We start from the raw sequence: 57,671 nt of genomic DNA on the forward strand, positions 1-57,671 counted from the left end.
ATAGAGAATAGAGAATAGAGAATAGAGAATAGAGAATAGAGAATAGAGAATAGAGAATAGAGAATAGAGAATAGAGAGCTAACCTATTATGCAATTCACCAAATTGATTCTCATCTTAATAAACCACTTTCAATTCAAAAGAACACTTCTCATTCCTACAAAGCAACTGTCATTTCAATAAGCTTTTATCAACAAATAGGCATTCAGCCGCAGAGTTTGGGTAAAAAAAGTTTCATCATACTTGGGATAAATATCACGTTATTAAACTGAGTTAATAATGGTATTTCAGAAAGTAGTTTTAATATAATTGCAAGGGAAAAAGAGGATAAAAAAGAAGAAATATTGAGATAATCTTAAAAACTTACACAAGTAAACTGAAGGGTGTTATTTTTTAACCACCCCTTAAACTTGTTAAATATTATAACCTTACAAACACGGCCAATAGTATTCAACAAAGTTGTCCACAGATTTTGTGGATAACCCAAAGTTATCCACCAAACTTTATCAGCAAGTCAGGAATGGATAATAATACTTATTTTATAACTACTCTTAAGGTATGACATATCTGCTTTTATCAGTCAAGATATTTATACAAAATTTGCAAAATCTAGTTTGAAACTTGTTTCTAGCTTCTGAAATAGCGATACTGACTTATCACGTAGAAACAGCAATAAAATCATGCATAAATATTTTGTCATCTTCAGCTTATTACTCATAACGGCTTGCTCTCCAGCAGAAGACAGTCAACAAGGCAGATTAGAAAAAGCCTTAAGTCCTGAACAGGTCTCCATTGGTTTTTTTACTGCAATCTATGTTGAGCGTGATATAGAGAAAGCCAAAGTCTATGTAAGCCAAGAACTCAAAGATATCATGTCTCATTACCATATCGCTTCTGCGGTACAGCGGCATGTACTCGGTTTGTCTATGACTGACGTCAATATGAGTATTGATGATATCGACATCGACTTCTTTCGAAAATTCACCGACGAGGTTGATGTAAAGGTAAAGATGGAGGGTTTACGTGGTGGTAGCCCTTGGGTAGATGACCGCACCATTAAGCTGGTAAAAAATGGCAAACGTTGGACGATAGTTGAAGTATTAACTGAGAAAGGTCGTATAGACCTATAACATGCACTAGCTTTCATATCGCGTTACTGTGACAACAAGAAGCATTAATAAATGTCATTATTTAGAAATCGTCACAGATAGAACACCGAAGGTTTTAACTGTAAACAATCAAATTTTAAGCATAAAAAAAGCAGCTAGGCTGCTTTTTTTATGCTTGAGAAAGAGCTAATAGTATTAGTTCAATCTACTTATTCTTCATCAGTAGGTAGTGACTCTAGAACGTCATCTTTTACTTGATAATAAGCATTTTCGTATTCATGAACTTCCATAGTAACTCCTATCAACCTAAGGTCGTTTTGTAGGGGGTAAGGAATGTCTATTATTTAGGGGGTGACATTTTCCTTTACAGAGAAGCAGTAGCCATCATTACTTCTTGGTTCTGATTATACCAAGCATATAGTTCCAATCCCACCAATAATTACAAAAAACTTTCAGAAATGTATGTTCAATTTGTAAATAACTCGTTTTATAGTGCTTTTTAGTAGGGTAAAACTGTAAGTCTTACAAAAAGGATCACGAAAGCAGCATACTTATGTCACATTCAATCATCTCACCACACAATCTACTAACAACAGGTCTTTTTGTTTAAGATAATAAAAAGCGAATAATAGCGTACAGACTATTACTCGCTTAATTATCATTTAGGTGATAAATCTCTGAGTCGTTAAACTTGATTTATGTGCATCACAATCCGTTTTTCTGAAATAGGATAAGCTGTGCCAAGGACTTGGGCGAAACAAGATACGCGGTACTCTTCTATCATCCAACGAGCTTCTAATAAAGACTCAGGAATTGGCTGCATTTTAGGTACTTTAGCCAGCTGCGCTTTAAGCAAGTCGTCCACTTTAGCAATGCTTTGCATGTGCAATCTATCACGAGTAGGATCAACGGGTAACTTATCTAAGCGGTTTTCAATCGCCTTTAAGTAACGAGCGACATCGGCTAATCGACTCCAGCCACAGTGCTCAACAAAGCCTTTAAATACCAATTTATCCAGCTGGTTATTAATATCACTCATTGCAAAAGCAATATCTAAACTGATCTTGCCTTTTAAACGCTTTTTAATCCGCTGATAAATCGTCAATACTTGCTCAACTTGCAGTGAAATTTGCTCTGCATAGCCGTTTAGCTCTTGTCTAACCCAATCTTTAGCTTGTTCAAATTGCGCTTCATTTCGAACATCTAATTTTTTCTCATCAAGTAGCTGCTGCACCGATGCAGAAATAATGTCGTCAATCAGCAATTGCACTTGCCCGAATGGATTGAAATACATCGCAAGTTTAGCTTTATTTGGCAGCGCCTTTTGTAAATGCTTAACAGGAGACGGTATATTGATCAGTAATAAGCGGCGTAAACCAATACGATGTTGACGCTCAGCTTCAAATTCATCATCAAACAACTTAATTGATACTTGGCTTTTCTCGTCAATTAAAGCCGGATAAGCTTTAACTTCATAATTACCTTTACGTTTTTGATATTGCTTAGGTAAATCACCAAATGACCAAGTGGTTATCTCTTTCTTTTCAATACCATCTTCAGCCACGTTACGAATCGCTTTTGCCACAACGCCTTGTAATTTATCTTTAAGGCTGTCTAAATCGCGCCCTTGATCCACAAGGCGATGCTTATCATCCTCAACTTTGAAGTTAACGGCTAAATGAGCGTTTAACTGAGTTAAATCGAAATCATCACCGCTGATACGAGTACCTGTCATACGAAGTAACTGCTTACACATCGCATCAAGCAAAGGCATCGAAAACGGCTCCATTGCTTGTACACATGCGCGGGCATAATCTGGTGCGGGTACGAAATTACGGCGTAGATTTTTCGGTAGTGACTTAATCAATGCGACAACTTTTTCTTCTCTAAGCCCTGGTACTAACCAATCAAAATCATCAGTGTCGATTTGGTTGATTAACGCCACCGGAATATGCACTGACACACCGTCATCAACAGCTGCTGGCTCAAAGTGATAACTCACTTGTAGCCCTAAATTGGCTTTGTGCCACACTTCAGGGAAATCCAATGCTGAAATATGATCTGCACTGCGCTGCATTAATAAATCTTGATTGAAATCTAATAACTCAGGGTTTTGCTTACGGGCTTCTTTCCACCACTTAAAGAATAATGGCGCGTTATAAATACCCTGCGGGACTAATGGATCATAAAAGTCCACCAACACTTGCTCATCAACCAAGATATCGCGGCGACGAGACTTATGCTCTAGAGACTCGATATCATTCAGCAGTTGCTGATTCTTGATAAAGAAAGGTTCTTTAGTCTGTAATTGCCCTTCAGCTAATGCACTGCGAATAAATATTTCACGTGATTCCACAGGATCGATTGGGCCATATTGCACTCTGCGGCGATTCACCACTGTCAGCCCATAAAGCACTTGATTTTCAAAGGCGATAACACTGGCTGGTTTGGCCTCAAAATGAGGTTCTAAATGGTTTTTCTTAATGAGATGCGCCGCTAATGGTTCTAACCATTCTGGCTGAATTTTGGCGCAGCAACGAGCGAAAAGGCGAGACGTTTCGGTCATTTCAGCCGCCATAATCCACTTTGGCCCTTTTTTCGCCAAAGGAGAACCAGGGAATACAAAGAACTTACGATTACGCGCGCCTAAATATTCGTTATTCGCATCTTTAAAACCAATGTGGCTTAACAAACCTGATAATAAGGCTTTGTGCAGGTCGTCATAGCTAGCAGGAGTATCATTTAAACGCCACTTTAAATCATGAACCGCTTGTTTTATTTGAGTGTATAAATCCTGCCATTCACGTACACGCAAATAGGCTAGGTACTCTTCACGACATTGTTTTCTAAACTGGCTTGCTGATAGCTCGTGTTTTTGATCTTTAATATGATCCCAAAGGTTCACCCAACTGACAAAATCTGAGTCCTTGTCGGCATAACGGCGATGACACTCATCGGCGGCTTGCTTCTTTTCAATCGGTCTTTCGCGCGGATCTTGAATCGATAAACCTGAAGCAATCACCATTACCTCATGTAAACAATTCATATCTTTAGCTTCAAGCACCATACGTGCTAAGCGAGGATCTAACGGTATTTTCGCTAAATTACGCCCCAGATTAGTCAATACTAAATCTTTGCGCTTTTGCTTAACGGCTTGCAACTCTTCTAGAAGTAAAAAACCATCACGAATATGTTTTTGTTCTGGCGGCTGAATAAATGGGAAACCAGCAATATCTCCTAAGCCAATCGCGAGCATTTGCAAAATAACTGAAGCAAGATTGGTTCGCAAAATTTCAGGATCGGTAAATTCAGGACGTTGAATAAAGTCAGTTTCATCGTACAGACGAATACAAATACCTGGACCAACACGACCACAACGCCCCTGTCGCTGATTAGCACTGGCTTGTGAAATCGGCTCAATTGGTAAACGTTGTACCTTGGTACGATAGCTATAACGGCTAATTCGGGCGGTACCTGGGTCAATCACATAGCGAATACCCGGCACGGTTAATGACGTTTCGGCGACGTTAGTTGCTAATACAATACGACGGCCTATGTGACTCTTAAAGACTTTTGATTGCTCGCCATAAGACAGACGCGCATAGAGCGGTAAAATTTCAGTATCGCGATATTTCTGCTTACGCAGCATTTCAGTGGTGTCACGAATTTCTCGCTCACCATTCATGAAAATCAAAATATCGCCAGGGCCTTCAGCAATCAACTCGTCAACCGCTGAGAAAATGCCATCACTGACATCTAAGTCAGCATCGGTATCGCGCACCAATGGACGATATCGGGTTTCTACAGGGAATGTACGGCCCGAGACTTCAATGACGGGCGCATTATTGAAGTGTTTTGAAAAACGTTCGACATCAATAGTTGCCGAAGTAATAATCACTTTTAAGTCGGGACGTTTTTTAAGAACTTGTTTTAGATACCCTAAAATAAAATCAATGTTTAAGCTACGCTCATGGGCTTCATCGATAATAATCGCATCGTACTGATTTAAGAATTTATCTGAGGTCAATTCTGCAAGCAAAATACCGTCAGTCATCAGTTTAACGTAGCTATCTTGACTAATAGAATCAGCAAAACGCACCTTAAAGCCAACAACCTCACCTAGCGGACTATTAATTTCTTCAGCAACGCGATTAGCGACGCTGCGGGCAGCAAGACGCCTAGGTTGGGTATGACCAATTAATCCACGGGTACCTAAGCCCAGCTCTAAACATATTTTTGGTAACTGGGTTGTTTTACCTGAGCCTGTTTCACCCGCAACAATCACCACTTGGTTATTGGCTATCGCATCGGCAATATCGCCGCGTTTTTGTGAAACAGGTAACGCATCTGGATAGGTCACTGCAGGGCTATTTTTAAGCCTTAACTGCGCCTTTTCATAAGCTTGAGTCGCTTGCTCGGTTAACTTTGCTAAGACTTGATCTTTCTTTTCAGACTGAGGCTCTTTATTTAATTGATACAAACGACGACGAATTCTTGCTGCATCGGTTTGATAACAAGAGTTTAGGTATGCTTTAGAGAGCGGGTGTTGGTCCGAATTCAAATCTAATTCCTAGCAAGTATTTCAAAAACTGCGATCCTAGCAAGGAACTAGACTGAATGGTATTAGTTTAAAAAAAACAGCGGCGTAAATACTTAGATTATGCAGGCGTTAAGTAACATTGCTGCATATAGATATTCATTGCTTTGAGTACATCGGTACGATTAATGGTACCGATAACTTTCGAGCCTTGTACTACAGGATAAATTTTCGGTTTAGCACCAAGCATTTGTTCTGCTAACTGTAAAATACTGCCATCAGGTGATGCGGTTAATACATCTGTCTTCATACAATCTTTCACTGTTTCTGTCATATCGCAGTGATAGCTACTTTTAAGCATCACAGATAAACAATCTTGCTGTGATAAAAAGCCCACCAAGGCGCCGTCATTATCAACCACTGCAGCACCTGCTTTATTCTTGCCTAATAAATGTTCCACCGCCGTAGCCAGTGACATATTGGCTTTTAATAAAACTGGCTGACGATCCATATATTCTGAGATTTTGATTGAATCCATAGTGATACCCCTTAAACCTTTACTTGCGCAAGCTACATGAGTTAACAACAAAAGCTAACAACACGCTCTAGTATTATTTTTAGTCTTCATATTGATTGTAGTCAAAATCCTAATAAAGCGATGATTGAATTAATAGATTGTGATATTCGATTAAACCTTTCTTTAACTAAAGCATCTTTGAATGGACAATAAAAAAGCACCAGATAATCTGATGCTTTTTCATTTAGCTAAGCCCAATCCATTCTAACCATTAACGACAGTATGGGCTCATTACTGGTCACGCCAAATCATAATGTTAGCTTGTTCGCCACTTTTTCGAGTCGCGCGGTACATGCCTTCGGTATTGAATGGCGTGGCAATATTACCGCGATGGTCAATAGCAATAACCCCGCCTGTTCCACCAGCAGTGATTAAGCGTTGGTTTATCACTTCATCAGCGGCTTGAATAATCGATTTTTGTTGGTATTTCACTTTAGCGCAAATATCACCTGCCACTTGGTAACGGATGAAATATTCACCATGTCCTGTGGCTGATACTGCACAAACACCATTTTCAGCATAGGTGCCAGCACCAATAACAGGGGCATCACCAATTCGGCCATAGCGTTTGTTTGTCATTCCCCCTGTTGAGGTACCTGCGCTAATGTTGCCTTGTTTATCTAATGCCACAGCGCCCACGGTGCCCACTTTGTATTCTGTGTCTAATTGTTGGTGCGCCGCTTGGTAATCAGCACTACTCTTGGCTTCGGCCATTTTAGCTTTAGCTCGCTGTAATCCTTCATAGCGTTTTTGAGTATTAAAGGTTTCATTAGCAACTAATGGCACTCCTTGGGTTAAAGCAAACTCTTCAGCACCTTGGCCGTACAACATAACGTGCACAGATTCATCCATAACTAATCTTGCCAAATCAATAGGATTTTTTATGTGCTTAACGCCCGCAACTGCGCCTGCATTCATGGTATTACCGTCCATGATAGACGCATCCATTTCATGCTCTTCATTATGGGTATAAACCGCACCTTTACCTGCATTGAAATACGGTGAATCTTCAAGCACATTAATGGCTGTTGTGACTGCTGTAAGGCTTGAACCACCCTTTTCTAGTACCGTGTAGCCAGCATCTACTGCCTCTTTTAATTTGGCACGATAGGCTTGTTCTTGTTCTGGCGTAAAACTGGATTTTTTGATCGTACCAGCCCCACCATGAATGGCTAATGCAAATGGCTTGTCATTATTAGCAAAAGATATACTGGAAAAAAGTGTCATTGAAATAGCGAAAGCGAGCGTTATTGTTTTCATTTTAAGCAAGTCCTTGATCGGTTTGTATCTTTGTAACCATTTCAGGCGGTAATTTCAATCATAACCTTGCCTGTTAGCAGTATTCTGGCGACAATAGGTTATAAGTAATTGGCCGTTGATAAGCATTCATTCATTGTTATCCAAATCGTTTAAGTATTGCCTAGTCATTTGCGTTGCTCTCGTTTCGATAGCATCGAATTTCGCTTGGGCAAAAGATGATTGGCTAAATATCAAATTAACAGGTGCCTCTGACAAGCTTAACAAGAATATTCGAGCTCATCTGGGTGAAAGCCCCAACTCTGCAGTACAACGCCGTGCCTTCTTATTTACCGTCGAAGACAATGTTAATGCCGCTTTAGAATCGATGGGGCATTATCACGCAAAAGTCGATATTGAAGTAACCGAAGCAGAAAAAGGCCCGTGGACATTAAATGTGTCGATTGATGAGGGCAAACCTACCATCATTGAATGGATAGACATAAAGTTCAGTGATGAGATGCTCGATGACAGCAGTTTTAATCGATGGATGAACCAGCTGACAATCAAACCTGGCGATGTATTAAATCATGGTGTTTACTCTGAGCTTAAATCTCAACTGGTTACCTTAGCGCTAGCTCGCGGCTATTTTGATGGTTCATTCACACGCTCAGACATTGAAGTCAATCGAGATTTGAATACCGCACGGATCCACCTCTATTTTGAATCAGGTAAACGCTATTCAATTGGTAATGTCGAATTTTCAGGTCAAACCGTTAACGACGATATTTTAGAAAATCTTATCCCGTTTGCTCCCCATGCCAAATATTCAACTCAGCGGCTAAATCGTTTAAATCGAAACCTGATTGATACAGGGTATTTCGCTGGCATTAAAGTCTTACCGCAACTTGATGGAATGTCGAATACTGAAATACCTATTAAAGTAGAATTAAGCCCGCGCCCGACACATTCATTTGAAGTGGGTTTAGGTGCTGACATTGGTAATAACGCCGAGAAATCTTCGATTGATCCAAGAGTACGACTCACTTGGCGTATGCCGCAGATTAACAGCTATGGACATACTCAAGAAACCACCATGGAGTGGTCACCGGATAAACCTAAATTCTTAACCACCTACACTATTCCATTGACTCATCCTTTAGATGACCAACTGAAATTTCGAGTGGGTTTATTACGAGATAAATACGGGGTAACACAGGACTATAATCCTGATGACCGTAGTTACGATTACACGGGCCAGCTTGAGTCAGAAAAACGTTTAATAGGGGTGATCAGACAACAGAGGTTAGATAATGATTGGTTGTTTGGCTACTCGGTAGAATTTAACCAAGAGTTTTATAACCAGTCCGACACCGATTATGATCCAAAGTTTTTATTATTTGGCATCGGGATTGGTAAAACCACTCGAGGCGATAATACACTCGACCCTAAATCTGGTTTCAGGCAGGTCTACAGTATTGAATACGGTAACTCAAGTTTAGGCTCAGAAATTAATTTGACTAAAATTGAAGCTAAATTTAAGTGGATTGACACTTTTTTTGACCGTCACCGCATTGTCACTCGACTCGATATGGGTGCAAATATCGCTGATTCTGATGAGATTGCTCAAATTTCACCTTCTTTGCGATATTTTGCAGGTGGCGACCAAACCATTCGTGGTTATGGTTACCAAGAACTTGGTCCTTACATCGAATATATCAACTCTGAAGGCGGTGTATCACGTCAGGTTGTAGGTGGACGTTATCTCGTGGTGGGTAGTTTAGAATACCAGTACTATTTAACAGATACATGGCGAGTCGGCACTTTTGTTGATGCGGGTAATGCATTTGATACAGAGCAGTTTGAACCTGTTGTGTCAGTCGGCGGCGGGATCCATTGGATTTCACCTATTGGTCCGATCAAATTGGACGTCGGTGTCGGCCTAAAAGAAACCACCACGATTGATCGTTCTTGGCGAATTCACTTAACAATGGGGACAGATCTATAATGACTGAAAAATCTTCCCCAACGGCAGACAATACACGTTCAACGAATGGGACAATTCCTGCGGCGACACCGCCAAAGTCAGCTTTAAAAAGATGCTGGAGTGCTTTTAAACTGTCCACGCGTCTTTTTATCTACATTCCTTTACTGATACTTATCATTGTAGCCGTCTTACTTGGCACCTCTATCGGCGCTCGGATTAGTGTTTTGCTTGCCAATCAATTTGTTCCTAATCTTGAATTGGATATTCGTTCGGGCACCATTAACAAACACCTCGAGTTTGATTATGCCAGTTGGTCAATGAATGGGGTATCCGTTGAAGTTGAAGATTTATCTTTATCCTGGGTACCTACTTGTTTGTTCAATAAACAAATTTGTGTCGACAGCTTAACAGCGAGCAAGGTCAATGTACGTGTTGCAACCGATGAATTTGATGAAACACCTGAAGCTCCTGAAGCACCTGAAGCACAATCAATTGATGCTGAACGTCTTAATGCTGTCAACATTACACAAGACGATAATCAGCAAAGCGTAAATGTACAAAACTTAGATGCAAGTGTAATTGATGCAGCACTTAATACTGATGAAACTGATGAGCCCTCACCTCTTATTTTGCCAGTGATCATCGGACTTAACCAATTGGACTTGAATAACGTCAAAGTCAGTGTCAATGATATGCGTTACAACGCTGGACGTCTGCAGGGCAAAGCACTGTGGAATAAAAGCGGCCTTCGTGTCAGTTACCTTCACAGCCAAGATTTATTGGTAGATATTCCACTTGGCTCTGATGAGACTGATATTGATGCCAAATCTGAGCAAAATAATGCGACAGACAAGCAGGATATAGAAGAATGGGCAATGGCAAATTTGCCGGCTGTTTACATGACCTTCCCTATCTATGTTGATGAATTAACGACCACAGATAGTGTGATGCTTTTAGGCGAACGTGAAGATACTTTTGCTCATATTGCCTTAAAAGGTAGCTACGTAGAATACTTAATCGATATTCAACAGTTAGCAGTTACTCACCAATATGGCGATGCAAAACTGATTGGCGATATCAGTTTAAATGATGATTACCCGATGACAATTGATGCTCAGTTCTCACTCAACAATGTCACAGAGCTTCCTGAGTTATCCAATCAAACCTTAAGCATTCAAGCTGAAAATGGCTTCGATGATTTAGCCGTAAAAGCCTCAGCATCTGGTGATATCAATATCGACTTTGAGGGTACTATTGCCTTAAGTCGTCCTGAAATGAATTATCAATTAGAAATAGCAAAGGCAGATCTGCAGTGGCCATTGGATAAGCCTGACTATTTTGCCAAGATTGATAAGTTAACCAGTAAAGGCGATATCAACAGTCAATCAGCCATATTTGACGCCGAATTATTAAGCCCTTTTCATCCACTACTGGATGTGAACGCCAACATTAGTTTTGAAAGTGAACAACTCTTTATTTCAAGCATTAATATCCTATCTGATGCAGGTAACATCAAAGGTAATGGTTTACTTAACTTCAAAGATGAATTTAGCTGGCAAGCAGAACTTGAAACTGAAACCTTACAATTAGAGAAAATCAGTTATCTATACGAACTCACCGAGTTGACCAGTAACATCAATGGTCAATTATCATCTGCGGGCACCATTGCTGATGAAACATGGCACATTGAAATCGCTGATGCCGCGCTCGATGGCTCGTTAAATGCGTTTCCATTAACTGTCAGTGGCAATATTGAGTTAAATGAGCAACTGGCGGTCAATGCCGATAACTTACATGCAACCGCACTAGGTGCTGAGCTTATTATTAATGGTCAAGCCAATAAAATTTGGGATGTCGACGCAGAGCTTACTGTGCCCGACCTTAGCCAGTGGTTGCCCCAATCTACTGGCGGCATTTACGCAAAAATTGATGTGACTGGTGATGATCAACAACCGATTGTCGATATCACAGGTAAGGTGTTTGATTTTGAATACCTAGATATGGAAGTTGAACTGTTAAATCTTAATGCTCACTACTTACCGTTAAGCCAGCATCAATTTAAACTTAATATCACTAATGACCAGTTTACTTGGCAAGAAATCGATTTATCACAGCTGCTAATCAACGCATCAGGAAACCTAAATCAACAACACCTTGAGTTTTCTACCGCTGGTGAATTCGCTATCAATACCATTATCGATAATAAATTCGATGAGAATAGCCAAGTATTTGATGCACAGATAAAGTCTTTATCAGTCACTCACTTTTTAGGTACATGGGCCACTGATAGAATTGTGGAGGTTATGTGGGATCAAAAAAATGGCCAAGGTAGCGTCAATCCTTTTTGTATTAACCACCCCAACAATCACTTATGCATAGAAACTCCTGCGACGTTTGGCAAAATGGGGGATATTCAATTAACTGCTCAAGGTACGCCAGGGTTACTATTAAAGCCTATATTGCCCACTAAATTCTCTTGGACTGGGGATTCAGATATTTCAGTCTCAGCAACTTGGTCTGAGACAGAAAAGCTTCAAGCAAATGCTGATATCAATTTTTCAGAAGGTCAACTTGAGCTTAGGCGCACCAGCAAAGATTTTATCAATTTACACTACGATATTATACAACTCACCGCATCGCTAAACGAACAAGTACTGCAAGCAAAACTTATTGTAGAGGCTGAAGAAATTGCCACTATCAACAGCCAAGTTACCGTCAACACAGATCCAAGTCGGGCATTAAAAGGCAATATTAATGTTGATGCATTAAACCTATCTCACTTACAAGGTTTTTTCCCAAAACTTGAAACACTCGAAGGGATATTTGCCGCTGACTTATCACTTGAAGGCAACCTTGAAAAGCCAATGGCTAAAGGCAGTATTTCATTATCTAAAGGTGCTATTGCAACCACCAGTAATCCAACGCTTATTAATGATATAAATCTCGCCATGGCGTTAAAAGGGCAAAAAGGCTTGCTTGATGGCAGTGTAGCGATGGGAGACGGCCAAGCACAAATCAATGGCACTTTATCTTGGCCTCAAGGCAGTTTCAGCGGTGACATTGATATTAACGGCGACAAACTGGCTGTTATCGAGCCGCCTATTGCTATTTTACAAGTATCCCCAGATATCAATCTCAAATTCAATAAAGAACAACTTGCTGTAACCGGTAAAGTTGACATTCCAACGGGTGAAATCGCCGTTGTGCAGCTTGCTGAAGGTGGTGTGGCGGTGTCATCTGACGTCGTATTTAAAGACTCTATCTCTGAACAAGAGCAAAGGGTTAGCCCTTATGCCATCGTCTCAGATTTAAACATTAACCTTGGCCCAGAAGTATCCATTGACGGTATGGGGCTTAGCGGAAAACTAAACGGAACCATATTGTTGCAACAACAAGCTTTTAAACCACCTTTACTGTTTGGGGACATTAGAGTTAGCCGAGGTACTTATAAGTTTATGGGGCAAACCTTAACCATAAGCACAGGTGATGTGCAGTTCTCAGGCCCTACTGAAGTGCCTAACTTAAATATTGAAGCGGTTCGTGAAATAAAAGAGGAAGATCTCACTGCAGGTGTCAGAGTCACAGGTACTGCAATGCGCCCTATCGTGACGTTATTTTCGAGCCCAGCTAAAGAACAAGCGGAAATTTTATCTTACATCGTGACTGGCGCTGGGTTTGGCAGTTCTACTAATGAACAAAACAGTGCTTTGATGATGGGAGCTGCACTGACATTAGGTTCGCAGTTTGGTGGTGGAGCAATCAATAACATTGGCTCTACTGCGACAGGCTTAATTGAAAAGTTTGGTTTTTCTAATGTTCAGCTCGATGCAAACGATGAGGGCCGCGTTGCAATTAGTGGTTATATTGGCGAAGACTTAATGGTGAAGTATGGTATCGGGGTATTTAACCCAGGTTACGAAATGACCGTACGATATTACATATTGTCGCAATTGTACTTAGAAACGGTATCGGGCACATTGAACCAATCACTCGATATTTATTATAGCTTCAACGTCGATTAGCGTCAGTTTGCTATTCTCTATTCTCTATTCTCTATTCTCTATTCTCTATTCTCTATTCTCTATTCTCATAATTAGAACTTTAATATTTAATCCCTTTACCATTAATTTTCTCAGTAAAATTCAGACATAAAAAAAGCGCCGTTAGGCGCTTTTTTCATTCAAATTAACGATTAAGCAAATTTGAAGTCAATATGTTCAACTAAAGTTTTGAACGCGTGGCGTTGCATAGCTTGAACACGTACTTTAACTTCTTTACCATCGATAACTAGAGTTAAATCTGTGTTGTAGAAATCGTCATTCAATTGAATGTTTACGATATCTTTTTGAGCCATTTTGATTGAGATAGGCTCTTTACCTGGACCGTAGATTACAGCAGGAACTAAATTCGCATGACGTAGGCGGCGGCTCGAACCTTTCCCGATTTCAGTACGGATTTCAGCTTGAATAGTGTAAGACATGTGTTTCTCACTTAATAAAAAAAATAAATTGATGTTGTTATTTTCGACCAATAACAACTCGTGCTTGTTTAATACATATGCTGGTTACACAAAAGTTGGTATTTGAACCAAATCGATTGATTAAACTAAAGCTAATTAAACCAAAGCGCGCGGATTCTAACACAGCTCATTAAGCTCAACAAGTTATTAGCATTGATTTCATACCATTCGCTCTGTTCATTAAGCGTAAAAAACGCATAGTTGCATGACTAAAAGCTACTTTACTTAACACTTGAACCAATACTTTGATTATTAATGACAGAAATGAAATTTTACCAACTTCTGACCGGGCCACAATCCACATGGATAAAACCAGAACGAGGATAATAACCTACACCGCCGAGTTCTAAAGAACGTGCAGCATCACGTAATGTTTTAAGCTCTACTCCAGGGATGGCAAGATCCATCGCCATGCCTTTCATATGATAGCTTTTTTTAGCCACTCCGTTACTTTTCGAAGCTAACATATTGTTAGTCACCGGAGAACGATAGCCTGAGATAACATGCACTTCATCAGTGTTGCCAATGGTTTGTTGTAAATTATAAACAAACTCATAAAGACGTTTATCCATAGGAGCTGATTGGTTTTGACGATGATCACGAAGTACTTTACTAAATAAAGATAAAGTCTCCTGGTTGTATTCGCCTTCAGCCCAGAACTGTCCTTGTTCGCGCTCGCCAGTGTGACGATTATAAAAACTCAACTCCCTAAAACCTTGGGTTGAACGACTTGCTTGAGCTGGGGTTGAAAACATTGATGCAACTGCAACACCACTTAAACCTAACAATACTTGCCGACGGGCAGGACAAACTAAAGACATTAACTCACCACTTTCTAATAATATAAACCTGTGTGTTTTTTACACAACTGAAAGGGAAGTTAAACGGAAAGGAAGGCAATAGCAAGCGATCAAGCCGACAAAATCAGCTTAATTTTTGTACATATTAGTAAGTTATAATCAGGTCAATCACTTATCGAGAGGCACTTTGAAGTCTAGATGTTGAATTATTCGCCACTATTGTTTGTTTGGTGTTGTTCAAATGATAAATATCATTACGGTACTGAGCGAGGTTAGCGTCATCTACCCAAGCATTCCAATAAACAAAATGAATCGGAACTGTTTGAGATAAAGAAAACCACTGGGTTTTGCTGGCATCTGTTTGCATGCGCTGCCAAGTTCGTTTATCGATAACGACGTTGCTTGCAAACCACTCCGCAAGCTCTTGGATTTTTTCAATCCTGACACAACCAGATGAAAGCGCTCTATCATCTTCTGCGAATAAATTTTTATCGGGCGTATCATGCAAATAGATATTCAAATCATTCTTGAAATGAAACTTATAGCGACCTAAAGCATTAATCTCCCCAGGTCGCTGCACTAAACGATAAGGAAATGGTTCAGTCCTTACAACTTCTTGCCATTCTTGTGGGGTTTTATTCACCTTAGTACCAGTGACATCAAATACATCAAACTGCCTATCGCTGATATAACTGCCGTCTTCGGCGACCTTAGGCAAGATGTCACGGCGCATGAGTTTTTTGGGTACTGTCCAAGTCGGGTTAATGACAATGTTCGATATCTGCCCTTTCATTACTGGGGTTCTTCGATACGAACGCCCCACTATGACTCTTGAAGTTAAGGCCACTTGACTGTCACTAACAAGTATCATTTCAAATGCAGGAATGTTGACTAATAGGTATTGCTCGCCTAAGTCGCTTTTATAACTGGTTTTATCGACAAAATTAGCGGCAAGTAATTCAGCTCGTTGCAATGGTGTTTGATTCAACCAGTGCAAGGTTTGTGGGCCAATAACAGAATCAGGCTTTAGACCGTGACGCGACTGAAACTTTGCGACAGCTAGGGCAATAGTATTATCGAAAATATATTGCGTTTCTGAGCGAGAAGACAAATCGCCTAAAAGCCAAAGTCGCTGGGAAATAGCGCTAATCGTTTTATGGCTGTCACCCGGGCGCAATAACCCTCCGGGTTGGATGCTGGCCCATTCGTGCCTAGTATTAAGCCACATCAATCGTCGGATATGATTAAGCACACTTAAATAGTCTTCAGCATTGGGTTCCAAAGCAAAGGTTTTACGTTTTAACGAGGCATTACTCGCTAATTGATCATAAGAAAGAGCAACCCCACGCTGATGCCAGAATTCAGCAATGTCAGCTTGAATAGCATCAATATACTCAAACTTCTCGGCCTCACTATTACCTTTTAAAATAGCCAAATACTGCTGTCTGTCAGCGGTAGGTTCAACTAACGAAATTAACATCACATGTTGGGCGAGTGTTTTATAGGTAGCTTGATTTTCAGAAGAGGCTTTAGCAGGCAAACTCAACAGAAGTGACATCATAAACAACATGGCGAAACCTAAACGCCAACAACGCAATACTTTCATTCAGCCCCTCCTCTTTCAAACGAATATATTCAGTATGGCAAAAAATTATCAACCTTGTGTTACAGACTGTGTTAAGTCGTTACAAGTTACTACGAAAGGTGGATGAATTTAGCGCAACTACATAAACAAGGAGCCACTAAACATATAATTGCCCTTAAGAAACTAGGAATGCTTTAGCAGAACTGATATAAACATGCCCCGCAAAAATATTTTATCTATTTATCGCAGTAGTTTTATGAATAAGAAACAACTTGTACAAACCATGGCATCTGACATGGGTATTTCACAATCTCTAACTAAACCACAATTAGAGCAGATTCTATTACAGCTTCATAAAGCCTTAACAGAAGGTGAGAAAGTGTATTTACCACAATTTGGCACCTTTGAACTTCGTTACCATTTAGCAAAAAATGGACGTAATCCAAAAACAGGTGAGAGCATAGAAATTCCAGGCTTCAATCAACCTAGCTTTAAACCTGCTCCTGCATTTAAAAAGCACATCAACAGCTAATTTAATATTTCTAGCGCTGCACGACTTGTTTAAACAAAAAGCCTTTGACTGAGAAAATCAACCAAAGGCTTTTTTGTATTCTAAAAACGGCTTTAATACCCAAAACAAAAACTTGTGACATGCACTTGTAAAATGAATGGCTATATTAGGCTGTGCGTTTAACCTTGGCTAAATAGCCCAAGAATACAATCACAAAAATAGAATCCAACGTGATAGTTAATAAAGATTTTTCAATATATTGAGCGCCAAACATAACGATTAGAGAAATAAATGCGACTTTACTTGTGCTAGCAAGCACCAACGCTAAATTTCGATATATGGGTCGAAATGCGCCATAAATGAGTAAGGCTCCGATCATAAAAATAAGAAAGCCCCAACTTCTAACAACAACCTGAGCTAAAGGTTCTGTTAGCGATTCTCCAAACATACTGATAAGCGCTTCTTGGGGAGCAAATACTGCAAAGATCATTGAACAAGTCAGCCCACCAGCAACAATCATTATCCATTTCATATAATCAATCGAGGTCAAATTAACTCCTTACAATCCATGTTAGTTAACGTTAACGCTTACTAAGAATATCAGCTTAAAGTCGATGCACGGTTATACCGTATCAACAATGCATAACCTGAGTCGCTGATAATACTCATGTAAATTATTTTTGATGTACATCAAAATGATCAGTTACTAGATTTCCTCAATGCGTATTTATCTCTACGCGTAACGTTATTATCAGTATTTATCTGCCTATGTTAATAAAAATGATAAAACCACTGAGTAACGTCTATGAGTTACGTCTAAATAAGCCTTAAATTCATATCTGGGTAATTTACGGGTTTTTCTTTAGCTCATTTGTTAGAATCCCCCATTATTTTGGCAACCGCATTGTTGCTACACTTTGAGTGACTACGCTAAACGCCCCTCAAAGCATGAAAGTTTGACTAAATTAAAGGCAGGATATGACCGTTCTTCTAATGACTCCACCGATGACTCAGCTAAATACGCCCTACCCGGCAACCGCGTATTTAACTGGTTTTTTACGCTCACGTGGCTATGAGGCGGTGCAGAGAGATCCTGCGATTGAACTTTTTTTAGAGATGATGACAGCTCCAGCCCTTGATATCATCCGCCAGCATGTAGAAGAAAACTACCAGCACTTTGAAGACGATGAACTGCCTGAAGTTATTTTTAATTTCCTCGCTGAATTTGACCGCTACCACTTAGCTGTTGAACCTGCGATTCGCTTTTTACAGGGTAAAGATCCAAGCCTTGCTATGCGGATTAATTCACGTCGATTTTTACCTGAAGGACCAGCTTTTGATACGATTGCACAGATGGAAGCCGTGTCTGGTGATGTATTACAAGCCGCTTTTGGTAACCTAGGGGTACAAGATAAAGCAAAGTATTTAGCCACGCTATTTATCAATGACTTATCAAACGTCATTACTCAAGGGGTAGATCCTTATTTTGAAGTCAGCCGTTATGGTGAGCAATTAGCCGCAGCTAACCCAAGTTTCGATAACCTCTACGATACTTTGATGGGTGAATCGAGCTTCAGCTCAGATATATTAGAACAATTAGTCGAGCAGTACTTAGAAGAAACTCAGCCTAGCGTTGTCGCGCTGACAGTGCCTTTCCCCGGCAATATGCTCGGCGCATTACGTATTGCGCAAACCTGTAAAAGTATTAACCCAAGTATTCCTATCGTCATTGGCGGCGGCTTTATCAACACAGAACTTCGCGCGCTAAAAGATCCTCGAGTATTTGAATTCATCGACTTTATCTGTCTTGATGATGGCGAGCGACCGTTAATCACCTTATTGGAATACTTCCAAGGGGAACGAGAGATTGACGACTTAGTGCGTACTTATTTCCTTGCTGAAGATGAAAATGGTACTCCCTACGTTCACTTTAATGAAAACAAAGAGCTGCACGATATACCGCAAACTGATGTTGGCGCGCCAATATACGATGGTCTGCCATTAGGCGAGTACTTATCTTTGTGTGAAATGCTTAACCCTATGCATCGCATTTGGAGTGATGGCCGCTGGAATAAACTCACTATCGCTCACGGTTGTTACTGGCGTAAATGCAGCTTCTGCGATGTCAGCTTAGATTATATCGACCGTTACGACGCCGCAGGCGCTGACGTTCTCGTTGACAGAATTGAGCAACTCATCGAAGAAACGGGGGAAACTGGTTTTCACTTTGTTGATGAAGCCCTGCCACCAAAAGTGTTGTTCTCATTGGCCAAGCGATTGATTGAACGTAATGTAGTGATTAGTTGGTGGGGTAATATTCGTTTTGAAAGAACCTTCAGCCAAGCGCGCTGTCAATTACTTGCAGACTCTGGTTGTATCGCTGTCAGCGGTGGCCTTGAGGTTGCATCCGATCGCTTATTAAAACTGATGAAAAAAGGCGTGAGCGTTGAGCGTGTGGCTCATGTGACTAAAGCCTTTAGTGATGCAGGTATTTTGGTACATGCTTACTTGATGTATGGTTTTCCAACGCAAACCGAGCAAGAAACCATTGATTCCCTTGAAATGGTACGCCAGATGATGGCTCAAGGCTGTTTCCAATCAGCTTACTGGCATCGCTTTGTTGCCACAGTACATAGTCCTATAGGCATGAACCCTGAACAGTTCGGTATTACTCTTGCTGAACGTCCTGACATTCTTTTCGCTGAAAACGATGTCGACTTTACCGATCCAACGGGTACCGACCACCCAATGCTTGGTGAAGGCCTTCGCAAAGCCATTTATAACTATATGCACGGCATTGGTTTTGAACAGCCGATGAGTTTTTGGTTTGATCAGCCAGTTAAACCGACACAAATGAATAAAGACCTAATACTAACTGCTATCAATAATTTCATTGCCAGTAATGAAGAATAGCCACTTTTTAAGCCATCATTGACAGCTGCAGCACGCAAAGTGCTGCAATCTTCTTAGTTAATTTCTATACCTAAAAATCTACTTGTAATTTTATTCTTAAGATTCTCAAATTCCAAACATAAAAAGCCCCGACTAATGTTGAGGCTTATTACTCTCTTAATAAAAGCATGATAGTACCCGAAGCCAGACTTGAACTGGCTCGGCCGGTTTTAAAACGACGAGGGATTTTATAATCTTTTGAACTTTTGAACTTTTAAATTTCAGATATAAAAAAGCCCCGACTAATGTCGAGGCTGTTTTATGATGGTACCCGAGGCCAGACTTGAACTGGCACGCCTATTAAGCGAGGGATTTTAAATCCCTTGTGTCTACCGATTCCACCACTCGGGCAAACTCTGGTAACTCGTCGTAACGCGTTACAAAATTTGATATTCAACGAAGCAATCGGTTGCCGCCGCTGATGTGGTGCATACTTTACTGATTTTTCAGATAGGATCAATAAAAAAATGAAACTTATTGTTTGAATGCCCATTTTACAATCAAATAGCACAAAAACACGGCATTAAAGCACCATTTAACGCCAAGTCTTTATAACTAATCCTTTAAGGCGTCGTTAACTCGGCATTTAAGTTCAGGGAGTAATTGCTCTGAAAACCATGGATTTTTTGCTAACCAAATATTATTTCTCGGACTCGGATGCGGTAATGGTATCAATGACCGAGGATAATCAGCCCAGTTTCTAACGGTTTGCGTTAATGATTGTGTAGCTGTACCTAAATGATAGTCTTGCGCATACTTTCCAATCACTATCGTAAGCTGTACTTGCTTAAGTTCGGCAAGCAGGCGTTCACGCCAAGTTGCGGCACAAATTTTTAATGGCGGCAAATCTCCACTTTTACCTTTTCCAGGGTAGCAAAAACCCATGGGAAGAATGGCCACTTGTTCAGGATCGTAAAAAACCGTTTTATCTATCCCAAGCCACAGCCTTAGGCGCTCACCACTGGCGTCATCAAATGGCACACCTGACTGATGGACCGCAAGACCAGGAGCTTGACCAGCTATCAGCAACTTAGCATTAGCGTGCAACTGTACAACAGGATTAACACCATGGGTAAGCGAAGACTGGCATAACTGGCATTGTTTTACCTTTGCAATTAAGACGTTCAATTCCGCTTGGCTCATTCGCTCTCCTTGTCCCAGTAAATTGCTCAGTGCTATTGGTTCAGTGCTATTAGCTCAGTACTATTTCCACATTGCTTCTTTACAGGGTTCTATGTGCGCAGTACTTTCAGACAGTATTTTTACAGAGAACTATTTGCTTAGTACTATGCTTAAGCTTACTGACTCAGACTCTCTTCTAGTGCCTTTAACTGCTGATATATTTGGTCAAATCTTGGTCTTAATACGCTGTTGTGTTCCAAGCATTGCTGAGACAATACAGAGAGTGCTTTAAAGCAATCTGACGCCGATGATTTACCAAGCTCAATTTGTTGGCTTAACAAGTCATCTAGCATATTACCAAAGGCTCTGACTTCAATACTTTGCATCATATTTGCTTGCCTAGAACTGAGCAACGACAAGTCAGTTGCTGCGCCAAAGTCACCAAATAGCATATTTCCTTCTATATCAATCATAGTGTTATGGGCATATATATCCCCATGACTGACTTTATTTTGATGTAAATGAGACAATGCTGCAGCCATGCTCCGCATCACTTTTACAATGTGTTCGAGCGATATGTCCATACCATCTGAAAAAGTATCTCTAGTACAAGTCACTAAAGAAGGTGGTAAGCCTAGATTATAGAAATATGCCGGTATAAGCTCCATGACGAGACCCAAATGATCTGGCTCTGAGATTTGCGCTAGTACTTTAATCAAATTCGGGTGATGCCCAGCACTCAAACAGCAATGTAACTCGTCTTTTGGGTAGCCATCTGACGTCACATCCCCTCTGAACATTTTAACTGCGACGCTTGAATACTCTTTATCAATACTCTTTTTGTTTTCTATAACCTGCTGTTGTGTCGTTTGTTGCCAATTAGCTTGATAGATAACACCTGACGCCCCTTGCCCAAGCTGTTCACCTAGTTGCAGTTCAGTCATTTGGGCATATGGGAACGTATCATGAGACACATGACTATCGGTAACTGGGTTGCCACTAAAAGCTAGCCACGCTAAATTAGGTAGCGATAACAGCCAATCAGGAATTACGCTTAAATTGTTGGCTGAAATTCGTAATAATTCTAGCTCTTTACAATTAGCCATTGTGGCAGGTAAAGCGTTAATTTTATTCCCAGCTAAGGCACATTTCTTTAAGCGATGTAAATCACCAATTGAGCTAGGTAACTGAGAAATCTTATTATCAGTTAAAATTAGCCAGCGTGTATCAATCGGCAAACAGTTTTCGGCAACTGTATTGATCTGGTTAGCTTTAAAGCCAATCATCTCAAGTTTTGGGCACTGGGCAATGATTGCAGGCACTTCAGTAAAACAGTTAAACGAAAGAAATAAAATCTTCAATTCAGACAATTGTGCAAACTCATCTGGTAAACAACTTAAGCGGTTGTTAGAAAGGTCGAGCACTTCAAGGGTATCTGCAAAAGCCAACACTTCTAAAGGAAACTCGGTTAATTGTTCAGCTATTTGTATTCTTTTGAGTTGTGTATCGTTTAATTCGCCTGATGTTAGCTGTGCCAGTGTGTGCAAATGACCTTCCTGAATAGTTATTTGATGTAAATTTCGCACATGATAAGTCATCGCCAAGCACAAGTTAAGACAACATATTAACGCAAACCAAAAACTGACCTGTCGGCGTAAACAAAATCAACGTCATACTGTCATTTAAGCCAATCTTAGCGCAAAATATTATTATGAAGATCAAACGAACACCAAAGGCCATCAATGAGTGAATTAACCCCTATAAGCTTTTTCAGCCGCTTTGAAGACGATATTTTATCTGGCGCTAAAACAATTACTTTACGAGATGAATCAGAGTCTCATTTCAAAGTGGGTGAAACCTTGTCAGTTTCAACCTTTGAAGATGAGCGTTGGTTCTGCAATATCAAGGTCTTATCAGTCACTAAAGTCGCGTTTCATCACTTAACTGAAGACCATGCTGAACAAGAAAACATGTCATTGGAGTTTCTGAAATCATTGATTCAAGAAGTTTACCCAGGCGTCGAAGAGTTATTTGAAATCAAGTTCCAGTTGCTAAACTGATCTTAACATTGAGTTTCGTTTTTATTTGCTGATGAAACTACGGTTCAATTAGGATATAACTATCAGTAATTAAAAGAAAAGTAATTTAACGGAAAGGATTGCCGACATTGCATTATTTAAGCTTAATTTTTTTATGGCCAATTTACTTACTCCAGGCTATTTGGGTAAAAAAAACCACACTAAAACTGCCTGAACCTAAAGGGTTACGTGAAGGTATTGTCCGGCTAAATAATGCTGATGATTCACAATTAAGCATAGATACTGAAGTCGTTTCCAGTTCAGAGCCCAATACATTATCGATATTGGTTATTGGTGATTCTGCGGCCGCCGGGGTTGGGGTTGAAACTCAGCAACAAGCCCTAACAGGCCAAACAGTTCAAGCCCTTACCGCGTTAACGAGTCAACAAACCACGATTACGGATCAACAAACAGGGCCGGCAACGCAAGCTAGCTATCACAAACTCAAATGGCGATTAATTGCTAAAAGCGGATACAGCACTAAGAATTGCTTAAACAAGCTCAACCACATATTAAGTCAAGCTCATCAAATTAGCGCCGATACTGTGATTATTTCTTTAGGTGTGAACGACGTTTTAAGCCCGATTTCAGCCAAAACTTGGATTAGCCAACAGCAGCAATTATGTGAGCTGCTTTATATATCATTAGGCTGCAGCCAAATTATTATCACCAGTGTTCCACCTATGTCAGCCTTCCCCGCTTTACCCCAGCCTTTTAGGTGGTTTCTTGGTAGTAGAGCCAATGAGTTTAATCATGCTTTAACCCAGTGGATTGACCATAGCTCACTCCCATGTGAGCAATTAGATATGCGGGAATCATTGTCTAACGCAACCATGGCTGAAGATGGATTTCACCCCAGTGCAGAAATCTATCAACACTGGGGGAAAATGGCTGCTAGGTTAATTCAGTTGAATACACAAGCCAAAGCTAATCACACCTCAGCGAATACCGTTCAGAATAAAACTAGCGACCGATAAAGCGGCCTGTTTTTATCTAACCAATTACTCTATACAAGAGTTACTCTAAACAAGGGTTACTCTAGGCGGATGTTATTCTAAGCGGATGTTATTCTAAGCGGATGTTATTCTAGAGAACAGTTATTCTAAACAACAGTGAGTACAATCTTGCCTACATGATGCTTTTCCTGAAACACTTGCTGGGCAATGGCAATGTCAGCTAAGGAAAATGTGTCAGCCACAATTGGTTTTATTTTTCCAGACTCAATCGTTGCAACTAAGTTCGAAAATACTTCAGGCTCCAATACCGTACAGCCAAAGAAGCTCAAATCCTTTAAATAAAGGATTCTTACATCAAGTTCAACTAGTGCGCCGCCAATGGCACCTGAAACTGCGTAGCGGCCACCAGGCTTTTAACACATCAATTAACTGCGGCCATTGCTTACCAGCAACTAAATCAATCACCACATTAACGCTATTTCCCCCCAAGGTTCCAACTAAGTTCGCATCTATTGGCAATACTTTGTTGGATGGGTAAATAAGTTGTGATTTGAGTCAAACTTCATTTGTATTATTATACGTCAAATGTAATATTTAGCGTTATATTGTCCATAAGCAATAACGATAATCACAGGTATTATTCATATAAGTGCACAGGTGCTTATAAATGAAATGCCGACACCATTTACTAAAACTCTCACAGATAATAAGAAGTAGGAATGTAGTTACCATGAAAAAATTATCAGTAATTCCTTTAACGATCCTTGTGTCAGGCTTTTTGACGGCATGTGCATCGACCACTGAACCATCGATTAATCCATATCCTGACGCTACAGGCGAACGAACCCCACCAGCAGATTACGCACAATTCTCAAACATTCTGTCAGCATCAAAATTGCAAATTTCAACGCCTAACTCAAAACCTGGTAGCAAGTATGAACTTGCTAGAGACAGTAATTTTAGCGGTATCGTTAACGAACACTTCTATGTTGATAAAGGTTCTAGTGCACTCGTGATGAACATGGAAGGTTATAAATTACGTAATGAACTTCGCGTTATTGAAAACTTCAAATCTGATAGTCCAAACACTTTCTATCATCTTTCAGCTGAATTGATGCCGATTAACCCACGTGATTCAGTAAAAGACAGCCCATCTAAAAATGATGCTATGACCTTTTTACAAGTACACAATAAAGGCACATTTGATGACGGTAAGCACGGCGTTGGGTACATCCCCCACCCACTATTACGTTTAGTATATGAAGCTGATCGCAAAGGGGTTAAAGATCATTATTGGGCCATCATTAAAAACAATAATGTAAATTGCAGTAAAGATAGCGGTAACCGTGAATCTTCAGCCTGTAAAAATGCTTACGTTCGCTTTGATTTAGGCGCTTACGATCCTAACGCCCCAACCAAGTTCGATATTATTGTCGGTGATTCAAAATTAGTGATTAACAGAGACGGTGAAAATCAAGTCACACATGACATCACTTACTGGAAAGAAATGCTTAATTACTTCAAAGCGGGCGTTTATAACCAATTTGAGAATGGTAAGAGCGAAGCACACTTCTATCAATTAGATTATAAAATTGAGACTAAATAACTTACAGGTTTCTATCTAGATTTTTATCAAAACTAGAACTTAATTAACGGGCGTGGATGGATTAAACCATCAACGCCTTTTTTTTTGGCCTTAAGGTTTACATCATACACTTCGATGTTTATCAAATAACACCTCCCGAGCTAGACTTGAACTGGCACGCTCGATTTTAAAACGACTAGGGATTTTTTCTTTCTTCAAATACTCAAATTTCAGATACAAAAAAAAACCAGTTAACATTAAGAGTGTTGAGGCTGTTTTGCACCATACTTACGTATGTATGTATGTAAGTTTCTTATAAAAGAATAATGCTACCCGAGGCCAGACTTGAACTGGCACGCCCGATTTTAAAACGACGAGGGATTTTTTCTTTCTTCAAATACTCAAATTTCAGATACAAAAAAACCTCAGTTAACATTAAGAGTGTTGAGGCTTTTTCGCATAATACTAAATCATATTTCAGCTCTTCATGGAAGAATATGGTACACGAGGTCAGACTTGAACTGGCACGCCCGATTTTAAAACGACGAGGGATTTTATCTTTCTTCAATTACTCAAATTTTGGACACAAAAAAGCCCCAACTTTCGTTGAGGCTTTTTTGCACCATACTTACGTATGTAAGTTTCTTGTAACAAGAATATGGTACCCGAGGCCAGACTTGAACTGGCACGCCTATTAAGCGAGGGATTTTAAATCCCTTGTGTCTACCGATTCCACCACTCGGGCATAAGTGTTGTTTTAACCGTCTAGTTTAAAGCACTAAACAATTAAACAAAAATTGTGGAGGCGCGACCCGGAGTCGAACCGAGGTCGACGGATTTGCAATCCGCAGCATAGCCATTCTGCCATCGCGCCGTATAGATAATGATTGGAGCGACATATCGGGTTCGAACCGATGACCTATACCTTGGCAAGGTATCGCTCTACCAACTGAGCTAATGTCGCATCTTTATGCTTAATTAATTCACTTAACAAGGTATCGTCTGATACAAAGCCAACTGAGCTAATGTCACATCTTTTATGCTTAACTAATTCAATTAACAATGTATAGTCTGATACAAAGCCAACTAAGCTAATCTTGCAATCATTTGCCTATCTTCGCAGATTAGGCCTCGATGTCATCAAGTTGCAACCTTTCGGTTATACGCTGAAGCATCGCTGTCTACGGGGGTGCATTCTACCGATTTCAGTGTCGGTGTCAATTGCTGTTTTCAATAAAAATGACTGAATGCGCACTAAATAAACTCATTGAACTTTTATTGCACTACTCAGCAGTTAAGTCTTTCCAAGCTGCTGAAATATAACTCATCATTGACCAGAAAGTCAGCACTGCAGCAATATAGAATAGACCATAAGACACATTGGTCAAAAATTCATTCGGTTGCCAAATCAAACCTACTATCGCCACCATTTGTGCTGCGGTTTTATATTTGCCAATCCATGATACGGCGACAACACCACGTTTACCTATTTCAGCCATCCATTCACGTAGCGCAGAAATGACGATTTCACGACCAATCATAAACAATGCAGCTAGAGTCAGGTAAATATTATCATTTTGCTGAACCAACAACACCAAAGCAGTAGTCACCATAATCTTGTCAGCAACGGGGTCTAAAAATGCGCCAAAACGCGTGGACTGTTTGAGTTTTCTTGCTGCATATCCATCTAAAGCGTCTGTCACAGCCGCAAGCCAGAATATTAATGCCGACGCAAAAGGCGCCCAAGAATAAGGAAGATAAAAAACCACGACAAAAACCGGCAAAAGCAACAACCGGAATAATGTTAGCGCTATAGGTAAATTAAAAGGCATGAAAGAAACCAAATAGTCAGAAACAGCGCCAATCTTGCCTTAATTTTATCCCCCTCGCAATGCATCATGGATTGTTTGTGCCATTTCTAGGCTAATTCCGGGCACTTTTGTTAATTCTGCTACACTCGCCCCCTTTACTTCCTGTATTCCACCGAGATGTTGTAACAATAGTTTGCGACGTTTAGGGCCAACACCAGCAATTGATTCTAATGTCGAGGTGTTACGTGTCTTCTGTCGCTTGTTCCTATGTCCTGTAATCGCAAATCGATGTGACTCATCACGTATGTGTAAAATTAAATGAAATGCTGGAGAGTCACTGGCAAGTTCAAAGGTTTGTTCATTGCCACCAAATACAAAGGTTTCTAAGCCGGCTTTACGGCCTTCACCTTTTGTTACGCCAATTAGTAGAGGCGGCTTGTCTAAATGAACGCACTTTTCATCAACAATTTTTTGCGAAATACGTAGTTGACCAATACCGCCATCAATAAAGACGATATCAGGCACTTTGCCATTATTATCGATTTTATCGAATCGACGCTTTAATGCCTGCTCCATTGCCGCATAATCATCACCGCCGGTAATGCCATTGATGTTATAACGTCGGTAGTCAGCTTTGTGTGGGCCTTCTCGGTTGAATACCACACAAGAAGCCACGGTACTTTCGCCCATGGTATGACTGATATCAAAACATTCCATACGTGTAATTGGATGCCCTAACTCTAAGGCTTCTTCTAATAGCTGAAAACGTTGCTCAACGGTGTTTTTATGAGATAAACGGGTATTGACTGCATTTGTTGCATTAGTCAGTGCTAAGCGCAAGAAGTTAGCCCGCTCGCCTCGCACTTGAGTCTTAATTTCAAATTTACGATCTAACGCCTGTGAAATTGTACTTTCAAGTACTTTCTGTTCGCTAAAGGATTCGCTGATCAGCACTTCTTTCGGGATCGTTCTTTGAATGTCGGCATTTAAATAGAATTGGCCAATGAACGACACTAACACTTCTTCAAGTTCAGTTTGTGGCGGCACTGTAGGGTAATAGCTACGGCTACCAAATATTTTACCATCTCGGATAAACAATAAGTGAAAACAGACGATACCAGAGGCGTAATGCACCCCTATGACATCCATATCGCCTTTGTGGTTCGATACCTCTTGCTGCTCCGCCACTCGTCTTAATGCTGTAATTTGGTCACGAAATTGCGCAGCTGACTCATATTCCATCTCATTAGCTGCAGTGTCCATTTTAGCCACTAACTCAGTGATCACTTGCTTATCTTTACCTTTTAAAAACAAGCTCGCCAATTTAACTTGCTCGGTATAATCGTCATCAGAAATCCGCCCAACACAGGGAGCACTGCAACGTTCTAACTGATATTGCAAACACGGACGAGAGCGAGACTTATAATACAAGTCATCACACTGGCGAATAGGAAATAGCTTTTGCATCAAGTTTAAGCTTTCACGCACCGCCCCACCATTTGGGTAAGGTCCAAAATAATGACCTTTCTCTCGCTTAGGGCCGCGATGGTAAGCTAAACGCGGATGCTTGTGACCGCTAAGTAATATATAGGGATAAGATTTATCATCACGAAGCAATACATTGTATTTCGGCATGTACTGCTTGATGTAATCATTTTCAAGCAAAAGCGCATCGGTCTCGCTGTGAGTCAGGGTGACATCAATATTGGCAATACGGGCAACAAGCGCTTGTGTTTTTACATTAGGCAGGTTCGCCCGAAAATAAGATGACAGGCGTTTTTTAAGATCTTTAGCTTTACCGACATAAATGACTTCGCCTTTTTCATCGTACATACGATAAACACCTGGCGAAGATGAGACGGTTTTTAAAAACAATTTTGAATTAAAGCAAGCAGGCATCAACTATCCTAAAAGTAGGCGTCAATACCTTTGTATGAACACCTAATGTCTAAAAAGAACTGGCATCGAGCATTTTGTAGCGAATAGCGAGACGGGTCAACTCAACATCACCACCAATATCTAATTTGGCAAATAAACGATAGCGATAACTGTTCACTGTTTTTGGACTTAAGTTTAGCTTTTCTGAAATATCATTCACCTTCTCACCATTGGTGATCATTAGCATGATTTGCAGTTCTCGCTCAGATAAGCTGCTAAATGGATTTTCATCAGAATGACTAAATTGGCTCAACGCCATTTGCTGGGCAATTTCAGGGGATAAATAACGCTGTCCACGTGATACTTGCTGAATAGCACGTAATACTTCTGGCGAGGTCGAACCTTTGGTTAAATAACCTGACGCTCCTGCTTGCATTACTTTTGTAGGAAAAGGGTCTTCTGTTTGTACTGTAAGCACAATGATTTTAGCTTCTGGCTGATAGCGAAGTATTTTACGCGTGGCTTCTAATCCACCCATACCTGGCATATTCATGTCCATGAGAATGACATCGGCTTCGCTTTGTCGTGACCATTGTACAGCTGTTTCGCCGTCGGGCGCTTCGCCAACCACCTTAATACCCCGCTCGTCTTCTAACAAACGACGAATGCCGGTTCGTACTAATTCATGGTCATCAACTAAATATACTGAAATCAACTTCTATCCACCTTAAAAACACATTCATCCTGAACTTTATTCTTATGCTTACATGAGTAATTTAGCTTATTGCGCGACTGACTGAAAGAGAAATAAGCGTTTAAGCTTGTAGGAATGACTTAGTTAATGGTTTCTTTTGATAAAAGTGCCCAACAAATTTAATTATGATTAAAAAACAATCTTCTAACTTTATATGGCGTGATACGAATCAAACTATTTTTTATCACGAAATCAGCATAATCCACTAAAACACATGCTCAAAACTCAAATATAGAAATGTCAGTTTCAGATTACGCATACCATCTGACTTACTAATAAAAAAACTTAATTGATTAAAAATTAGCAGCTTGCCCTCCATCAAGGAGTGAAATTAGTCCGTCATAAAAATAAAAACCGCAATCGAATAATCAATTGCGGTTTACTATCTCATCTGATTTTAAGCTATCAATCTCATAGCTTAAAACCTTATACCCTAAAAACGATTGAAAACACCGTTCTATTATTCGTCGTTTTCTACGAAGTCATCAGAAAAATCTGTTTCCCAATATTTATAACCTTGAACAGTTGCCTGAGCAGCAGCTCCCATTAGGTTAACTTGATAGGTTTTTACGCCACTGACATCTACAGACTGATTAGCAGAAGCCTGGTCACCGCTATCTTCATATTTAGCACTGGCTTCAGCTTGTGCTTGGCCTTCATAGCCAGACTCTTTAAATCGTGTCATGGCATCGTTATCCATAAAGGCTTGAACAAAAGCCATTTGTTTCCATCCGATACCAGCACCGACGCCACCTGTAGCGAAGCGATAATATGAGTTTCGTCCATTTGCAGTCAGTACACACACTCCGCCGCCAGTAGATAAAGCAAATAAGTAGCTGTTACTGCCAGTACAAACAACATAGCCTACTGATTGCGCCACAGCAGTTTTAGCCCCACTATGTTCAGCATAAATTTCTTGCAACGCTGATTGAGTTTCTTTACGTGCATTGGCTTTTTTAGACTCTGGGTTATCACCTGTCGCACAGCCTGTTAGTAAAGCTGGCACCATCACTGCTGCTAAAAGTAATTTTTTATTGATTAAAGTCTTAGACATGTAAGTTTCCTCTGTCAAAGTGGATATAAATTGGCCTTTATTGGCAAGTTACACAGATATATCATTCCACTCATCAATATGAGTGGGTAATGCTTTCAGAAATAAGCCACCTAGTGGGCCACTGTGTCACTTAACCGCTTCTGAATACGCTCTATAGGTTATGCGCTCAACTCGATATAGGGCTATTATAATTGAACACCACCACATTAGTTACCATTTTACGCCACGAGCAACTATGCTTAATTACTGTCTTTAAATTTAGCCTTTATTTGTAAAATTTCATCTAATTTATCAATAAATAACGGCACTAATTTAGGATCAAAATGACTGCCTGCTTCACGCTCGATTAGTGCAAGAGCGTCTTCAACTGTCCAGGCTTTTTTATAGGGGCGTTCACTGGTAAGTGCGTCAAATACATCAGCAATGGCAACAATCCTGCCGTATAACGGAATACTTTCACCACTTAAGCCATTAGGGTAACCACTGCCATCCCATTTCTCATGGTGCGTCAGTGCCACTTCTTTAGCGATGGTCATTAACTCCGAATCTTTATCACCAAGGATTTCAGCACCAATTTCACAATGCTTCTTCATCTCTTCAAACTCTTCAAATTCAAGCTTGCCTGGTTTCTTTAAAATGGCGTCTGAGATACCAATTTTACCCACATCATGCATGGGCGCTGCATTCATCAATACTTCGGCATCTGCTTCATTAATCCCAGCAGCAAGCGCTAAAACATGAGTGTAATAACTCATGCGGATAACATGCATCCCTGTTTCATTATCTTTATATTCAGCTGCACGCCCCAAGCGACGAATAACATTCAATTGGTTTTGGGCAATTTCTGCAGTTTTTTGCTGTACTTTAATGGCAAGTAATCGGTTTTGATCGGTTAAAGCGAGTTGGGTATGAACACGTCGTTGCACAATGGGTGGATTGAATGGTTTAGTAATATAATCAGCAGCGCCTAACTCTAAGCCTTTTAACTCATCAGCAGCAGAGATTTTAGCCGTCACAAATATGACTGGGATATGACGAGTTCTTTCGTCTAGTTTTAACTGTCTACACACTTCAAAACCATCGATACCTGGCATCATAATATCTAATAAGATTAAATCCAGCTTGATACTACGGGCAATTTTTAACGCTAGCTCACCATTTTTAGCAATCTTAATATGATATTCAGACTTTAAAACACCAGCTAAAACATCAATGTTCTCAGGAGTATCATCCACGACTAAAATAGTCTGCTTTTCCATCGGTATTCCTTATCGTTGCTGAGCTTACTCGCATATTTTCGTAACGTATTTAATCAGAATTAATTAAGCGCCTTTAATTGCTCAATCATTTGCTTAGCTATTTCCATTGCTGTGTCCAGTTCATACTCGCTTAATTGTTTTTCAAGTAGCTTATAGTTATGTATTAATGGATCTATATTCAAACATTCGCCATGGGTGTCGAGGTATTCCGTGGCCTCCATGTCGAAACTTTCTAACATAGTCACTAATACTTCTAACGTCCTGATTGCTAATGGCTTATCTAATAATAGCTGAGTTTGTTGAATTTGTTCTTTTGGCGTCAGCAAAGTGATCTCTTCGCAAACGTGTGTTAGTTCAGCACCTACTTCAGATAATAGGTTAAGGTCACTCTCAGTTAATCCGTGCTCAAGTTGCGCAGCTAATTCAGCTAACTTCTCAGCACCGATGCTGCCCGCAACGCCTTTAAGGGTATGCACTAAACGTGCTGCCAATGACTCATCGTTAACAGCTGTTGCACGTGAAAACGCGCCAACAAATCCTGACTGACCGCTAACAAATTTAACCAATAATTTAAGGTATAACCCTTCATTACCTTGGGTGCGCATTAACCCCAGAGCTTTATTGATATGAACAGTATTGATAAATGTCCCGTTCTGAGCTTCACTGCGTCGCCCATCAGCGCTGATATTGTCAACTCGCGAAGATGTAGTATTAGATGTGTCAGCAGGAGTGGCCACTGGCGTTATTGGCTTGGCAGGTGTTATCCACTTTGCCATCGTAATAAACATCGCCTCGACATCAATCGGTTTTGGAATATGGTCATTCATGCCAGCATTTAACGCTTTCTCTCGGTCTCCCGCCATCGCATTCGCCGTCATCGCTAAAATTGGCAAATCGCTATTTTCTGGTATGCCACGTAATACTGATGTAGCGGTATATCCATCCATAACTGGCATTTGGCAGTCCATAAGAACGCCATCAAAATGTTCAAGGGCAAGCTTCTCTATTGCTTCCTGTCCATTATTAGCAATCGTTGTCTGAATATGTTTACTGTTAAGTAACTCTTCAACCAACTCTTGATTTAAATCATTATCTTCTGCAATCAAAATGTTTGCGCCAGCTAATTTGACTAACGCCTTGGAGAGTTCCGATTCATCACGTAAATGACTCAATGGATTGATAGACTCAGACATCACAAAAGACAGCGCTTTCATCAAACTCGATTGCGTCTGGGGCTTAGTTAAAATACTGTCAAAATGTACATCCGCTGCGCTAAAGAGTAAGTCCTCTTTGCCGTATGCAGTTATCATAATGAGCTTTGGTTTACGGTTAGCAGGGAGCTTGCCAATAAATCGAGCAACGTCAACACCAGTAACGTCAGGCATTTGCCAGTCAACAATAGCAACATCAGGACTGTCACCTTCCGCTAGAATATCTATCGCTTGTTGACCTCGTTCCAGCGCGTTAACTTTCATTCCGATACGACTGAGTAAATTCGATAAGATCTCTCTTGCGACCTGGTTATCATCAACCAGTAATACACTTTTGCCTTTAAGATCAGTTATATCTTCGTGATATATAGTCGAAGACGTAATTGGGCTTAAATCAAATGGTAAGTTGAAACTAAAGGTACTGCCCACGCCAGGTTCACTGGTTAAGCTAATTTGACCACCCATTAACTCTGCAAGGTTTTTACAAATCGCGAGGCCTAATCCCGTACCACCGTACTTACGAGTCGTTGAGGCGTCAGCTTGTGAGAACGCATTAAATAGTCGAGACTGCTGCTCCTCTGTCATACCTATTCCAGAGTCCGTCACTGAGAACGTAATGAACGCTTGCTCTGTGGTCAGTTTATCCAGTTTGACAGAAATGATGATGTTGCCTTTTTCGGTAAATTTAACCGCATTATTGGCTAAATTTATCAATACCTGACTAACTCGAAGTGAATCACCGAGTAAATTTTCAGGTATGGCATCGTCAATATCAAACAGCAGTTCAAGCCCTTTTTCGGACACCTTTATGCCAATTAGATTACTGACATTATTGAGCAGTTCATCAATACTGATGTCTATATTTTCAATATCTAACTTGCCCGCTTCAATTTTTGAAAAGTCGAGAATGTCATTAATAATCCCTAATAATGATTGCGCGGAAGCATTGGTTTTTTCGATATAGTTACGTTGCTGACGATTAAGGTCTGTTTCTAAGGCAAGATGAGACATGCCGATAATGGCATTCATTGGAGTGCGTATTTCATGACTCATATTGGCTAAAAAGTCACCTTTAGCCTTATTGGCACTATCAGCTTCTGAGATGGCTTTTGCTAGTTCACGTTCTAACTCTTTCGCCGCGTTCACATTGATATGAACACCACTGATCCGTTCCGGGGTGCCATCTTCACAATATTGATATGTTTGGCCAATGCTAAGGATCCAATCATAACCGCCATCTTTTCGCAGCATTCTGAATTCTTGGCGTAAAACTTTATTCTCACCTGTTGAAGCGGTCAACTGTTCATTGAGGAGCTCAGCTTTATCGTCAGGGTGGATCATATTGGCAAATGTTTCAGCCCCATTGATAAGAGCAGACCATTTATCTGCGTTGATACATATATCAAGGCGGTCATAACCTAACATTTGATTGTACATTCGATTAACGACAACGCGGTTCTCATGGGGGTAGAAATCCCACATGCCCATTTGCGCACTTTTGGCGGCCACTTCGAGTTTTTCTTCCGAATCAAGCAATAAGTTTTCGGCTAACTTTTGTTCAGTGACATCAAATATAGTGCCATCAAAGTGGCCTTCGCCGTGATTCTCTCCTGCTTCAAATTGCGCCATAATTTGCACATATCGCAACTCACCGAATCGATTCAGAATGCGCATGTCTACAAGCACTTTTTCGCGATTTAATACGGCATTACGCACAACTTGAAAAAACTTATCCCCGTCACCACCAATAGCTAAATCAACAAACCGTCTTGAGGCACTTTTACCAATAAAATTACTTACAGGATAACCAGTAATATGCTCAAAATTAGGGCTTAAATAGACTATAGTGAAATTATTAGTGTCTATATCAACATAATTACACCGAAATACAGCTCCCTGTATGTTCTCTACCAAGGTTTGATATTGTTGCTGATTTTTTAACATTTCAGCTCTAACAATTTCTTGGTCGTTAATATCAAGCAGTGACAAGCGAATTTCGGTTAACTTGTCTTCTTCTGTAAACTCTGTGCGCACGGTTAACGAAACTGCCAATACTTTTCCTGATTGAGAGATTAAATCTAGTCGAGCATCAGAAGTATCAATACCTTTTATTGCAGCATCAAAAATCTGCTGACCTTCGCCATCTTTGGCCCCTAACACATCATGCCAAGTTAAATCGGTAAAAGCGGTTCGGTCATAGCCAGTAATATCAGCAAATTGTTTATTATGTTTAGTAAATTTACCGTTAATATCTAAAGTGGCATAGGCCACTGCAGAGTTCTCGTATAAATCCCATAATCGATGCTCACGCTCTTGCAAATCTTTGGTGCGAATGGATATGGTTTTTTCTAATCTTTCATTACTCACTTGTAATCGAAGCAGCACGTGGCGACTCAGCCATAAAGTCGCCAAGGTAATTAAGATGCAGGACACAGCAATAACGCTTATCAGGATAAGAATAATCGCTTTAAAGTACTGATAATTACTGCTTGCTTCTTTAATAGACATTTCAGTGACAATGCCAAAACCATAACGGTTATCCCATTTCCAAGCGCCAATGACATCAACGCCTAAATAGTTTCTATAACGCTCGTTACTATTGCCATTCAACTGTAGAGTTACCTGCTTAGCGGCATAGGTCAGTGTCTTATCATCATGATTTTCATCTGCTGGTGACGCTAAGGTCAATTTTTTTAAGGGGTCTGTGACGCGAAAGTTTAATACTGACAATTGGCCTTGTTCAAGCAAGCCAAGGGGAACTAAGTCTTCCTCAAAACGGCTATGAGATAACATTCGGCCTTTAGAATCGACAAAATAAGATTCGCCCGTCTCCCCTACTATAGCGCTCTGAGTAAGTGTAGAAAACTCTAAATAAGGGTCAATTCTTAAAGCTAGTACTGCGCTGATAGAGCCATCATCTTGGGCAATAGGACTGAGTACAAACATGGTAGGTGTATCTTCACGCTCAACTCCATACGGGTTTTTTAATATAATGTCTGAACGCATTGGCGGTGTAATTACGATATTTCCGCTGACAGCTTCGGCAAACAAATTAGGATGTTCGCGCTTAACAATATTAGTTACGCCAAGGTTGCTATCTCGACTTGAAGCAATATTGTCTCCTTCTAGCGTGATGATAAAAAAACCTAACGAGCCAAAAGACAAGCTATAACGATTATAAGCATCACGAGACCATTGGAGGTGCTCGCTATCCAACAATAATTCGGAATCGGTACCAATTTTTATAAGTTCCTTTGTTCGTAATTGCAGCAAAGGATTTGTAGCAACCGTTCTGACTCTGTCTTCCCAGCCTTTAACCCAAGATGACAACGCGGCATCTGTCGTCAAGGCAACTGACTTTAATGCAAGTCCACTCCTTTGCAAATCTTGTTTATAAGCCACATTTAGCCCAATCGCAGAAATAGAGGATATCAATGCTAGAAAACAGAACACAATAGAACCGATATAAACTCGATTACGACCATTTTCAAAAAAACGAGAAATATCTTCATTCGCTTCAGAACGTAATCGAACGAATAACCAGAACAAGTAAAACAAGAGTCCCAGTGACAAAAATAATAACGTGCTATTCATATCCATCTGCAATCCTAAACCTGCTCATTCGACTTAACCCTATAAAATAAAATCAACTTGGTTAATGCGGTAAAAAAACTGAAATATTAGTGGTATTGTTTTCATCATCGACGCTCAGCGACACTTTACCTCGCTGAGCTTCTGCAAGGAGTTTAGCTGAGTAAGTACCTATGCCTGTGCCATTATCCTTTCCAGCTGAGGTATATTTTTGCCAAAAGGTGTCACGGATCTCTTTATCAACAACACCAAGGTTTTGAATGCTTATTCGCAGCATAGGTGTAGCGTTATCTTCATCTTCTGAGCGAGATAGAGAAATTGATACTCGAGTTTTATTTGGCGCAGCCTCGCAGGCATTTTTAAGCAAGTTAAATAACATCGAATAACTGAGGCTCTCATCCCCCATCACTTGATAATCTTCATCACCATTTTCTTCGCAATCTAGGTATATCAGTAGATGTTTTACTTGGAAGGTTTTCTTCAACACTGCAATCATTTTTTGCAGCAAGTTGATGATTGAAAATGGCTTTGCCTGCAAGTTAAATCGACCGGTTTCAATCTTGTAAAGCTCACTAGACATATTGATCATATTCAGTAATTGAAATGACATGTCTTCAGCAATATCAGCATTTTCATGGTTGCTTTTAGAAATATAGGGGTCATGTTTGATTTGCTCTATCAGTGCCATCAATCCAGCTATTGGACCTTTTAAATCATGCTGTAACACCTGTTGAACCTCTTGTTTCAACTTTTCGGTGGCCACCATATTGTCAAAGTCGGATTGCAGATTCTTATGCATCTGCACATAAGCCATGAGGTTTCTAACCCTCAATCTTAATAACTCTGGTTGTATCGGCTTACTAATAAAATCTACAGCGCCACCATCAAGTCCTTGCACTTGATACTTATCTTCTGTCAGTGCTGTTACAAAGATAACAGGAGTATGGGTGGATTGAGGGTGCTCACGAAGCCGTTTTAATACTTCGAATCCGTCCATCTCTGGCATCATAATATCTAGTAAAATTAAATCAGGCGGATTATCAGATTGAGCAATCTCAATGGCTTTTTGACCATTTTTTGCCAGTTTAACTTGATAGTCATCTTTTAGTAGGCCGCCAATTAAAGTGAGGTTTTCAGTGGTATCGTCCACCACCAACACTGAAGACTTTTTGATTTTATTTGTCGGTGAGATGTCTTGTGGATGCTCATCTTGTTGTAAGCTGTCTAGCGGATTAGCAACTAACTCTTTTGCAGTAATTGAAGAAACTTTATTACTGATTTGACCTTGTAAGCATTGCAACACTCTTTGCTGCAAGGTAGCAGTAGTAAAAGGTTTAATCACAAGATCAGTAACCCCTTTACTAATGGCGGCGCTAACCCTTTCTCTTGCAGCTTCGGCCGTTATCATTAAAAAAGGCAGGTGTTGCCACTTAGGAGTCTGCCTTACTTCACAGAGCAATTCGATACCTGTCATCACCGGCATATTCCAATCAGAAATTATCAGATCGATATGATAGTTTTGCAGTATTTTTAGTGCCTTGGCACCATTCTCTGCTTGATAAACATGACCAATACCAAAACGTTTGAGCTGATCGGAGCTGATTTTTCGGATGGCATCCATATCATCAACAATTAACACATTTTTCTTTGATAACTCCATGTGACCTCTTCTAAGCAGATTCAATCACTTTACTCAACGAAAGGTAAAGTTTGAGTCACTTATTATTCTTTTTCATTCTGAGACATTTTGGCACCCACTAAACTTGCAACAATAATCGCCATATAGAACTGGCCAAATATGGCTTCAAAGAATGCAAAAAAACGGGCTATTGGTATTGCAGGGGTTATCTCTCCATACCCCACGGTAGAAAGCGTGATATAGCTGTAATAAATCACCAAAGATAAATTATCAGTCCACTTTTTCACTTCTACGCCATTAAAGGCGACACCAAATATTTCAATAATCAGTAGGTAAATAAATGCCCAAATAAGCCCTAAAAGTAAAAATATACAGATAGAGCCAATAATTTGGTTTGATGAAATTTTGCCGCTAAAAATAACTTGTTTGGCCGCGCGCCAAGTTGCTGCAATTAAGAAAGATAATATGGTGAGTAAACCAAGAATATCGAGGTTTAATAATTCAAAAACTGAACCAATGCTGGCAAATAATAAGGTTGTTATCATTAAGCCAAAAGTTGAGCGTATCCATTTTTTGTTGGCGCCTAAGCCAATAACTGAAATGGATAAACTCATTACCGTTGTAGCAACAACGATCATTTGCCCCGAATCAAAAAACTGCTCGACGAGTGCCGCACTTAATAACACTAAAACTAAAGACCCCAGTAAATAACTAAAGTTGTCTTCTTGCGACATAGGGGTACCCATCAACTATTATCCTTCGTTTTTTTCAATTTCAGGAAGTAATGCTTCAGTATCCACTTCTGCAGTTTCGACCACTAACCATGCAGTAAATAACTTGTAACTCAATGCCAGTATAACAGCACCAACAAACAAGCCAACAATCCCTGACAAAATCATTCCGCCAATAGCACCTAATAAGATGACTAACATCGGAATATCAACACCACGTCCCATGAGCATAGGTTTCAAGAAGGCATCACTTGCGCTCACAAGAATACTCCAAATCATAAACAGAATTGCCGTTGTTGAAGACTCAACACTGAATACATAAGCAATGATAGGACCTAAAATTAAAATTGGCGGCAATTGAATAATGGCTAAAATAAGTACCATAAGCATCCAAATCCCAGTACCAGGGACACCTGCTAGCCCTAAGCCCACTCCCGCGAGAATAGATTGAATAAAGGCAACACCAATGACCCCTTGCACCACACTTCTGACTGTCGCAACAGCAAGAGCTGAAAACTCTTCGCCGTGTTTTCCAGCAAGGCGCACTGACACTTTGTGGAACATTTGATTTGAGCCTTCAGCTTTGCCCATAAACACGCCAGCAATAATAATGGATATTAAAAACTGTAATACAGTCATGCCAAAGCTACCAAAAGCACCCGCGGCCTTGGTTGAAAAAGCTTTTATCTCGTCAGCATAGGTTTTTACCAGCATCTCAATATCTGAATTGGCAGAAGACCAAAAGTTATATAACTTGTCACCGATTAACGGTAAGTCTGCGACAGACTCTTTTGGCGCTGGGATCTCCAAAGTGCCATCATGCACTTCAGCGACAAAATCTTGTGTACTTGACACAATTGCGCCAGAAAACAGTACTGTGGGTGCAATTAAAGAAGCTAAACATAGCAGCGTGATTAATAAACTAGACTTAGCCACTGTCAGTTTAAGCTTGCGGCTAATAAGCTTAACGACTGGATATAAGGCAATCGCAATAATGCCGCCCCACAGAATAGGCATAATAAAAGGCTGAACAATTTTAAAACACCACACCACCATGATAAAAATTAGTACAATTTTTATCGCGGCATCTACAGCTGCATGAGTAAACTCTGCAGAGGTCGAAATTGGTTTATCACTCATATATGTCTATCCCTGGTTTAGTGTCATTCCATTTAAAAGTAAATTTAACAACTCAAGATGTCAGCACTGCGTTGCTAAGCTATTTAAACAAAAGTAATTTCGAAACAATTCTGATTAAAAATATAGCGCAACTGAGGCAATAAAACATCCGCAACAACACAAAAACATTTCATTATCCATCAGTAGTTTAATAAAAGAACATTAAAATCTGCATATGTGTATTTTTACGATATAAAACGATGAGTTAATCCACTTAATTAAAGCGTTTAAATAAGGCGCCTTAGATCGCTATTGATCTATTGAGATGTTTTGACGAAACACTCTAGGAGAGTGCCCAGACATTCGCTTAAATGCCCTTGAGAAGTGAGCAACATCAGAATAACCTAATGTCGCAGAGATTTGAGTCACTGAAATGGCACCATCAGACAGCATTTCTTTTGCCTGTTTAAAACAGATCCCATCTACCATTTGCCTGTAACTCATTCCTTCTTCGCTTAATCTTCTTTGAAGTGTGCGGACACTGAGCCCAAGTAAATCGGCAGCCGTTGTAACGGGAATGCGCCCCAAAGACAAATAAGGCAATAAAGCAAATTGCAGGCTTTCAACAAAACCTTTAGGGCCTTCAACAACCGGGCTCATCACCTGTTGCCAGCCATTTTTCAGTTTCACTTTTCCAGCAAGTACCGAGTCAGAAATGCTCAATGCGGTAACTTGCCTACCATAAAACACCAGTGGCTGATTAAGTTTAAGGACGTTGAGGTAATCGACTTCAGTTGCTGACTGCAAAGCAATATCAGCAGGTTGCCATTGAGCCTGAGTGAGTGAACGTACAAGCTCCACCATCATGGTAAGCGCAAATTGCTCAGCCACACTACTTTCAATAGGATCATTTTTTAAGCGATGCCTAACAAACCAGACTTTACCCAAGCCTGTTTTAAGATGAACATTGGTTTGCTTTGACTCTAAATTAACCACATGGGTAAAATCGACAATAGCTTGTTTAACAGTGCCATTCAGCGTGATCTTAGCTAAGTGCTGAGGAACAAAAATAGTGCGAGCGACTTGAAATAACCACTCAGAAAAGCGCTTACTGCCAAGTTTAGCAGAGATTAATTTAAGTAAATTGAGTACAGCTTGTTCAGAAACATAATCATGATTAGAAGTTAATAAACTAGCAGGTAAACCAGCTTGCTCAATGAGTGGATAGACATTGTTATCAAAGTCTTTAAGTCTAGCGACAAAGGGCGCAATATACTCAGCTCTTAATAGCGGAATAAAAGCGCCTTCTAATCCCGCATCGACAGCAGCGATTGAAGTCTCAACTTTGTTTGAGCTCATAACGCCTGTTGAAGAGGTAAGCTTTTTAGCATGACGTTTTGACTGCACTTTTATGACCTCTCACTTAGCTGCGTTTACAACAAGGTTAAGCTTCCTTAATTCCATATTTATTTACTTATACAGCGCTTCTTTTAGTCAAAAACTTCCAATTACGAGTTTCTAAAAAGAAAGATGCAACAACCATATAAACTCCCACCATAAACAATTGCGCTATACGAATATAAAAGTTTGTCGCAACATCCGCATCGGTGGAGGATGCAGTCGAACCAACGACCACAAGCAACGCAGAAAATATACCGGCAAAGATAGGCGCTTTAGCGGGGTCGGAATATATTTTTTGACTGAAAAAAAGTGCGCATATCATCGCTAAGCCAACATAAAAAACTAACTCAGGCACGATAACAAGCAAGTTATAAAACACCACTGCCAATGCACCGCCAATGCCATTAGTTATCAATAAAAATAGGCTGACTTTTACACTTTTACTTCCAGCTGATTGCAACGATAAAATCGCAATAAAAATCATCGTTAACAGTGCACCTGTGATTTCAAAAAAATAGAAAAAGGTGATAACTGGAAATGCGATGATTAACGCCCTAACAGACTCATAAAGGCGTTGGTCATTGGTCAAACCTGCGGCAATATGCGTTTCACGATTGGGAGATAAATCAGGTAATAAAATATGCAGCAGAGTAAAAATCAATACCGACACTACACCAGAAAAACTCAAGCCGACTCCAACAACAATCGCTGCACCTGGGTGCAATATACCTAAGTAAGGTAAAACCAAAGTTGAAACAATCAAAATAGTGGCAAAGAAATTCCACTTAGGATCAGAAAATAAGTAATAAGCCCACAGCATCAATAACGCTAATAAAGGTAGCAAGACTAATGGATACTGCACCGGCCCAAAACTGACCAACCAAGCAATGGCAATCGTGACCACCATTGATATTAATAATTCATAGACTGTTTGTACCGTAGGCTCGGTTCTATCCACTAAAAACTTAGCCACAAGCACGGGAACAATAAAAGCCAGTTGCCAAGCAAATATCGCTGAAATAGTCACAGCTAAACCGATACCCAGAGTGAAGCGAAGCACTCGACGTGTAAAAATCGCTTCTTCTAGGACAGGATCAATTGTAGCTGCTGTACTATCTGACATAAGAGAACCAACTGACTAGACGGATCCAAAATTTGCCAAATAAATTCATCATTGAGCTTTCTTGGGTATATACCATTACATCAACTTGACCACCAACACGACGTAGCCCTTTGGCTTCATCTTCATCAAATACAATGGTCACAGGAAAACGTTGTGATTGTCTTAACCAGCCTGTTTGCCCTGTAGTTTGTGCAAGTTTACCTGTTTGTTCGTTCTGGCCCCAATCAACACCATAGTCAATATATGCCACTTTACCGCTAAATATTTTTCCTGGTGCATAGTCGAGTGCAAACTCAACTTTGTCGCCTGTTTTCATGTTACCTAGACTGTTTTCTCTGAAGTTGGCTTCAATCCACACATCTTCTGAAGATATAAAGGTCATCACAGGTTGACCAGCACTGGCATAAAACCCTTCTTTTAAACGAAAATTAGAAGCCACGCCATTGGTTGGCGCTTTGATTTGTGTTCGTGCAAGGTTAAGTTCTGCTTGCTCAAGTGCCAGTAACGCTGATTTGACTGCGGTATTATTTTCACCTTCTGAACCTAAACGTTCTTCTGCTTTAGCAAGGTCAGCATTTGCGGCAGCAACGCCTGCCTCTGCGCTAGCTAATTCAGCTCGGGCATTATCGGCATCCGCTTTTGACATGACATTTTGTTCAACCATGGTAAAAATACGTTTGGACTGAACTTTCGCATTTGTTAGGTTGGCCTCAGCATTAGCAACCTTGGCTTTTGCGGCTGTCACATTAGCCGTTAACGCCCCCATATTTTGCCCCGCTTGAGTCACATTTTGCTCAGCGGTATAAAGTGCAATTTCGTAATCCCTTGGGTTAATCCGTGCGAGAACTTGTCCTTCTAAAATGAGGGTATTTGGCGTTGTCAGAATTTCAATCACTTCACCGGAAACTTGCGGCGTAATCGGTACCACATAGCCACGCATACGCCCTAAATCGGTTGAAGGAATATAACGGTCTGCAAAAAGATGAAACACAAACAAAAAAGCAACCACAAGAAGGATCATGTTAGTCACTTTTCTAATCTTTTGATTTTTGGCTTTTTCAGCAGGCGTATCGGCCTCGGGAGCATTGTCGACTTGAGGCTGAGCTTCTTCTGCCTTAACAGCCACCTCAGTTGAAGAAACTTCTTTATTCTTATCAGTCATAACCTTCCCTTGAATCCATGCATTGAACGCAGCTAAATAACGTGACTAGCTCATCAAAATGTTAACAACAAATTGGTGAGTTGTTACTGTTAATGCAGTATAGAATTATTTCGATGTAGAACTCAAATATAACCATAAAATTAGCCAGTTATATTCATTGTCAATTGAGCTAATATGTTTCGATAGTTGCGAAATGAATCAATAGCTATGTTAAGAAAGGTGATGACAAATCAGGGATACTCTTTATTAAGCAGCAAAATTAAGCAGCAAACTCCTTTAATGCTTGCATGGCCAATGACGCTTTATCAGCTGGTACAAATATATGGTCATGATAGTAAGCCGCGATGACATTAGCGCTAATGCCATAATCCGTTAACTTGTGAGAAATTGCTGCTGTTAAGCCCACGGCCTCAAGGCTCGAATGTACGCTTAACGTAATTTGTTTAAACCGAACGTCAAATGCCAGATAACCCTGAATAGCAGCTTCTACGGTTAATACTAACGTTAAGCCTTCTTGTTCTTTAAAACAGCAAAGCGGTTCTAAATGTGCATAATCTGCAAGTTGTCCATTCACACTGCAAAACACAAACTCGCCAGCTTGTAACTCTGGCGACATGTCTGCCAGAAGTTGTGATAATTCTGTAATGCCCGATGTCATTGCATTCCCCTTAAATTCATACAATACCTTTAATCAGGTAACCAACAAACTTTAATCAGATAACCAACAACCTCTATGATTTATTATTGGCTGTAATGTCTAATCACAGACACTTTTCCGTTTTCAATTTCAAGCACTTCGAACGATGAATTATCGTGCAGAATTACTTTGCCATTATCTGGATGTGTTCCTTTAGAAACGGTATCAAACTCAATCATAATGACATTGTGACCAAAAGCTGAGTTAGTCAGTGTGGCGGAATACTCATCGTGTGACGCAAGGTAATAGGTCATTCCTTTGCGAAGTGCAGCTTTGCCATCTGGCTGACGGCTATCATCATCACTCCACGGTAAATGTTGATAACCAATATCATCGGTTAATAGCGATAAGTAGTTTTCTAAGTCTTGCGCGGTAGCATTTGGCTGTTGTGTCCCCTTCCAAGCCTCAAAGTAAACTTGGGTAAATGCAGCGTAATCAAAATCAGTTCTTTGCTTCACTTCATCTGCAATAGTAGACAATGGCATCAATATTAATACTGATAAAAAGCCTAATAAGACTCGGGTTGAAATCCTTGTTTTCATAACACTTCCTTTTACGTTATTCACAAATGATTGCACTAGTGACTCAACTAGCGACTTAATACATTGGTAAATACACTTAACACATAAGCAATCACTAATTAAACATGTAACCTACTGAATTAAAGTTCAAATCGCAACTCATCAGGTCATATTCATTTTTGATTTACCGCCAAACTCCAATTACATAGTCTTCTGATATTCAAACAACCAAAAAGGCTCATTAATATCAGGCTGCACTTCACCCACTTTGACATAGCCGAGTTTTTCATAGAAATGGTGATTTCGAAATGCTTTAAATGGAGTAACCAGTGACCAACAAGTCACTCTTGGGTAGTGACTCTCAAGTTGTTTAACCACTTGAGAACCAATGCGCTTATCTTGAAAATCTGGCGTAATAAAGAAGTATTTTATTTCAATTTCTTGATGGTTTTTAATCACAGCAAGAATGCCACCAGCAACTTCATCACCATATTTAATCAGGTAGTAATGCCCCGCTTCCACACTTTGTAAATGCCACGCTGTTGACTCAATATGCGGAGGGAAACTGCCATATTGTTCAAAATCGGCTTGAAAAGCATCTACAGCTAAATTCTTTAACTGTAACGCATCTTCAGCACTTGCTAACACTAACCTTGATTTGGGCATGCTTTCACTCATTTATATAAGAGAAACTCAACGGCAGCGATCAAAAAAACAATTAACCTCAAAGACCGCAGACGGATAAGCCTCTTACGTTGCCAAAGCTAAGTGATAAAATCAATGTTTGTAGTGGTCAATACCGTTTATACATGGCTTATAAAGCGGGGAAATTTGAAATTAAATATCCCCGAGCCAAAAGATGACAACTGTTCAATATAAAGGGAGTAAAGAGAAAAGTCAGAAGGAGTATAGAGGGTTTGTAATAGTCAATTAACCCCGTTCAACACTTGGGATAAGCACACAAATCCGCGCGGCCAGTCCTTATTTACTAGGAGATTTGTCTCGACATGTAAAAGAACCTATCTTCTTCTTTATCTACCTCAAAGTTATTCCTAATGTATAGATGATATGCAGGACTAATTTTAAGAACTCGTAACCTAAGTTGATTTACACCAGCTTTGATTGCTAACCGTTCACACTCTGCCAGGGCAGCTGCACCAATACCTTTATTTTGAAATGTTTCACTAACCTGTAGATCTCGGATATAACAGCCATCACTATCAAAGGCTAAACGAATTGCACCCACCACCGATCCGTTGAAAAGAATGTCCCAGTTTTCTAGGTCAACAATTTGCTCATGTATCGTAGACTGTTCCCAATTTACAGAATGGTGTTCATAGTATGAACGCATGTTTTTAAATGTAATATCTGCCGATGCACAAAGATCGGCTGTTGGTTGATATGAAATCATTAAAATCTCCTAATGCCGTAATAAGCCAACTAAAACAGCGGGTTAACATGTGGAGCAAATCACACCTTAAGCCACTGTTTCAGCTTAGTTAAACGACCTTTCCATGCTTTTAGGCTTATACGGAGTTAAGTCGGCTTTTCTTCTTTGACAAGCATGTCCATGAATTTTTTAAATCGCCTTTGTCTAGTCTCTGGTTTCTTCGCACTTGTTAAGCCGTAAGCGATAACATAGCGACTCGACTTATTGAGTGTTTCAAAAAACAATTTTGCCTTAGGCTGATTTTCCACAGCAGTTAAGAAATCTGCTGGGACTTCCATTTTACTCACTGTATAGGCATTCTCCCAACGACCATCCGCTTTCGCTGCATGAACATGCACAAGCCCAGCTTCTTTCATTCGGTTTTCGCTTATTAAACGGCCAACATGTTCTGTATTCCTTTTAGACCAGTTGCTTCGTATCGTCCTAGGAGTTATGCGCTGCAGATAAGCTTGCTCATCAATTGACTTTTTTATGCCATCAATCCAGCCATAGCATAAAACCTCTATCACTACATCATTCCAAGTAACACTCTGGGTTCCAGAATTTTTCTTGAATATTTTTACCCATAATTCACTTTCAGTTGCATGATGCTCAGCGAGCCACTCACTGAGGTCTTTTGATGTTACAAATGTCTTGATTCTCGACAAATCTGCTTCAGGCATCTAATTAGGTTCTCTTTGGCATAATATGCACTTAAACACCACTATACCCCATAAACTTTAGCCAAGAATTCCTCTCTGTTTTTAATTGTGCAGAAAGAAAACTATATGCCCATGCTCGTTTAGTGTTATTGGTATCTGAAAAATTTAAGTCTTCGCAAACCGCATTTCTTATTAACTCATGTAGTGCTTTATTACCATTTTGGTAATACTTATCTAAAAGGATAAGTGCTAATTTCGTCTGTTCCAGTGAGCTTGAGTCAATCTGGTTCTGCGTAAATTGAACAAAGACATCTACCTCAAAAGAAAGTAAACCATCTTGCTGGTTGAATTTATCTGTAACTTCAGGAAAGAATTTTTTAACCTCGTTCAAAAATTCGCTTCGATGCAGATTACTCATGCTTCTCCCTGTATATAACGTCCCAAACAGCGGCATAAATTGGTTTGCTATAATTGTGAGCAAAGCGAAACATAGCCAACAGTTACGTGTCCTTGTTTATTTTCGTGTTAGCTTCCATTGAGCGAATAACTATTAGGGGGCAGGAACTGTTATTCCTGTATTTATTATTGCTTTATGGTTAGGTAAGTTAACAAAAATCCATTGTCTAAACTTATCTAACTTCAAGCTATTTTGTGTTCGACCGCTTTTACGAATATATGCCCAAACATACTCTTCCATAAAGCCTGCTTCATATATAATAACTAACTCATCTAAATATTTATCTGGTGTAACAGCTTTATTAGCTTTTAATTCTTGCCAGATTTGTGCTGTTTTTGACCGTGCAAAGAGCTCTCTTTTATACAGGTTAGGTTGTCCACTTTCCTCAAGCTCTATTGGCCAAGTTTTTAATGCCATTCCATAGAGCAGCCAGCCATGCATTGCATTCTTATCATTTAATATACTTTTACTGATAATTATTTGATCATTTCTAGCATCTTTTTTAGAACTTCCAATTAATTTAGAGTACAGCTCTAATTCCTTAGTTCTCTCAGCACTTAATCTTGATATACACTCTAAGGAGTTGGAATCAGCAATATTACTTTTAATCCAATGTCCTTTTTTAGGTAAATCACTTTCAAATTCACAAACAGCATCCCTGTATCTAATCCATAGAAGTTGAGCTTTTTTAAGTTTCTGAATCTGATTTTTATTTAGAAATTTAACCGTATTCATATACGCTATATTTAACTGTTCATCGTGCTGAATAGCACTTTTAACAAGATCACCAGCAGAACAAAAAAACGGGGTTATTATTAATAAAAATGCTATTTTTCTAATTTGGTGCATCGACACATCCTTGTGAAGCTAACGCCTCGTTAAGAGGCAAATAATATGTTGGCTAAAATAAGCGACGCAGGAGCATATTTGTCCTGCTTTGACGGCTTGTTATAACGGACTTTACTCATACTCTTGTTGTTGAGGTAAGTTATCAGCTATGTCATGCCAAGCGGCTTTGCTACCAACATAAATATGACGAGTTGGTTTTACTTTAGGATCGGTGTCTAAGGTGCCAAATGGGAAACCTAAAATATCAGGGTACTCATCAAATTTAGTAAATAGGCTTGAACCACAATTAGAACAAAAACCTTTATGCTCACCAGGAGATGATTCGTAGAATTTTATAAGCTCTTCACCTTGAATCGTTTTCCAGCTTTCAGATGTGATTTTTGCTCTTGTTCTAAACGCCGAAGCATGTAATTTACGACACATACTACAATGACAATTCAGAACATCTTCGAATTCACCATCGATTTCATATTGAACTTGATTACACAAGCAACTTCCTTTGTTTATCACAATACTCTCCGTACGTTATAACATTTGTATAGTGCGCATGCGCGTTTATTTGGCAAAATGCGCATGCACATTTAATAAACCGATTATTTAAGCCTTACTAAAGTAAAGCTATTGATTTATAAGCACTCTACCAGAGTGGTATTGGATAAACGAGCACAAACATTTGCAAAATGAGCATTGAAATTGCTGCCTTATCAGAAGCAATCAGCAGCAGTCACTTATTGATTAGCAAAAGTATCTTACTTATCTGTACTGCTTATCGGGTGTAACTCTCAACGGGACAAAAATGTTTAAGGCCACCAATTCTATACTTCATTTATATTCGCTCAGTTACAGCAGACCATTACTTCAATCTAATCCACTGCCTGCCGCAGGAATGTTCAGGATGAACTGAATGTCGCGATCACATGGATGTGAAAGAGTGACCTTTTGTGCAGATACATCCAAGACACGCCGTAAACAAATCCCAGTGGGCTCTGCGAAAACATCCATGTTTTCGAAGGTCTTGAACGTATCTACACTGGGTTTATTGTCTCTTCGATTTGACTGCATTGGTGATAGTTTAAAGAGCCAAAGCTAGTAGATCTTACATTTAAAAGACTCCATTTGAATTGAGGACGCTGAAGAAAATAGCGTGAGCCTGACAGCATTAAGAATGGGTGGCCTTATAATTTTTTATAGCTGCTACCAGATTTTCCACCAAGATTTTTTAACACCTGGGTGGGATAGAACTAGATACTGCGGTTCGCTTTCGGAACCGGAATCTGAAATACCCGTGATTTTTACTTTAACATTAAATGGCTCTTGCTCTTGGCTACTGCCGTCTAGCCAGATAAATGTGAATTCACGTTTATCTCTTACATTTTTAGCTGGAGTAACAGGTTCTCCAGTAAACAATTGATCTTCAAACTTACCCTCTACGATTTCGAAGGTATAACCTTGTGGGTTTTCAGGCAGGCTAGTTAACTGGAGAGTTACAAGGCCTGCATCAGAAGTAGATGCAAAGTTTCCATCATCAGTTCCCCGTCTGATCGATTGAACTATAAAGTTCGGTTTTACAGCATCTACCTTTTCTTCGGAGTTACTTTCAAAGCCCGTAAGCATTTGTGCAAAAGACCCAGCAAAAGAGATGCAAGGAATTAATGTAAGTAAGAGAAGTCGTTTTTTCATCTGATGTCTCAGGTTGTATGCAGCTTACGCCCAGTTAATAAGTGAACCATGTGCTGGCAGGCTATTTGCTCAGCAGATGGCATGACAGCCTTGATGAATCTAAATTTAGCAGCTTGTTAAAGAGCATTTGGCGTTAATCCAATGTCTGCACATATTTCCGGTAAAATTTCCTCAGTGAGACCAGTTGGAAGTTCATTTAGTTTAGGCAAAGCCAATTGAAGTTGAGTAACTTCATCTTCGTTCATAATACCTTCAATCCAAGACTTAAAGAAAGAGACTCTAGAATATACTTCTGTAACTCCGTACTTGCCTATTCCTCCACCTTCAACTCTTGAGCTAATGCCCAACAAATAATTTGTATTGGAAGTTTTGATATAAGCTGGCCCGCCGCTATCACCTCCACCAGACACTCCTTCCAAAGGTAAAGCTGAATTGTCACGATCAAATTTAAACTTTAAAAGTGGTCCATTAGTAAAGATGACTTTATTTTCAGCTTTTCTTAGAACCCCAGCATTTTCGTAATTATCTATTGTTTGCCCTGTTAATCCGTTGCCTGTTCCACCAACACCTATAAACCAAGTTGACTTTCCAACCTCATCTGAATATTCGTAAATAGTTGCAGGTTCAATTTCTTTAACGGGGTTAACTAATTTTACTAATGCGATATCGTGACTTTTACCTGGCTTGTAATGCTTGTGCACGAATATCCGTTCAACTTTATGTAGACCATTGTTTAAAGCGATATAACTATCAGAGTTTACACAAAATGTTGCATGCGCGGCGGTTACAATCCATTTAGGTTTAATCAATGTCCCATGAGCGCCATCAACATAAAATGTCGCTAATGGTTCAAAGTCATCAGGAGAAGCAAGGTACTTTTCACCATTAACATCATGTCGTACTACTATTGCTGACACTGATTGGGTTAGAAAAACTAAAATAAAACCTAGGATTATACGCATGACTTTCCTTTGCAATTTAAACAACTTGTTAGCTTTAATTAAATCCAGATGTCGTTATCAGCAGTTAACTCGCCACCTGCCTCTCCAGTGTTTGTGACACCTTGGGGCTCAACAAGTAAAACCTGACAAAGTCCTTTAGCAAATGGTTTATGCTCAACACCTTTTGGTATTACGAACATTTCACCGTTTGTAAGAAGAACTTTACCATCTCTAAATTCAATTTCTAAAGTGCCATCAATAACAATAAAAACTTCGTCGGTATCGTCGTGCGAATGCCATACAAACTCGCCCTCACCTTTAGCTAATTTAAATTGATAATCATTCATTTCAGCAATGACTCTTGGAGACCATAACTCATCAAATTTCGAAAGTTTATTTTTAATATTTATCGGAGAATATTTCATATCGACCTTGCACCTAACGTTTTAGTATTTATGCGTTGCGCTGTTTGCAGGGCATAAATCGCTTGTTGGACTTGGCCGATGCCAGTCTAGGTTAATTTGGTATGCTTTATGCTAAAGAAATTTGCTTTTTTTGATACTGGCTCTGGGCTGTAGAGCTGTTTTGAATTGATTGTATGGCTTGGTATGTACTTTTTTCATTGAAATTTCCTTATCATTGTTGTGTTCCATCACATCTTTTTAATTCTAGTTAATTCAATGAGGATAATATACTCGATTAAGTCCTCATTTGGCTCCGCGCAGCGGCTTAGTTCAACAGCTGTATAGTGCCATGTGCATTTATCACTTCAGGCCTGTGAAAATATGTAACACTAAATAATTGAATTTAATTACATTACTCAAAAAAACATCAATATACCAGCCGTAAAAATGCACATGTGTATTATTTTGAACAATAACCCTGACATTAACTTTTAAAGTGTTGACTTTATTTTTGTCAAAATAGTAAACAAACTTTCCCATCAACGAAGCTTGGAAGCTCTATTCCACAAAGCAAAAACCCGCTAATAAGTTAGCTGACTTTCTAAATATGTCGAAGAGATAGCGTATTTTTGAAAGAGGAACCCTACATTAATGCGCTTCAAAACTAAGTTGTTTTATTTATTAATTCCTAGATAGCAAAAAGCCCGTTACTTTGCAGTAACGGGCTTCTTTAAATATGGCGAAGAGATAGAGGTTTGAACCCTACATTGATGCGCTACAAACCTATATTGTTTTATATATTAAATTCTAGATAGCAAAAAGCCCGCTAATAAATTAGCGGGCTTTTCTTAATATGGCGGAGAGATAGGGATTTGAACCCTAAATGGATTGCGCTACAAACCAATTTGCAATGTTCCAAAATTCAGACACAAAAAAGCCCGCTATTTTTCAATAACGGGCTCTTTCGATAAATATGGCGGAGAGATAGGGATTTGAACCCTAGATGGGCTACAAACCCATGCCGGTTTTCAAGACCGGTGCATTCGACCACTCTGCCATCTCTCCGAACGAGCGAGATAATAGCTATCTCCCTCGCTGCTGTAAAGTAGAAATTGAATAAATTTGTTCATTTGGCTATTTGAGCATCAATTTGGGTCCTAATGCTGAAAAATACACCTATTTATCCATTTTAACTGGCGTAAGGCCTTTAGCACGATCATCAATGGCATCATCTAATTTAAAACCTGCTTGTTTCCATGTTGCCGCTTCTTCAGGGTTAAACTTCTCTTTAGACCAATCCATAGCCGACTCAACATCAAAGCTAGCTTTACTCCACTGCTGAGACTGCTCAGCGTTAAAACCTTTCTTACTCCAAGTTTGTGCTTGAGCTGCATCGAAACCAATAGCCTTCCACTCAGCGATATCTCTCTCTGACATCCCTTTCCATGTTGGGGCTGACGCACAGCCATATAAAAGACAAGCTACCAATATGACGATTAACTTATTCATTAAATACTCCCTTATCTGTAAGTACACGCAAGTGATGAAAATATCATCAAATTAAATATAGTTAGCGATATACTCAGTTTCAAGAAACTCACTGATAAATGTGTAATTCCCACTAAATGACGGGCAATAAAAAAGGTCGCACTAGGCGACCTTTATTTAACTGACGATTGTCATCACTGTATGACTAACACTGTATATAACAATGTGGACTTAGCTGCGTTGACGTGTCGTTTTAGGACGTGCAGCGGCAGTTTTATGCTTACGTACTGCGCGGCGAATTTTAGCGCCTTTAACTTGAGCACGTGCAACGCTGTGTTTATCTGTACCCAGTAATGTACGTGTTTCTGGCTCTAAACCAGCTAATTGACGCAAGTAGTTTACTTGCTCCATATCAAGCTCAGTCCAACCACCACGAGGCAATGCTTTAGGTAACTCAACCATGCCGTAACGAACACGGATAAGACGGCTGACTTGTACTTCTTGCGACTCCCATAAACGACGAACCTCACGGTTACGTCCTTCTTTAAGTGTCACATGCCACCACTTATTCAGGCCTTCGCCACCCGCAGGTTTAATGCTATCAAAGTTAGCAGGGCCATCTTCTAAGGTCACGCCTTTACGCAGACGTTGCACAGCTGCTTCTGATACATCACCAAATGTACGAACCGCATATTCACGGTCAACTTCATTTGACGGATGCATTAAACGGTTTGCAAGCTCACCGTCAGATGTAAATAGTAATAAACCTGAAGTATTAATATCCAAACGACCTACCGCTACCCAACGTGAATCACGAATTTTTGGTAAACGTTCGAATACGGTAGTTCTTCCTTCAGGATCTTTTCGACTACAAATTTCGCCCTCTGGCTTGTGGTAAGCCAATACACGACAAATGATGTCTTCTTCAGTTTTGATCACGATGGCACGGCCATCAATGCGGATTTTGGCATCTGCTTCAACGCGATCACCTAAACTGGCAATTTCTCCGTCTACACTAATACGGCCTGCAGCAATCCATGCCTCCATCTCACGACGGGAGCCATGGCCTGCACGGGCCAAGACTTTCTGCAATTTTTCGCTCATCTAGTTCGACTCTTCTGTTTGTTGTGGCACCATTGAAACTTTCTCAAATAGTGCCTGCAATGACTCTTCATCCGTCAGCGACGGTAAATCCGCTAACGCTTTCAAGCCAAAATAGGATAAAAACTCTGTGGTAGTTGCATAGAGTGCAGGTCGCCCTGGCACTTCTTTATGACCTACTGTTTTTACCCAATGTCTATCAGCTAAACTCTTTATTATGTGGCTGCTGACGGCCACACCTCTTACATGTTCAATATCACCGCGCGTTACTGGTTGCTGATATGCAATCACCGCTAGGGTTTCTAACGTCGCCCGTGAATATTTAGGGGATTTTTCTTGCCACAAAGGTTGTAAGAATTCACTTAACAGCTCTTGGGTTTGAAAGCGATAACCGCTGGCCACTTCAACCAGTTGTACCCCTCGCTCTTGATAATCTTGTTGCAACTCATCCAAGCAAGCTTTAATTCTTACCCGTGAGACATCAAACTTAACTAATACGGTATCTTTTATCATTTTGATACTGAGCGGTTTTCCCATTACAAATAGACTGGCTTCGATTAATTGCTTTAATTGAATGTCATTTATTTGCATGATGTCCTTTCTCGTATCTTGTAAAAGCGGATTAAAACGCTTTGACATAAATCGGTGCTAACGGCTCATTTTGAACCAAATCGACTAACAGCTCTTTGACTAACTCCATCAAGGCTAAAAAGCTTACTACCACACCGGCTTTGCCTTCACTCACATCAAATAAGTCAGTAAAAGGAATAAAATGTTCTGTCGATAGTTTGGCTAAGATCTGACTCATACGTTCGCGAGTTGATAACAATTCACGTTTTACATGATGATGTTCGTTTGCATCAATTCGTTTTAACACCTCAGAAAACGCCTGAGCGATATCAACTAATGATACTTCAGGTGGCATGATCACAGGCTTAATATTCGGCGCAGCTTTAGCCTGTGCTAAATAAACATCTCGCTCTAATCTTGGCAAAGCGTCTATATCGGCCGCTGCCTGCTTGATCACTTCATAGGCTTTTAACTGACGAATGAGTACGACGCGAGGATCTTCTTCCTCTTCGTCTGCGGTGACTATTTTTGGCAACAATAGCCGAGACTTAATTTCCGCGAGTGTCGCTGCCATCACTAAATAATCTGCAGCTAGCTCAATACGTGCTTCAGTTAAAATATCAATATAAACTAAATATTGAGTGGTAATTTTCTCAATCGGCAAGTCAACAACATCAAGTTTTTGCTTACGAATTAAATATAATAATAAATCCAACGGCCCTTCAAATGTCTCTAAAAACACTTCAAGCGCTTCAGGTGGAATAAACAAATCCGTCGGCATTGCATCAATGGCTTCGCCGCGAACAACCGCGAGGGGTAAACTTTTTTGTATACCCTGCATTTGTTCATTCCTTAAATTAATGACTGAATATCAGAAGGTTAAAACAAGCATTAACACCCATTGAATGCCAAAGCGCTTTACCCTTTCCTCTGGCTACTACGTCAAAATTATAGCTAGAAATTACCGAACGCGCGATTATACGCACTATTGCTTAGGGTTGAAACAACTATCCCACAAACTTGCAGGTCAAAAGTTATACAGCTTCAATAAATGCCCAGTAATTTGATCAGAAGCCTTATTCAAATGAGCTGATATCACCAGCGCCTTCACGCACAATAACCATGTCCCCATCAGACATATCAATCACTGTCGTTTGGTTTTCAGCAAGGTAACCACCGTGAATAATCGCATCAACACTGTGCTCTAGTATATCGCGGATATGCTCAGGATCAGATTCTGCAAACTCTTCGTCTGGCATCACCAAACTGGTGGACATAATCGGCGCTTCTAATGCTTCTAATAGTGCTAAAGCAATCAGGTTATCAGGTACACGAATACCAATGGTTTTCTTTTTATCGCACTGTAATCTGCGCGGCACTTCTTTACTGGCCTTAAAAATAAACGTGTAAGGCCCAGGTGTGCAGCTTTTAAGTAAACGATAAGCTTGGTTATCTACGCGGGCAAAGTTCGCAAGCTCAGATAAATCACGACACATTAAAGAGAAGTTATTGTCGTTATCGATTTTACGAATGCGTGCCATGCGCGTCATGGCATCTTTTTCGCCAATCATGCAGCCCAGTGCGTAACCTGAGTCAGTCGGGTAAACAATAACCCCACCTTGTTTTAATATGTTTACCGCCTGGCTTATTAATCTTGCCTGCGGATTTTCATCATGTATGTAGAAGAATTGGCTCATGTGCGCTCCGTCCAAGATTCTGATTGCCAAACCCACTGAATACCAGCAGGTTGGAATAAATTTTTACCTAACTCAATCCAATTACTCGGAAAGTGAAAATCACTGCCGATTGAACCCATCAGGTTGTTCATATGGCTTAAAGCGACTAAGTTAGCGCGATCATCAATGCTTTGTTGGCCTAACACGACTTCCATCGCATCGCCGCCTGCTTCTTTGTATTCACGCACTAAACGCTTAAGCCATTTCGCTGACAACTTGTAGCCACTAGGGTGTGCTAAAACAGAAATGCCGCCAGATTGATGAATAATCTCAATAGCATTGGCCATGTCAGCCCAGTTATTAGGAACATAACCGGTTTTACCGCGAGCTAAATAGCGCTTAAAAACACTGGGCATATCTTTCGCGTAGCCATTTTCAGCTAACCAGCGCGCGTAATGTCCGCGACTGATTGCTGCGCCATCAGCATAATGTTTTGCACCTTCGTAAGCGCCTTCAATTCCCGCTTTTTCAAGGCGTATACCAATTTCTTGGGCACGTTCTTCTCGAAGCTCACGCTGGCGAGTCAAAAAATTGAGCAAAATTGGGTCTTGTTTATCCATATTTAGCCCCACAATATGAATATCGAAATTGTTCCAGCGAGTAGATATTTCTACACCATCAATAAGTTTCAATGGGGTTGCGTGTTGGCGATTAAATTCATGTGCTTCAGCTAAACCGGCGACAGTGTCGTGATCGGTTATCGCTAACATTTCAACGCCCTTTGTAATCGCGCGTTCAACAAGTTCAGATGGAGTGAGTACGCCGTCAGATGCGGTCGTATGGCTATGTAGATCGGCCAAGAGAGTGTCTGTTATCATAACGTTATTGTACTTTAATCTTTGTTGAAATGC

Annotated in this window: 46 protein-coding genes, 5 tRNA genes and 1 pseudogene; 8 read left to right on the top strand and 44 right to left on the bottom strand. The window is 40.1% G+C overall.

Annotation, left to right across the window (positions count from 1 at the left end):
- Positions 1-678 precede the first annotated feature (678 nt).
- A complete protein-coding gene (locus tag Q4600_RS18445; RefSeq protein WP_102527101.1) occupies positions 679-1,128 on the top strand; it encodes a hypothetical protein in 450 nt (149 codons plus the stop codon).
- Between the two features lie 664 nt (positions 1,129-1,792).
- Here the strand turns inward: Q4600_RS18445 and hrpA are convergent.
- The 3 genes from hrpA to Q4600_RS18460 all read right to left on the bottom strand — a co-directional run bounded on the left by hrpA (position 1,793) and on the right by Q4600_RS18460 (position 7,448).
- Positions 1,793-5,668 carry an ATP-dependent RNA helicase HrpA gene (gene hrpA / locus Q4600_RS18450; RefSeq protein WP_303517423.1) on the bottom strand — a complete coding sequence of 1,292 codons (3,876 nt, stop codon included), beginning with the start codon at positions 5,666-5,668 and terminating at the stop codon, positions 1,793-1,795.
- A gap of 97 nt (positions 5,669-5,765) precedes the next feature.
- The gene (locus tag Q4600_RS18455) at positions 5,766-6,182 is read right to left on the bottom strand and encodes a CBS domain-containing protein (RefSeq protein ID WP_102527104.1); all 417 of its coding nucleotides are present in this window, start codon (positions 6,180-6,182) and stop codon (positions 5,766-5,768) included.
- A gap of 270 nt (positions 6,183-6,452) precedes the next feature.
- Positions 6,453-7,448: an isoaspartyl peptidase/L-asparaginase family protein gene (locus Q4600_RS18460; RefSeq protein ID WP_229370000.1), complete on the bottom strand. Its 996-nt coding sequence runs from the start codon at positions 7,446-7,448 to the stop codon at positions 6,453-6,455.
- Between the two features lie 166 nt (positions 7,449-7,614).
- On the opposite strand from Q4600_RS18460, the gene Q4600_RS18465 reads away from it, so the two are divergent.
- The gene (locus Q4600_RS18465) at positions 7,615-9,465 is read left to right on the top strand and encodes an autotransporter assembly complex family protein (protein WP_303517424.1); all 1,851 of its coding nucleotides are present in this window, start codon (positions 7,615-7,617) and stop codon (positions 9,463-9,465) included.
- Positions 9,465-13,466, top strand: a complete 4,002-nt coding sequence (locus Q4600_RS18470; protein WP_303517425.1) for a translocation/assembly module TamB domain-containing protein — start codon at positions 9,465-9,467, stop codon at positions 13,464-13,466. The genes Q4600_RS18465 and Q4600_RS18470 overlap by 1 nt, the downstream gene beginning before the upstream one ends.
- A 170-nt stretch (positions 13,467-13,636) precedes the next feature.
- Here the strand turns inward: Q4600_RS18470 and rplY are convergent, their stop codons facing one another.
- The 3 genes from rplY to Q4600_RS18485 all read right to left on the bottom strand — a co-directional run bounded on the left by rplY (position 13,637) and on the right by Q4600_RS18485 (position 16,369).
- On the bottom strand, positions 13,637-13,924 hold the full coding sequence (rplY, locus tag Q4600_RS18475; protein WP_102527108.1) for a 50S ribosomal protein L25: 288 nt from the start codon (positions 13,922-13,924) through the stop codon (positions 13,637-13,639).
- Between the two features lie 311 nt (positions 13,925-14,235).
- Positions 14,236-14,784, bottom strand: a complete 549-nt coding sequence (locus Q4600_RS18480; protein WP_229369973.1) for a DUF882 domain-containing protein — start codon at positions 14,782-14,784, stop codon at positions 14,236-14,238.
- Positions 14,785-14,935: 151 nt separating this feature from the next.
- Entirely contained in the window at positions 14,936-16,369 is a 1,434-nt protein-coding gene (locus tag Q4600_RS18485) for a murein L,D-transpeptidase (protein WP_303517428.1), read from the bottom strand.
- A 235-nt stretch (positions 16,370-16,604) separates the two neighbouring features.
- Between Q4600_RS18485 and Q4600_RS18490 the strand changes: the two genes are divergently transcribed.
- Complete coding sequence (locus tag Q4600_RS18490) at positions 16,605-16,880, top strand: HU family DNA-binding protein (protein WP_368501625.1); 276 nt, start codon at positions 16,605-16,607, stop codon at positions 16,878-16,880.
- 145 nt (positions 16,881-17,025) lie between these two features.
- Here the strand turns inward: Q4600_RS18490 and Q4600_RS18495 are convergent, their stop codons facing one another.
- The gene (locus tag Q4600_RS18495) at positions 17,026-17,409 is read right to left on the bottom strand and encodes a hypothetical protein (protein ID WP_303517432.1); all 384 of its coding nucleotides are present in this window, start codon (positions 17,407-17,409) and stop codon (positions 17,026-17,028) included.
- Positions 17,410-17,837: 428 nt separating this feature from the next.
- Between Q4600_RS18495 and Q4600_RS18500 the strand changes: the two genes are divergently transcribed.
- On the top strand, positions 17,838-19,772 hold the full coding sequence (locus Q4600_RS18500; RefSeq protein WP_102527113.1) for a radical SAM protein: 1,935 nt from the start codon (positions 17,838-17,840) through the stop codon (positions 19,770-19,772).
- A gap of 304 nt (positions 19,773-20,076) precedes the next feature.
- Here Q4600_RS18500 and Q4600_RS18505 read toward each other — a convergent pair.
- From Q4600_RS18505 to Q4600_RS18515, 3 genes are all read right to left on the bottom strand, one after another.
- Positions 20,077-20,162, bottom strand: a tRNA-Leu gene (locus tag Q4600_RS18505).
- A 204-nt stretch (positions 20,163-20,366) separates the two neighbouring features.
- On the bottom strand, positions 20,367-20,954 hold the full coding sequence (locus Q4600_RS18510) for a uracil-DNA glycosylase family protein (protein ID WP_229369983.1): 588 nt from the start codon (positions 20,952-20,954) through the stop codon (positions 20,367-20,369).
- A gap of 155 nt (positions 20,955-21,109) precedes the next feature.
- Positions 21,110-22,480 (bottom strand): leucine-rich repeat-containing protein kinase family protein, encoded by a 1,371-nt coding sequence (locus tag Q4600_RS18515; RefSeq protein ID WP_303517436.1) that lies wholly within the window; start codon positions 22,478-22,480, stop codon positions 21,110-21,112.
- Positions 22,481-22,675: 195 nt separating this feature from the next.
- Here Q4600_RS18515 and yqfB point away from each other — a divergent pair, with 195 nt between their 5' ends.
- Together yqfB and Q4600_RS18525 are read left to right on the top strand one after the other, a co-directional pair.
- Positions 22,676-22,993: a N(4)-acetylcytidine aminohydrolase gene (gene yqfB, locus Q4600_RS18520; RefSeq protein ID WP_102527116.1), complete on the top strand. Its 318-nt coding sequence runs from the start codon at positions 22,676-22,678 to the stop codon at positions 22,991-22,993.
- A 98-nt stretch (positions 22,994-23,091) separates the two neighbouring features.
- Complete coding sequence (locus Q4600_RS18525; RefSeq protein WP_303517439.1) at positions 23,092-23,988, top strand: SGNH/GDSL hydrolase family protein; 897 nt, start codon at positions 23,092-23,094, stop codon at positions 23,986-23,988.
- A gap of 125 nt (positions 23,989-24,113) precedes the next feature.
- Here Q4600_RS18525 and Q4600_RS18530 read toward each other — a convergent pair.
- Positions 24,114-24,498, bottom strand: a pseudogene (locus Q4600_RS18530) (zinc-binding dehydrogenase); the annotation flags it as partial.
- Positions 24,499-24,697: 199 nt separating this feature from the next.
- On the opposite strand from Q4600_RS18530, the gene Q4600_RS18535 reads away from it, so the two are divergent.
- On the top strand, positions 24,698-25,573 hold the full coding sequence (locus Q4600_RS18535) for a polysaccharide lyase family 7 protein (RefSeq protein WP_102527118.1): 876 nt from the start codon (positions 24,698-24,700) through the stop codon (positions 25,571-25,573).
- Positions 25,574-26,211: 638 nt separating this feature from the next.
- On the opposite strand, the gene Q4600_RS18540 is transcribed toward Q4600_RS18535, so the two are convergent.
- The 33 genes from Q4600_RS18540 to Q4600_RS18700 form a co-directional block, all read right to left on the bottom strand.
- A tRNA-Leu gene (locus Q4600_RS18540) sits at positions 26,212-26,297 on the bottom strand.
- Positions 26,298-26,352: 55 nt separating this feature from the next.
- Positions 26,353-26,426, bottom strand: a tRNA-Cys gene (locus tag Q4600_RS18545).
- 14 nt (positions 26,427-26,440) lie between these two features.
- A tRNA-Gly gene (locus Q4600_RS18550) sits at positions 26,441-26,516 on the bottom strand.
- Positions 26,517-26,835: 319 nt separating this feature from the next.
- Positions 26,836-27,384, bottom strand: a complete 549-nt coding sequence (gene pgsA, locus Q4600_RS18555) for a CDP-diacylglycerol--glycerol-3-phosphate 3-phosphatidyltransferase (protein WP_102527119.1) — start codon at positions 27,382-27,384, stop codon at positions 26,836-26,838.
- 45 nt (positions 27,385-27,429) lie between these two features.
- Complete coding sequence (gene uvrC, locus Q4600_RS18560) at positions 27,430-29,262, bottom strand: excinuclease ABC subunit UvrC (RefSeq protein ID WP_248956001.1); 1,833 nt, start codon at positions 29,260-29,262, stop codon at positions 27,430-27,432.
- Positions 29,263-29,311: 49 nt separating this feature from the next.
- On the bottom strand, positions 29,312-29,956 hold the full coding sequence (uvrY, locus tag Q4600_RS18565) for a UvrY/SirA/GacA family response regulator transcription factor (protein WP_102527121.1): 645 nt from the start codon (positions 29,954-29,956) through the stop codon (positions 29,312-29,314).
- Positions 29,957-30,455: 499 nt separating this feature from the next.
- The gene (locus Q4600_RS18570; RefSeq protein ID WP_248956002.1) at positions 30,456-31,049 is read right to left on the bottom strand and encodes a hypothetical protein; all 594 of its coding nucleotides are present in this window, start codon (positions 31,047-31,049) and stop codon (positions 30,456-30,458) included.
- Positions 31,050-31,288: 239 nt separating this feature from the next.
- Positions 31,289-32,308: an HD-GYP domain-containing protein gene (locus Q4600_RS18575; protein WP_303517446.1), complete on the bottom strand. Its 1,020-nt coding sequence runs from the start codon at positions 32,306-32,308 to the stop codon at positions 31,289-31,291.
- A 59-nt stretch (positions 32,309-32,367) separates the two neighbouring features.
- On the bottom strand, positions 32,368-37,119 hold the full coding sequence (locus Q4600_RS18580; protein WP_303517448.1) for a response regulator: 4,752 nt from the start codon (positions 37,117-37,119) through the stop codon (positions 32,368-32,370).
- 55 nt (positions 37,120-37,174) lie between these two features.
- Complete coding sequence (locus tag Q4600_RS18585) at positions 37,175-38,770, bottom strand: hybrid sensor histidine kinase/response regulator (RefSeq protein WP_303517451.1); 1,596 nt, start codon at positions 38,768-38,770, stop codon at positions 37,175-37,177.
- A gap of 62 nt (positions 38,771-38,832) precedes the next feature.
- On the bottom strand, positions 38,833-39,495 hold the full coding sequence (locus Q4600_RS18590; RefSeq protein WP_102527126.1) for a potassium channel family protein: 663 nt from the start codon (positions 39,493-39,495) through the stop codon (positions 38,833-38,835).
- 6 nt (positions 39,496-39,501) lie between these two features.
- Positions 39,502-40,620: an AI-2E family transporter gene (locus tag Q4600_RS18595; RefSeq protein WP_303517455.1), complete on the bottom strand. Its 1,119-nt coding sequence runs from the start codon at positions 40,618-40,620 to the stop codon at positions 39,502-39,504.
- A gap of 288 nt (positions 40,621-40,908) precedes the next feature.
- Positions 40,909-42,006, bottom strand: coding sequence for an AraC family transcriptional regulator (locus tag Q4600_RS18600; protein ID WP_303517459.1), 1,098 nt, complete (start codon positions 42,004-42,006; stop codon positions 40,909-40,911).
- Positions 42,007-42,073: 67 nt separating this feature from the next.
- Positions 42,074-43,123, bottom strand: coding sequence for a DUF2955 domain-containing protein (locus Q4600_RS18605; RefSeq protein WP_102527129.1), 1,050 nt, complete (start codon positions 43,121-43,123; stop codon positions 42,074-42,076).
- The gene (locus Q4600_RS18610) at positions 43,113-44,285 is read right to left on the bottom strand and encodes an HlyD family secretion protein (RefSeq protein WP_303517463.1); all 1,173 of its coding nucleotides are present in this window, start codon (positions 44,283-44,285) and stop codon (positions 43,113-43,115) included. Before Q4600_RS18610 ends, Q4600_RS18605 begins: the two co-directional genes overlap by 11 nt.
- Positions 44,286-44,544: 259 nt before the next feature.
- Complete coding sequence (locus Q4600_RS18615) at positions 44,545-44,943, bottom strand: ACT domain-containing protein (RefSeq protein WP_248956009.1); 399 nt, start codon at positions 44,941-44,943, stop codon at positions 44,545-44,547.
- Between the two features lie 83 nt (positions 44,944-45,026).
- A complete protein-coding gene (locus Q4600_RS18620; RefSeq protein ID WP_303517469.1) occupies positions 45,027-45,524 on the bottom strand; it encodes a nuclear transport factor 2 family protein in 498 nt (165 codons plus the stop codon).
- 180 nt (positions 45,525-45,704) lie between these two features.
- On the bottom strand, positions 45,705-46,169 hold the full coding sequence (locus Q4600_RS18625; RefSeq protein ID WP_157936197.1) for a GNAT family N-acetyltransferase: 465 nt from the start codon (positions 46,167-46,169) through the stop codon (positions 45,705-45,707).
- 322 nt (positions 46,170-46,491) lie between these two features.
- Complete coding sequence (locus Q4600_RS18630) at positions 46,492-46,914, bottom strand: N-acetyltransferase (RefSeq protein ID WP_303517473.1); 423 nt, start codon at positions 46,912-46,914, stop codon at positions 46,492-46,494.
- Between the two features lie 125 nt (positions 46,915-47,039).
- Positions 47,040-47,615 carry a YdeI family protein gene (locus tag Q4600_RS18635; RefSeq protein WP_303517476.1) on the bottom strand — a complete coding sequence of 192 codons (576 nt, stop codon included), beginning with the start codon at positions 47,613-47,615 and terminating at the stop codon, positions 47,040-47,042.
- 31 nt (positions 47,616-47,646) lie between these two features.
- Positions 47,647-48,012, bottom strand: a complete 366-nt coding sequence (locus Q4600_RS18640; RefSeq protein WP_102527135.1) for a hypothetical protein — start codon at positions 48,010-48,012, stop codon at positions 47,647-47,649.
- Between the two features lie 132 nt (positions 48,013-48,144).
- Positions 48,145-48,900, bottom strand: coding sequence for a lysozyme inhibitor LprI family protein (locus Q4600_RS18645; protein ID WP_303517483.1), 756 nt, complete (start codon positions 48,898-48,900; stop codon positions 48,145-48,147).
- A 111-nt stretch (positions 48,901-49,011) separates the two neighbouring features.
- The gene (locus Q4600_RS18650) at positions 49,012-49,389 is read right to left on the bottom strand and encodes a GFA family protein (protein ID WP_303517486.1); all 378 of its coding nucleotides are present in this window, start codon (positions 49,387-49,389) and stop codon (positions 49,012-49,014) included.
- 705 nt (positions 49,390-50,094) lie between these two features.
- Positions 50,095-50,580 (bottom strand): hypothetical protein, encoded by a 486-nt coding sequence (locus Q4600_RS18655; RefSeq protein ID WP_303517489.1) that lies wholly within the window; start codon positions 50,578-50,580, stop codon positions 50,095-50,097.
- Between the two features lie 116 nt (positions 50,581-50,696).
- Complete coding sequence (locus Q4600_RS18660; RefSeq protein ID WP_303517491.1) at positions 50,697-51,542, bottom strand: trypsin-like serine protease; 846 nt, start codon at positions 51,540-51,542, stop codon at positions 50,697-50,699.
- Between the two features lie 38 nt (positions 51,543-51,580).
- The gene (locus tag Q4600_RS18665; RefSeq protein WP_303517492.1) at positions 51,581-51,946 is read right to left on the bottom strand and encodes a cupin domain-containing protein; all 366 of its coding nucleotides are present in this window, start codon (positions 51,944-51,946) and stop codon (positions 51,581-51,583) included.
- Between the two features lie 953 nt (positions 51,947-52,899).
- Positions 52,900-52,990: transfer RNA gene (locus Q4600_RS18670), tRNA-Ser, on the bottom strand.
- Between the two features lie 111 nt (positions 52,991-53,101).
- Positions 53,102-53,434, bottom strand: coding sequence for a hypothetical protein (locus Q4600_RS18675; RefSeq protein WP_102527139.1), 333 nt, complete (start codon positions 53,432-53,434; stop codon positions 53,102-53,104).
- Between the two features lie 210 nt (positions 53,435-53,644).
- Complete coding sequence (rluB, locus tag Q4600_RS18680; RefSeq protein ID WP_102527140.1) at positions 53,645-54,517, bottom strand: 23S rRNA pseudouridine(2605) synthase RluB; 873 nt, start codon at positions 54,515-54,517, stop codon at positions 53,645-53,647.
- On the bottom strand, positions 54,518-55,105 hold the full coding sequence (gene scpB, locus Q4600_RS18685) for an SMC-Scp complex subunit ScpB (protein ID WP_102527184.1): 588 nt from the start codon (positions 55,103-55,105) through the stop codon (positions 54,518-54,520).
- A gap of 31 nt (positions 55,106-55,136) precedes the next feature.
- Positions 55,137-55,925: a ScpA family protein gene (locus tag Q4600_RS18690; protein WP_102527141.1), complete on the bottom strand. Its 789-nt coding sequence runs from the start codon at positions 55,923-55,925 to the stop codon at positions 55,137-55,139.
- 235 nt (positions 55,926-56,160) lie between these two features.
- Positions 56,161-56,781: an L-threonylcarbamoyladenylate synthase gene (locus Q4600_RS18695; RefSeq protein ID WP_102527142.1), complete on the bottom strand. Its 621-nt coding sequence runs from the start codon at positions 56,779-56,781 to the stop codon at positions 56,161-56,163.
- Positions 56,778-57,638: a PHP domain-containing protein gene (locus Q4600_RS18700; RefSeq protein WP_102527143.1), complete on the bottom strand. Its 861-nt coding sequence runs from the start codon at positions 57,636-57,638 to the stop codon at positions 56,778-56,780. The genes Q4600_RS18695 and Q4600_RS18700 overlap by 4 nt, the downstream gene beginning before the upstream one ends.
- Positions 57,639-57,671 lie beyond the last annotated feature (33 nt).

The sequence above is a fragment of the Shewanella sp. 2_MG-2023 genome, from assembly GCF_030548905.1.
Classification (GTDB): domain Bacteria; phylum Pseudomonadota; class Gammaproteobacteria; order Enterobacterales; family Shewanellaceae; genus Shewanella; species Shewanella electrodiphila.

Excerpts from the sequence above, each read along its gene's own strand:
- Q4600_RS18445 (WP_102527101.1), top strand. The coding sequence starts at position 679 with ATGCATAAATATTTTGTCATCTTCAGCTTATTACTCATAACGGCTTGC.
- Q4600_RS18455 (WP_102527104.1), bottom strand. The coding sequence starts at position 6,182 with ATGGATTCAATCAAAATCTCAGAATATATGGATCGTCAGCCAGTTTTA.
- Q4600_RS18460 (WP_229370000.1), bottom strand. The coding sequence starts at position 7,448 with ATGACACTTTTTTCCAGTATATCTTTTGCTAATAATGACAAGCCATTT.
- Q4600_RS18470 (WP_303517425.1), top strand. The coding sequence starts at position 9,465 with ATGACTGAAAAATCTTCCCCAACGGCAGACAATACACGTTCAACGAAT.
- rplY (WP_102527108.1), bottom strand. The coding sequence starts at position 13,924 with ATGTCTTACACTATTCAAGCTGAAATCCGTACTGAAATCGGGAAAGGT.
- Q4600_RS18480 (WP_229369973.1), bottom strand. The coding sequence starts at position 14,784 with ATGTCTTTAGTTTGTCCTGCCCGTCGGCAAGTATTGTTAGGTTTAAGT.
- Q4600_RS18485 (WP_303517428.1), bottom strand. The coding sequence starts at position 16,369 with ATGAAAGTATTGCGTTGTTGGCGTTTAGGTTTCGCCATGTTGTTTATG.
- Q4600_RS18490 (WP_368501625.1), top strand. The coding sequence starts at position 16,605 with ATGAATAAGAAACAACTTGTACAAACCATGGCATCTGACATGGGTATT.
- Q4600_RS18500 (WP_102527113.1), top strand. The coding sequence starts at position 17,838 with ATGACCGTTCTTCTAATGACTCCACCGATGACTCAGCTAAATACGCCC.
- Q4600_RS18510 (WP_229369983.1), bottom strand. The coding sequence starts at position 20,954 with ATGAGCCAAGCGGAATTGAACGTCTTAATTGCAAAGGTAAAACAATGC.
- yqfB (WP_102527116.1), top strand. The coding sequence starts at position 22,676 with ATGAGTGAATTAACCCCTATAAGCTTTTTCAGCCGCTTTGAAGACGAT.
- Q4600_RS18535 (WP_102527118.1), top strand. The coding sequence starts at position 24,698 with ATGAAAAAATTATCAGTAATTCCTTTAACGATCCTTGTGTCAGGCTTT.
- pgsA (WP_102527119.1), bottom strand. The coding sequence starts at position 27,384 with ATGCCTTTTAATTTACCTATAGCGCTAACATTATTCCGGTTGTTGCTT.
- uvrC (WP_248956001.1), bottom strand. The coding sequence starts at position 29,262 with ATGCCTGCTTGCTTTAATTCAAAATTGTTTTTAAAAACCGTCTCATCT.
- Q4600_RS18570 (WP_248956002.1), bottom strand. The coding sequence starts at position 31,049 with ATGTCTAAGACTTTAATCAATAAAAAATTACTTTTAGCAGCAGTGATG.
- Q4600_RS18575 (WP_303517446.1), bottom strand. The coding sequence starts at position 32,308 with ATGGAAAAGCAGACTATTTTAGTCGTGGATGATACTCCTGAGAACATT.
- Q4600_RS18580 (WP_303517448.1), bottom strand. The coding sequence starts at position 37,119 with ATGGATATGAATAGCACGTTATTATTTTTGTCACTGGGACTCTTGTTT.
- Q4600_RS18585 (WP_303517451.1), bottom strand. The coding sequence starts at position 38,770 with ATGGAGTTATCAAAGAAAAATGTGTTAATTGTTGATGATATGGATGCC.
- Q4600_RS18590 (WP_102527126.1), bottom strand. The coding sequence starts at position 39,495 with ATGGGTACCCCTATGTCGCAAGAAGACAACTTTAGTTATTTACTGGGG.
- Q4600_RS18595 (WP_303517455.1), bottom strand. The coding sequence starts at position 40,620 with ATGAGTGATAAACCAATTTCGACCTCTGCAGAGTTTACTCATGCAGCT.
- Q4600_RS18605 (WP_102527129.1), bottom strand. The coding sequence starts at position 43,123 with ATGTCAGATAGTACAGCAGCTACAATTGATCCTGTCCTAGAAGAAGCG.
- Q4600_RS18610 (WP_303517463.1), bottom strand. The coding sequence starts at position 44,285 with ATGACTGATAAGAATAAAGAAGTTTCTTCAACTGAGGTGGCTGTTAAG.
- Q4600_RS18615 (WP_248956009.1), bottom strand. The coding sequence starts at position 44,943 with ATGACATCGGGCATTACAGAATTATCACAACTTCTGGCAGACATGTCG.
- Q4600_RS18620 (WP_303517469.1), bottom strand. The coding sequence starts at position 45,524 with ATGAAAACAAGGATTTCAACCCGAGTCTTATTAGGCTTTTTATCAGTA.
- Q4600_RS18625 (WP_157936197.1), bottom strand. The coding sequence starts at position 46,169 with ATGCCCAAATCAAGGTTAGTGTTAGCAAGTGCTGAAGATGCGTTACAG.
- Q4600_RS18630 (WP_303517473.1), bottom strand. The coding sequence starts at position 46,914 with ATGATTTCATATCAACCAACAGCCGATCTTTGTGCATCGGCAGATATT.
- Q4600_RS18635 (WP_303517476.1), bottom strand. The coding sequence starts at position 47,615 with ATGCCTGAAGCAGATTTGTCGAGAATCAAGACATTTGTAACATCAAAA.
- Q4600_RS18640 (WP_102527135.1), bottom strand. The coding sequence starts at position 48,012 with ATGAGTAATCTGCATCGAAGCGAATTTTTGAACGAGGTTAAAAAATTC.
- Q4600_RS18645 (WP_303517483.1), bottom strand. The coding sequence starts at position 48,900 with ATGCACCAAATTAGAAAAATAGCATTTTTATTAATAATAACCCCGTTT.
- Q4600_RS18655 (WP_303517489.1), bottom strand. The coding sequence starts at position 50,580 with ATGAAAAAACGACTTCTCTTACTTACATTAATTCCTTGCATCTCTTTT.
- Q4600_RS18660 (WP_303517491.1), bottom strand. The coding sequence starts at position 51,542 with ATGCGTATAATCCTAGGTTTTATTTTAGTTTTTCTAACCCAATCAGTG.
- Q4600_RS18665 (WP_303517492.1), bottom strand. The coding sequence starts at position 51,946 with ATGAAATATTCTCCGATAAATATTAAAAATAAACTTTCGAAATTTGAT.
- Q4600_RS18675 (WP_102527139.1), bottom strand. The coding sequence starts at position 53,434 with ATGAATAAGTTAATCGTCATATTGGTAGCTTGTCTTTTATATGGCTGT.
- rluB (WP_102527140.1), bottom strand. The coding sequence starts at position 54,517 with ATGAGCGAAAAATTGCAGAAAGTCTTGGCCCGTGCAGGCCATGGCTCC.
- scpB (WP_102527184.1), bottom strand. The coding sequence starts at position 55,105 with ATGCAAATAAATGACATTCAATTAAAGCAATTAATCGAAGCCAGTCTA.
- Q4600_RS18690 (WP_102527141.1), bottom strand. The coding sequence starts at position 55,925 with ATGCAGGGTATACAAAAAAGTTTACCCCTCGCGGTTGTTCGCGGCGAA.
- Q4600_RS18695 (WP_102527142.1), bottom strand. The coding sequence starts at position 56,781 with ATGAGCCAATTCTTCTACATACATGATGAAAATCCGCAGGCAAGATTA.
- Q4600_RS18700 (WP_102527143.1), bottom strand. The coding sequence starts at position 57,638 with ATGATAACAGACACTCTCTTGGCCGATCTACATAGCCATACGACCGCA.